Annotated in this window: 50 protein-coding genes and 2 pseudogenes (1 of these 52 cut by a window edge); 34 read left to right on the top strand and 18 right to left on the bottom strand. The window is 62.2% G+C overall.

Annotation, left to right across the window (positions count from 1 at the left end; translation table 11 throughout):
- Window positions 1–763, bottom strand: partial view of a tol-pal system protein YbgF gene (locus KLP40_RS12275; protein WP_215594078.1) — the 5' portion only. Its footprint begins 491 nt before the window's first position; only the first 763 of its 1,254 coding nucleotides appear in the window; its start codon is at window positions 761–763; the stop codon falls past the left edge of the window.
- Between the two features lie 112 nt (window positions 764–875).
- Between KLP40_RS12275 and KLP40_RS12270 the strand changes: the two genes are divergently transcribed.
- From KLP40_RS12270 to KLP40_RS12205, 14 genes are all read left to right on the top strand, one after another.
- Complete coding sequence (locus KLP40_RS12270; RefSeq protein ID WP_215594077.1) at window positions 876–1,790, top strand: M20/M25/M40 family metallo-hydrolase; 915 nt, start codon at window positions 876–878, stop codon at window positions 1,788–1,790.
- 187 nt (window positions 1,791–1,977) lie between these two features.
- The gene (locus KLP40_RS12265; RefSeq protein ID WP_215594076.1) at window positions 1,978–4,182 is read left to right on the top strand and encodes a sodium-translocating pyrophosphatase; all 2,205 of its coding nucleotides are present in this window, start codon (window positions 1,978–1,980) and stop codon (window positions 4,180–4,182) included.
- Window positions 4,183–4,433: 251 nt separating this feature from the next.
- On the top strand, window positions 4,434–4,973 hold the full coding sequence (gene hpt, locus KLP40_RS12260; RefSeq protein ID WP_215594075.1) for a hypoxanthine phosphoribosyltransferase: 540 nt from the start codon (window positions 4,434–4,436) through the stop codon (window positions 4,971–4,973).
- 121 nt (window positions 4,974–5,094) lie between these two features.
- Window positions 5,095–5,718 carry an adenylate kinase gene (locus KLP40_RS12255; protein ID WP_215594074.1) on the top strand — a complete coding sequence of 208 codons (624 nt, stop codon included), beginning with the start codon at window positions 5,095–5,097 and terminating at the stop codon, window positions 5,716–5,718.
- Between the two features lie 230 nt (window positions 5,719–5,948).
- Window positions 5,949–6,944: a GTPase ObgE gene (obgE, locus tag KLP40_RS12250; protein ID WP_215594073.1), complete on the top strand. Its 996-nt coding sequence runs from the start codon at window positions 5,949–5,951 to the stop codon at window positions 6,942–6,944.
- A gap of 253 nt (window positions 6,945–7,197) precedes the next feature.
- Window positions 7,198–7,767 carry a nucleotide exchange factor GrpE gene (locus KLP40_RS12245; RefSeq protein ID WP_215594072.1) on the top strand — a complete coding sequence of 190 codons (570 nt, stop codon included), beginning with the start codon at window positions 7,198–7,200 and terminating at the stop codon, window positions 7,765–7,767.
- Window positions 7,768–7,870: 103 nt separating this feature from the next.
- Window positions 7,871–9,019 (top strand): molecular chaperone DnaJ, encoded by a 1,149-nt coding sequence (gene dnaJ, locus KLP40_RS12240; protein ID WP_215594071.1) that lies wholly within the window; start codon window positions 7,871–7,873, stop codon window positions 9,017–9,019.
- 162 nt (window positions 9,020–9,181) lie between these two features.
- Entirely contained in the window at window positions 9,182–9,697 is a 516-nt protein-coding gene (locus tag KLP40_RS12235) for an RNA polymerase sigma factor (protein WP_215594070.1), read from the top strand.
- A complete protein-coding gene (locus KLP40_RS12230; protein ID WP_215594069.1) occupies window positions 9,697–10,335 on the top strand; it encodes a hypothetical protein in 639 nt (212 codons plus the stop codon). The genes KLP40_RS12235 and KLP40_RS12230 overlap by 1 nt, the downstream gene beginning before the upstream one ends.
- Before the next feature lie 80 nt (window positions 10,336–10,415).
- A complete protein-coding gene (locus tag KLP40_RS12225; RefSeq protein WP_215594068.1) occupies window positions 10,416–11,360 on the top strand; it encodes an ABC transporter ATP-binding protein in 945 nt (314 codons plus the stop codon).
- Between the two features lie 57 nt (window positions 11,361–11,417).
- Complete coding sequence (locus KLP40_RS12220; protein ID WP_215594067.1) at window positions 11,418–12,764, top strand: ABC transporter permease; 1,347 nt, start codon at window positions 11,418–11,420, stop codon at window positions 12,762–12,764.
- Window positions 12,765–12,876: 112 nt separating this feature from the next.
- A complete protein-coding gene (locus tag KLP40_RS12215; protein ID WP_215594066.1) occupies window positions 12,877–13,605 on the top strand; it encodes a hypothetical protein in 729 nt (242 codons plus the stop codon).
- 90 nt (window positions 13,606–13,695) lie between these two features.
- Complete coding sequence (locus KLP40_RS12210; protein ID WP_215594065.1) at window positions 13,696–14,193, top strand: hypothetical protein; 498 nt, start codon at window positions 13,696–13,698, stop codon at window positions 14,191–14,193.
- The gene (locus KLP40_RS12205; protein WP_215594064.1) at window positions 14,177–15,067 is read left to right on the top strand and encodes a ChaN family lipoprotein; all 891 of its coding nucleotides are present in this window, start codon (window positions 14,177–14,179) and stop codon (window positions 15,065–15,067) included. Before KLP40_RS12210 ends, KLP40_RS12205 begins: the two co-directional genes overlap by 17 nt.
- A 147-nt stretch (window positions 15,068–15,214) precedes the next feature.
- Here the strand turns inward: KLP40_RS12205 and KLP40_RS12200 are convergent, their stop codons facing one another.
- A complete protein-coding gene (locus KLP40_RS12200) occupies window positions 15,215–16,105 on the bottom strand; it encodes a hypothetical protein (RefSeq protein ID WP_215594063.1) in 891 nt (296 codons plus the stop codon).
- 98 nt (window positions 16,106–16,203) lie between these two features.
- Here KLP40_RS12200 and KLP40_RS12195 point away from each other — a divergent pair, with 98 nt between their 5' ends.
- Window positions 16,204–16,839, top strand: coding sequence for a hypothetical protein (locus tag KLP40_RS12195; RefSeq protein WP_215594062.1), 636 nt, complete (start codon window positions 16,204–16,206; stop codon window positions 16,837–16,839).
- A gap of 3 nt (window positions 16,840–16,842) precedes the next feature.
- Here the strand turns inward: KLP40_RS12195 and glpK are convergent, their stop codons facing one another.
- Together glpK and KLP40_RS12185 are read right to left on the bottom strand one after the other, a co-directional pair.
- Window positions 16,843–18,342 carry a glycerol kinase GlpK gene (gene glpK, locus KLP40_RS12190; RefSeq protein WP_215594061.1) on the bottom strand — a complete coding sequence of 500 codons (1,500 nt, stop codon included), beginning with the start codon at window positions 18,340–18,342 and terminating at the stop codon, window positions 16,843–16,845.
- A gap of 207 nt (window positions 18,343–18,549) precedes the next feature.
- On the bottom strand, window positions 18,550–20,163 hold the full coding sequence (locus KLP40_RS12185; RefSeq protein ID WP_215594060.1) for a glycerol-3-phosphate dehydrogenase/oxidase: 1,614 nt from the start codon (window positions 20,161–20,163) through the stop codon (window positions 18,550–18,552).
- A 242-nt stretch (window positions 20,164–20,405) separates the two neighbouring features.
- Here KLP40_RS12185 and KLP40_RS12180 point away from each other — a divergent pair, with 242 nt between their 5' ends.
- From KLP40_RS12180 to KLP40_RS12155, 6 genes are all read left to right on the top strand, one after another.
- Window positions 20,406–20,861 (top strand): GNAT family N-acetyltransferase, encoded by a 456-nt coding sequence (locus KLP40_RS12180; protein ID WP_246558800.1) that lies wholly within the window; start codon window positions 20,406–20,408, stop codon window positions 20,859–20,861.
- 13 nt (window positions 20,862–20,874) lie between these two features.
- Window positions 20,875–21,537: a hypothetical protein gene (locus tag KLP40_RS12175; protein WP_215594059.1), complete on the top strand. Its 663-nt coding sequence runs from the start codon at window positions 20,875–20,877 to the stop codon at window positions 21,535–21,537.
- Window positions 21,538–21,588: 51 nt separating this feature from the next.
- Window positions 21,589–22,221, top strand: coding sequence for a tetratricopeptide repeat protein (locus KLP40_RS12170; protein ID WP_215594058.1), 633 nt, complete (start codon window positions 21,589–21,591; stop codon window positions 22,219–22,221).
- Window positions 22,222–22,722: 501 nt separating this feature from the next.
- Window positions 22,723–23,664 (top strand): mechanosensitive ion channel family protein, encoded by a 942-nt coding sequence (locus KLP40_RS12165; RefSeq protein ID WP_215594057.1) that lies wholly within the window; start codon window positions 22,723–22,725, stop codon window positions 23,662–23,664.
- A 35-nt stretch (window positions 23,665–23,699) separates the two neighbouring features.
- Window positions 23,700–24,218 (top strand): DUF421 domain-containing protein, encoded by a 519-nt coding sequence (locus tag KLP40_RS12160; RefSeq protein ID WP_215594056.1) that lies wholly within the window; start codon window positions 23,700–23,702, stop codon window positions 24,216–24,218.
- A gap of 65 nt (window positions 24,219–24,283) precedes the next feature.
- On the top strand, window positions 24,284–25,660 hold the full coding sequence (locus tag KLP40_RS12155; RefSeq protein ID WP_215594055.1) for a DUF2254 domain-containing protein: 1,377 nt from the start codon (window positions 24,284–24,286) through the stop codon (window positions 25,658–25,660).
- A gap of 94 nt (window positions 25,661–25,754) precedes the next feature.
- Here KLP40_RS12155 and KLP40_RS12150 read toward each other — a convergent pair whose 3' ends face one another.
- A complete protein-coding gene (locus tag KLP40_RS12150; RefSeq protein ID WP_215594054.1) occupies window positions 25,755–26,108 on the bottom strand; it encodes a HesB/IscA family protein in 354 nt (117 codons plus the stop codon).
- Between the two features lie 195 nt (window positions 26,109–26,303).
- Here KLP40_RS12150 and KLP40_RS12145 point away from each other — a divergent pair, with 195 nt between their 5' ends.
- Window positions 26,304–26,843 carry a DUF7935 family protein gene (locus KLP40_RS12145; RefSeq protein WP_215594053.1) on the top strand — a complete coding sequence of 180 codons (540 nt, stop codon included), beginning with the start codon at window positions 26,304–26,306 and terminating at the stop codon, window positions 26,841–26,843.
- A 102-nt stretch (window positions 26,844–26,945) separates the two neighbouring features.
- Here the strand turns inward: KLP40_RS12145 and bshA are convergent, their stop codons facing one another.
- Window positions 26,946–28,082, bottom strand: a complete 1,137-nt coding sequence (bshA, locus tag KLP40_RS12140; RefSeq protein ID WP_215594052.1) for an N-acetyl-alpha-D-glucosaminyl L-malate synthase BshA — start codon at window positions 28,080–28,082, stop codon at window positions 26,946–26,948.
- A gap of 197 nt (window positions 28,083–28,279) precedes the next feature.
- Window positions 28,280–31,231, bottom strand: a complete 2,952-nt coding sequence (locus tag KLP40_RS12135; protein ID WP_215594051.1) for a glycoside hydrolase family 3 N-terminal domain-containing protein — start codon at window positions 31,229–31,231, stop codon at window positions 28,280–28,282.
- A 302-nt stretch (window positions 31,232–31,533) separates the two neighbouring features.
- Here KLP40_RS12135 and mutL point away from each other — a divergent pair, with 302 nt between their 5' ends.
- The 4 genes from mutL to KLP40_RS12115 all read left to right on the top strand — a co-directional run bounded on the left by mutL (window position 31,534) and on the right by KLP40_RS12115 (window position 36,237).
- Complete coding sequence (gene mutL, locus KLP40_RS12130; protein ID WP_215594050.1) at window positions 31,534–33,618, top strand: DNA mismatch repair endonuclease MutL; 2,085 nt, start codon at window positions 31,534–31,536, stop codon at window positions 33,616–33,618.
- A gap of 128 nt (window positions 33,619–33,746) precedes the next feature.
- On the top strand, window positions 33,747–34,532 hold the full coding sequence (locus tag KLP40_RS12125) for a rhomboid family intramembrane serine protease (RefSeq protein ID WP_215594049.1): 786 nt from the start codon (window positions 33,747–33,749) through the stop codon (window positions 34,530–34,532).
- 105 nt (window positions 34,533–34,637) lie between these two features.
- On the top strand, window positions 34,638–35,537 hold the full coding sequence (locus KLP40_RS12120) for a rhomboid family protein (protein WP_215594048.1): 900 nt from the start codon (window positions 34,638–34,640) through the stop codon (window positions 35,535–35,537).
- Between the two features lie 127 nt (window positions 35,538–35,664).
- Window positions 35,665–36,237 (top strand): hypothetical protein, encoded by a 573-nt coding sequence (locus KLP40_RS12115; protein WP_215594047.1) that lies wholly within the window; start codon window positions 35,665–35,667, stop codon window positions 36,235–36,237.
- A gap of 194 nt (window positions 36,238–36,431) precedes the next feature.
- On the opposite strand, the gene mdh is transcribed toward KLP40_RS12115, so the two are convergent.
- The 5 genes from mdh to tilS all read right to left on the bottom strand — a co-directional run bounded on the left by mdh (window position 36,432) and on the right by tilS (window position 43,023).
- Window positions 36,432–37,373 carry a malate dehydrogenase gene (gene mdh, locus KLP40_RS12110; RefSeq protein ID WP_215594046.1) on the bottom strand — a complete coding sequence of 314 codons (942 nt, stop codon included), beginning with the start codon at window positions 37,371–37,373 and terminating at the stop codon, window positions 36,432–36,434.
- Window positions 37,374–37,653: 280 nt separating this feature from the next.
- Entirely contained in the window at window positions 37,654–40,320 is a 2,667-nt protein-coding gene (locus KLP40_RS12105) for a TonB-dependent receptor (protein WP_215594045.1), read from the bottom strand.
- Window positions 40,321–40,386: 66 nt separating this feature from the next.
- Window positions 40,387–41,133 carry a GLPGLI family protein gene (locus KLP40_RS12100; protein WP_246558799.1) on the bottom strand — a complete coding sequence of 249 codons (747 nt, stop codon included), beginning with the start codon at window positions 41,131–41,133 and terminating at the stop codon, window positions 40,387–40,389.
- Window positions 41,134–41,285: 152 nt separating this feature from the next.
- Window positions 41,286–41,588 (bottom strand): hypothetical protein, encoded by a 303-nt coding sequence (locus KLP40_RS12095; RefSeq protein ID WP_215594043.1) that lies wholly within the window; start codon window positions 41,586–41,588, stop codon window positions 41,286–41,288.
- A gap of 106 nt (window positions 41,589–41,694) precedes the next feature.
- A complete protein-coding gene (gene tilS / locus KLP40_RS12090) occupies window positions 41,695–43,023 on the bottom strand; it encodes a tRNA lysidine(34) synthetase TilS (RefSeq protein WP_215594042.1) in 1,329 nt (442 codons plus the stop codon).
- A 163-nt stretch (window positions 43,024–43,186) separates the two neighbouring features.
- Here tilS and KLP40_RS12085 point away from each other — a divergent pair, with 163 nt between their 5' ends.
- The 8 genes and pseudogenes from KLP40_RS12085 to KLP40_RS12050 all read left to right on the top strand — a co-directional run bounded on the left by KLP40_RS12085 (window position 43,187) and on the right by KLP40_RS12050 (window position 51,693).
- Window positions 43,187–44,833 (top strand): OstA-like protein, encoded by a 1,647-nt coding sequence (locus KLP40_RS12085; RefSeq protein ID WP_215594041.1) that lies wholly within the window; start codon window positions 43,187–43,189, stop codon window positions 44,831–44,833.
- 130 nt (window positions 44,834–44,963) lie between these two features.
- Entirely contained in the window at window positions 44,964–45,791 is an 828-nt protein-coding gene (locus KLP40_RS12080) for an outer membrane protein assembly factor BamD (protein WP_215594040.1), read from the top strand.
- 124 nt (window positions 45,792–45,915) lie between these two features.
- Window positions 45,916–46,248 (top strand): DNA-directed RNA polymerase subunit omega, encoded by a 333-nt coding sequence (locus KLP40_RS12075; RefSeq protein ID WP_215594039.1) that lies wholly within the window; start codon window positions 45,916–45,918, stop codon window positions 46,246–46,248.
- Between the two features lie 142 nt (window positions 46,249–46,390).
- Window positions 46,391–46,933, top strand: a pseudogene (locus KLP40_RS12070) (flavoprotein); the annotation flags it as partial.
- A gap of 218 nt (window positions 46,934–47,151) precedes the next feature.
- Window positions 47,152–47,805, top strand: a complete 654-nt coding sequence (locus tag KLP40_RS12065) for a phosphopantothenoylcysteine decarboxylase (protein ID WP_215594037.1) — start codon at window positions 47,152–47,154, stop codon at window positions 47,803–47,805.
- Complete coding sequence (porD, locus tag KLP40_RS12060; RefSeq protein WP_215594036.1) at window positions 47,798–48,721, top strand: type IX secretion system protein PorD; 924 nt, start codon at window positions 47,798–47,800, stop codon at window positions 48,719–48,721. Before KLP40_RS12065 ends, porD begins: the two co-directional genes overlap by 8 nt.
- Before the next feature lie 217 nt (window positions 48,722–48,938).
- Window positions 48,939–50,612: a DNA repair protein RecN gene (gene recN / locus KLP40_RS12055; protein ID WP_215594163.1), complete on the top strand. Its 1,674-nt coding sequence runs from the start codon at window positions 48,939–48,941 to the stop codon at window positions 50,610–50,612.
- A gap of 262 nt (window positions 50,613–50,874) precedes the next feature.
- On the top strand, window positions 50,875–51,693 hold the full coding sequence (locus tag KLP40_RS12050; RefSeq protein WP_215594035.1) for an enoyl-ACP reductase FabI: 819 nt from the start codon (window positions 50,875–50,877) through the stop codon (window positions 51,691–51,693).
- Window positions 51,694–51,753: 60 nt separating this feature from the next.
- On the opposite strand, the gene KLP40_RS12045 is transcribed toward KLP40_RS12050, so the two are convergent.
- From KLP40_RS12045 to KLP40_RS21710, 6 genes and pseudogenes are all read right to left on the bottom strand, one after another.
- On the bottom strand, window positions 51,754–52,404 hold the full coding sequence (locus KLP40_RS12045) for a DUF3885 domain-containing protein (protein WP_215594034.1): 651 nt from the start codon (window positions 52,402–52,404) through the stop codon (window positions 51,754–51,756).
- Window positions 52,405–52,450: 46 nt separating this feature from the next.
- Complete coding sequence (locus KLP40_RS12040; RefSeq protein WP_215594033.1) at window positions 52,451–53,659, bottom strand: porin; 1,209 nt, start codon at window positions 53,657–53,659, stop codon at window positions 52,451–52,453.
- Window positions 53,660–53,879: 220 nt separating this feature from the next.
- The gene (locus tag KLP40_RS12035; RefSeq protein WP_215594032.1) at window positions 53,880–54,578 is read right to left on the bottom strand and encodes a hypothetical protein; all 699 of its coding nucleotides are present in this window, start codon (window positions 54,576–54,578) and stop codon (window positions 53,880–53,882) included.
- Window positions 54,579–54,806: 228 nt separating this feature from the next.
- Window positions 54,807–55,877 (bottom strand): SDR family oxidoreductase, encoded by a 1,071-nt coding sequence (locus tag KLP40_RS12030; RefSeq protein ID WP_215594031.1) that lies wholly within the window; start codon window positions 55,875–55,877, stop codon window positions 54,807–54,809.
- A gap of 148 nt (window positions 55,878–56,025) precedes the next feature.
- Window positions 56,026–56,289, bottom strand: a complete 264-nt coding sequence (locus tag KLP40_RS12025; RefSeq protein ID WP_215594030.1) for a barstar family protein — start codon at window positions 56,287–56,289, stop codon at window positions 56,026–56,028.
- A gap of 42 nt (window positions 56,290–56,331) precedes the next feature.
- Window positions 56,332–56,452: pseudogene (locus KLP40_RS21710) on the bottom strand (IS701 family transposase); the annotation flags it as partial.

Below are 56,452 nucleotides of genomic sequence, written 5' to 3'. Positions count from 1 at the left end.
GGAAGACCCGGGCTTCCGGTCCCACGTACACGCCGTTGTCGGCCACGTTGCGGAGTTGCTGCAGGCCCAGCTGCTTGTTGCCCTTGGGAAAGAACAGCAGCACGGGTTTAAGCAGCGGGTAATTTTCCGGAATCCAGACGGCGTAGTAATTAAACAAGGCCTGTCCGAAGAGAAACTCCGGACTCAGGCCGTTGGCTTCCTTGCTTTTATCGAGGTATTCGAGGGAGCGTTTGGCGCTGACGGTAGCTTTGCGCCAGTCGTGGCGCTCGGCGTGCAGGCGGGCATCGAATCCGTAGCCGGCCGCCAGAAAAAAGCAGGACTCGTAGTTCTTCTTATCGGCGCGGTACATGGCCTCGCCCTTGGCGATGGTAGTATCCATGTAGGCGAAAAACTGCTTGTCGTAGAGGGTCGTCTGAATACCCGGCGGGACAATTTTCCACCACGTGCTCAGCCCCAGCAGAAAGTAGGGCATGGGGTGGTTGGGGTAGCGGCGGCGCAGGCTGCGAAACTGGCGTTCGGCTTTGTCGTACTTAAAGTTGTAAAGGTTGTATACCGCCCCTTCCAGCTCGGTCTTGATGTCCTGGTCGAGCAGCAGCCACCCTTTGGTATCCACGGCAGCGGGGGCTACATCCACGTTTTCCAGCTGCACCTGACGAACTGTATCGGGCAGGGGCGCCGGCGCAAGGGTATCCGGTTGCTGGCCGCAGACAACCAGGGGCAGTAGTAGCAGAGTCAACAGGACAAATCGGAGGCGTTGGAGCATATCACTAATAAAGTTATGGCTTTAAACAGTAGCTGAACTATGCTCTAGCTCGCTCATCTGAAGGGCTAAAGTAGAACATTTGACGTAGTTTTGGACAAATAAAATACGGTCTATGTCCCTTCTACAAGCCCTTTGCCAGATTCCCGCGCCGTCTGGCCAGGAGGCGGCCCTGACAGAATTTCTGCTGCGCTACATTCAGGACCAGCGGACGACGTGGCACACCCAGCCAACCATCCTGGCCGGGGGAGAGTTCCAGGATTGCATTATTTTGATATTCGGGACGCCCCGCACGGCTGTTTTCGCCCATCTCGACAGCATAGGATTCACGGTGCGCTACGGTCGGCAACTGGTCAAAATCGGTGGTCCCGTGGTCGAAACCGGTTACCGGCTGGTAGGGCAGGATAGCCAAGGGCCTATCGACTGCACGCTGGCTGTTGACGATACCACCGGGGCCCTGAGCTACAAATTTCACCGCGACATTGACCGGGGTACAGCCCTGACGTTTTACTGCGACTTCCGGGAAACCGAGACCACCGTGCAAAGCTGCTACCTCGATAACCGTCTGGGTGTGTGGAACGCGCTGCGCCTGTGCGAAACGCTGACCGATGGCATTGTGGCCTTTTCGTGCTGGGAAGAGCACGGCGGCGGCTCGGTAGCCTACCTGGCCAAGCACATCTACGAAACCTACGGGGTACGCCAAGCCCTGATTTCCGACATCACCTGGGTGACGGAAGGCGTGCAGCCCGGACTGGGCGTGGCCATTTCCCTGCGCGACTCCCTGATTCCGCGCCGCAGCTACGTGGAGCGCATCCGGCGCATCGCCGAAGCCGCCGGCCTACCGCATCAGCTGGAAGTGGAAGGCAGCGGCGGCTCCGATGCCAAGGAGCTGCAGCACGGGGCCCAGCCCTGGGACTGGTGCTTTATCGGGGCGCCCGAAGACAATGTACACTCGCCCCACGAAATCGTGGATAAGCGGGACATCGAGAGCATGCTGGCCCTGTATCAGGTGCTGATGCGGGAGCTGTAGAAAGACAAGGGGAGAGCGTACAGGCGTCGGCCGGCTGGTAGAGGACCAGTCGGCCGACGCTTTTTTGCGGGCTTGCAGCAGCCGGGACGGGGAGCAGGGAAAGCTTGACTATCAGCTAATAAATTTTATTTTACCCGTCCGAAATGCGCTTGTATCTCTCCACCAACCTCACCAATTCCCACCGCTTATGATGTCTGTTCTTTACGCAGTACCGGTTTTGGGCGTTCTGGCCCTTTTGTATACCTGGATTCGTTCGGGCTGGGTGAGCCGCCAGGACGCCGGCGACGAGCGGATGCGCACCATTGCCGGCTACATTGCCGACGGGGCCATTGCCTTCCTCAAAGCCGAATACCGGGTTATGGTCATTTTCGGCCTGATTGCCTCGGCCTTCCTGTTTTACCTGGGCAGTACCGGCGAAAAGTCGAGCCCCGTGATTGTTATTGCCTTCCTGATCGGGGCCGTTTTCTCGGCGCTGGCCGGGTTTATCGGGATGAAGATTGCCACCAAGGCCAACGTGCGCACGGCCCAGGCGGCGCGCACCAGTCTGAGCCGGGCCCTGAGCGTGTCGTTTTCGGGGGGCTCGGTGATGGGCATGGGCGTGGCCGGCCTGGCGGTGTTGGGGCTGGGCTCGTTGTTTATCGTGTTCTACCAGCTGTTTGTGGTGAACCGGGGCGGCGGGGCCAACGGCGTTGAGATGGAAACGGCCCTGGAGGTGCTCACCGGCTTCTCGCTCGGGGCCGAAAGCATTGCCCTGTTTGCCCGGGTGGGTGGCGGTATCTATACCAAAGCCGCCGACGTGGGCGCCGACCTCGTGGGCAAGGTGGAAGCCGGCATTCCCGAGGACGACCCCCGCAACCCCGCCACCATCGCCGACAACGTGGGCGACAACGTGGGCGACGTGGCCGGCATGGGGGCCGACCTGTTCGGCTCCTACGTGGCTACTATTCTGGCTACCATGGTGCTGGGCCGGGAAGTAGTGGCCCGCGGCGACCAGTTTCAGGGCCTCTCGCCCATTCTGCTGCCAATGGTGATTGCGGGCATGGGTATCGTGGCCTCGCTGATTGGCATTCTGTGCGTGCGGGTGAAGGAGGGCGGCAACGTGCAGGCGGCCCTCAACCTGGGCAACTACGTGTCGGTGCTGGTATCGGGCGTGGCCTCGTTCTTTATCATCCGCTGGATGCTGCCCGCCGAGGACCTGCTGATCCGGGGCATCACCTTCAACGCCATGAACGTGTTCTACGCCGTGGTGGTGGGCCTGATTGTGGGCACGCTGATGAGCATTATCACGGAGTACTACACGGCTATGGGCAAGCGGCCGGTATTGAGCATCGTGCGCCAGAGCTCCACGGGCCACGCCACCACCGTTATCGGGGGACTGGCCGTGGGCATGGAAAGCACCGTGCTGCCCATTATCGTGCTGGCGGCCGGCATCATCCTGAGCTACGAGTGCGCCGGCCTCTACGGCGTAGCCATTGCCGCCGCCGGCATGATGGCCACCACCGCCATGCAGCTGGCCATTGACGCCTTCGGACCCATTGCCGACAACGCCGGCGGCATTGCCGAAATGAGCGAGCTGCCTAAGGAAGTGCGCGAGCGGACCGACATTCTGGACGCCGTGGGCAACACCACCGCCGCCACCGGCAAGGGCTTCGCCATTGCCTCGGCCGCCCTCACCTCCCTGGCTTTGTTTGCGGCCTTCATGGGCACGGCCAACATCACGAGCATCGACATCAGCAACGCCCGGGTGCTGGCCGGCCTGTTCGTGGGCGCCATGATTCCGTTCATCTTCTCGGCCCTGGCTATTTCGGCCGTGGGGCGGGCGGCCATGGCCATGGTGCAGGAAGTGCGCCGGCAGTTCCGCGAAATTCCGGGCATCATGGAAGGCACCGGCCGGCCCGAGTACGAGAAGTGCGTGGCCATTTCGACCCAGGCGGCCATCCGGGAAATGATGCTGCCCGGCGCCATCGCCCTGGTGGTGCCCGTGCTGGTGGGCTTCACCATGGGACCCGAAGTGCTGGGCGGCACCCTGGCCGGCGTGACGGTGAGCGGGGTGCTGATGGCCATGTTCCAGAGCAACGCCGGCGGGGCCTGGGACAACGCCAAGAAGAGCTTCGAGAAGGGCGTGATGATTGACGGCAAGATGGAGTACAAGGGCTCCGACGCCCACAAGGCCTCCGTTACGGGCGACACCGTGGGCGACCCGTTCAAGGATACCTCCGGCCCCAGCATGAACATCCTCATCAAGCTCATGAGCATCGTGTCGCTGGTGATTGCACCCCACATTGCGGCCCCCGAGCGCGGCGTGGCCCGGGAGCCGCAAGTCCCGGCTACTCACGTGCGTAACGTAACGGCCCCCGCTGTCAGCGTGCCCCTGATGACGGTGCGCCGGTAGGAGAGGGCCAACGGGCCGGTCATGCCGGGCCTGGCAGAACGCCATTCCGAGCGGAGCCGAGGAATCTCGCGCGCTGATGTTGTGCCAGTGACCTTAAGAGAGGATTACTACTACAACGTCAGCACGCGAGATTCCTCGGCTTCGCTCGGAATGACGTTCTTCCCTAATCCCTAATCCCTAATCCCTAACCCGAAAGCGGCTTTTCGACTACCTTTGTGGGGCCCGCTCGACCAGGGCCCAACCCCAAACGGATGAACCAGGACGTTATTTCCCTGCATAACAAGCAGTTCGCGCCTTACCTGTCGGCCCAGGACCTGACGACGGCCATCCGGGACGTCGCGGCCCGCCTCAACCAGGACTACGCCGGCCAGCAGCTGCTGTTCGTGGTGGTGCTCAACGGCTCATTCATGTTCGCCGCCGATTTGCTCAAGGAAATCAGCCTGCCCTGCGAGGTGTGCTTTATCCGGGTGGCCTCTTACCAGGGCACCAGCAGCACCGGCAAGGTGAAGGAGGTGCTGGGCCTGACCGAGGACCTGCGCGGCCGCCACGTGGTCATTCTGGAAGACATCGTGGACACCGGCCACACCATGCGCATGCTTCTCGACACGCTCGGGGCCCAGGCGCCGGCTTCGCTGGAAGTGGCCACGCTTTTTCTCAAGCCCGAATGCCTCCAGCACGAGCTGAGCCTGCGCTACGTGGGCCGGAGCATCCCCAACGACTTTATCGTGGGCTACGGCCTCGATTTCGACGGTCTGGGCCGCAACTACCCCGACGTTTATAAGGCCGTGTAACGCCGCCGGGCGGGCTCCGCTTCGGCCGTCGGCGGCCGATTGGCGTAGGGCCTTTGCCTTTCGTTGCTTATATTTCCAGAACCCACTCGTTTTCTACTCCCCGCGTAATACTTCGCTACTCATGCTGAATCTCGTGCTCTTCGGCCCGCCCGGTGCCGGTAAAGGAACGCAAAGCCAGAAGCTGATTGCCCGCTATAATCTGGTTCATCTTTCCACCGGCGACCTGCTGCGCGCCCAGATTACCCAGGGCACGGAACTCGGCCTGCGGGCTAAAAAACTCATGGACGAAGGTCTGCTGGTGCCCGATGAAGTGGTGATTGGCATGATCGGCTCCGCCCTGAAAGACAACCAGCAGGCTTCTGGCTTCATTTTCGACGGTTTCCCGCGCACGGTGCCCCAGGCCGAAAGCCTCGACCGGCTGCTGGCCGAGCACGGCACCCAGGTTTCGTGCATGGTGGCCCTGGAGGTAGACGAGCAGGAGCTGGTGACCCGCCTGCTGGAGCGGGGCAAAACCTCCGGCCGCCCCGACGACCAGAACGAGGAGAAAATCCGCAAGCGCGTAACGGTGTACAACACCGAGACGGCCCAGGTGGCCGGCTACTACGCCCAGCAGAACAAATTCCACGCCCTGAACGGCATTGGCGCCATCGACGACATCTTCGGCCAGATCTGCGGTATCCTCGACCAGCACCAGCCCGCCACCTCCCAAAGCAGCCAGCAGGCGACCAAGGAAGTAAAAGCGTAACTTTGCCGCTGCTACCCGCCTGGGTAGTGGCAGAACCATCTGTCATCCTGAGCGCAGCGAAGGACCTTAGCCCATCTGAGCGAGTCGTTACAACGATTATCGTTCAACGGGCATAAGGTCCTTCGCTTCGCTCAGGATGACAGCTGTTTTTCACACAACTCACTTTGCAGGCTGAACAATGGAGCACATCGGCTTCTGACTTCTAGCTTCTAAATTCTAACTTCTCAGAAGTGGCTTCCAATAACTTCATCGACTACGTCAAAATCAACTGCCGCTCGGGCAAGGGGGGCGCGGGCTCGCACCACTTCTTCCGGGCCAAGGGCCTGCCCAACGGCGGCCCCGACGGGGGCGATGGGGGCCGGGGCGGCCACATCATTCTTGAAGGCAGCTCCCAGCTCTGGACGCTGCTGCACCTGCAGTACCAGAAGCACCTGATTGCCCAGGCCGGCGAAGGCGGGGGCGAAAACCTGCGTTCCGGCAAGCAGGGCGAGGATATCATCATTCAGGTGCCCCTGGGTACGGTAGCCCGCGACGCCGAAACGGGCGAGAAGAAGCTCGAAATCACGGAGGACGGCCAGCGCCTCATCCTCACGCCCGGGGGCCGCGGCGGCCTGGGCAACGACCACTTCAAATCGGCCACCAACCAAGCCCCCCAGTACGCCCAGCCCGGCGAGCCCGGCATCGACGAGTGGGTGATTCTGGAGCTCAAGCTGCTGGCCGACGTGGGCCTGGTAGGCTTCCCGAACGCGGGCAAGAGCACGCTGCTGTCAGTGGTTTCGGCGGCCAAACCCAAGATTGCCGACTACGCCTTCACCACCCTCACGCCCAACCTGGGCGTGGTGGCCTACCGCGACTACAAGTCATTTGTGATGGCCGATATTCCGGGCATCATTGAGGGCGCGGCTGAGGGCAAGGGCCTGGGCCACCGCTTCCTGCGCCACGTGGAGCGCAACTCCATTCTGCTGTTCATGATCAGCTGCGACTCGCCCGACATCAACGCCGAGTACCAGGTGCTGCTCAGCGAGCTGGAGCAGTTCAACCCCGAGCTGCTGGACAAGAAGCGCCTGCTGGCCATCAGCAAGTCGGATATGCTGGATGAGGAGCTGGAGGCCGAAATCCGGGCCACGCTGCCCACGGAGCTGCCCACCATCTTCATCTCCAGCCTCACCAACAAGAACATTCAGCCGCTGAAGGATATGATCTGGACGGCGCTGCACGCGGAGTAGGGAGTTTAGAAGTTAATAAGTTGAGAAGGTAGAAAGTGACCGGTGCCGTAGTCACGCTCCTTACTGTGCAGTAAGCATTCAGACGCTCGAATCCAGGTTGCTGGCCAGCACATTCTGACTTCCCGCCTTACAAACTTTCGCACTTGGCCGTGCCAACCTGACAGCCATTTTGCCTTTGGCAAACTCCTTGCGCCCGCCTACTGGCCCAACGGCAAACCCTGTGAAAAACCCATTCCGACGAATATTCAATAAAATGGCTGACGATAACAACCTGCCCCAGGACGACAATCTGTCGGTAGACGCTGACCAGGTGGCTGGCGAAATGACCGCCGAAACTACTGATACTTCCGAAGCTGCCGAAGGCACGACGGAAGCCGCCGGTACCAAAACGGAAGCCGAGCTGGCTGACCTCAAGGACAAGTACCTACGCCTGGCCGCCGAGTTTGAGAACTACAAGCGCCGCACCTCCAAGGAGCGCTCCGATCTGTTCAAGACCGCCAACCAGGAGCTGATGGTGGCCCTGCTGCCCGTGCTCGACGACTTTGACCGGGCCCGCCACCACACCCAGGATACGGACGACGCCAACGCCGTGCGCGAAGCCGTGGACATCATCCAGAATAAGCTCCAGAAAACCCTCACGCAGAAGGGCCTGGCCCCGATGGAGGTGAAAGGTACTGCCTTCGACTCCGAGCTGCACGAGGCCATTACCCAGATTCCGGCCCCGTCGGAGGACCTCAAGGGTAAAATCGTGGATGAGGTGGAGAAAGGCTACTACCTCGGCGACAAAGTGATTCGCCACGCCAAGGTGGTGCTGGGCGCTTAGTCGAGTATTGAGTATGGCGTATTGAGTAGCTAGTGCCCGGCCTGGACCGCTACTGCTCAATTTTAGTCTCAGTACTCAATACCACCTACTCAATACTAAAAAGATGGCAACGAAGCGAGATTATTACGAGGTGCTGGGCGTAGCCAAAAACGCGGCGGGCGATGAAATCAAGAAGGCTTACCGCAAGGTGGCCATCAAGTATCACCCCGATAAAAACCCCGACGACCCCACCGCGGAGGACAAGTTCAAGGAGGCCGCTGAGGCCTACGAGGTGCTCAGCGACGAGCAGAAGCGCGCCCGCTACGACCGGTACGGCCACCAGGCCAGCGGCGGCGGGGGCGGCGCGGGTCCCAACATGGAGGACATCTTCAGCCAGTTCGGGGACATCTTCGGCGGCGGCGGGGGCGGCTTCGAGAGCTTCTTCGGGGGCGGCCGGGGCCAGCAGGGCGGGCGGCGCGTGCGCAAGGGCTCCAACCTGCGCATCAAGCTCAAGCTCGACCTGGAGGAAGTAGCCAACGGCGTCGAGAAAAAAATCAAGGTGAAGCGCTACGTGGCCTGCAACACCTGCTCGGGTACCGGCGCCAAGAACGGCACCGACCTCAAAACCTGCGGCACCTGCAACGGCCAGGGCCAGGTGAAGCGGGTGGTGAATACCATGCTCGGCCAGATGGTAAGCGCCTCCACCTGCCCCACCTGCGAGGGCGAGGGCCAGGTAGTAACCAGCAAGTGCGACGTCTGCCACGGCGAAGGCCGCCAGCTCCACGAGGAAGTCATTCCGATCAACATTCCGGCCGGCGTGGCCGAGGGCATGCAGCTGAGCATGAACGGCAAGGGCAACTACCCCGAGCGCGGCGGTGTGCCCGGCGACCTGCTCATCCAGATTGAGGAGGAGCCCCACGAGCTGCTGCGCCGCGACGGCAACAACATCATGTTCGAGCAGTACATCTCGTTCGTGGATGCCGCCCTGGGCTCCAACATTGAGGTGCCCACCATTGAGGGCAAGGTGAAAATCAAGGTGGAGCCGGGCACCCAGCCGGGTAAAATCCTGCGCCTGCGCGGCAAGGGCATCAAGGACATTAACGGCTACGGCCGCGGCGACCAGCTGATTCACCTCAGCGTCTGGACGCCCAAGAACGTGACCAACGAGGAGCGGGAGCTGCTCGAAAAGCTCCGCGACGCCCGCAACTTCACGCCCAATCCCGGCAAGAACGAGAAGGGCTTCTTCGAGAAAGTAAAGGAGTACTTCCAGTAGAAATCACGGATTTTGTGGACGGAAACGCCCGCTTCCCTTTGGGGGAGGCGGGCGTTTTTTTGTTTTTCCGCGACCGGTATTTGGGTCCAGAAAAATAAAATCCGCCCGATTCTGTAATGCGGATTTGGGTTGGCCGATATAGAGCGCAAACTTCCCCGCCTCATGTCCCTATCTGCCCCGCTCGCCCCGGATTTTGTGGAGGTGCTCCACGCGCACCAGTCCCGGCTGCGGCGGGTGGCCCGGACCTACTGCCCCGACGCCGACGACCGGCAGGACCTGTACCAGGAAATTGTGCTGCAGCTCTGGCGGGCGTGGCCGCGCTATGAGGCCCGGCCCGAGGTGCAGCTGGGCACCTGGCTCTACCGGGTGGCGCTGAACGTGGCCATTTCCGATTTGCGCCAGCGCACCCGCCGCCCGGCTTCCGCCAGCCTCAGCCGCCCCAATATCCCGGAGTTGCCCGCCCCGCCGCCCGAAGGCCCCGACCCCGACGACCTGGCCCAGCTCTACCGGGCCATTGCCCGTCTTTCCGACGTGGAAAAGGCTTTCGTGCTGCTCTATCTCGAAGAAAAAACCTACGCCGAAATGGCTGATATCCTCGGCATCACGCCCAACAACGTGCGCGTGAAAATGCACCGCGTCCAGGACAAGCTCCGCCAACTGCTAACCCAACCCGCCTGATGGAACTCGATGACTTTCGCCGCCAGTGGCAGCAGCAGCCCGTTGGTTCTTCCACCGATACCCTCACGTCCGAACAAACCCTGCGCGCCATGCTCACCGCCCACACCTCCGCCAACCCCCTGATCCGGCTGAAGAAAAATGCGGTCCGGGAGCTGCAATTTGTGCTGATGGGGCTGGTCCTGATTGTGTTCGACGCGCTGATATTCTTTCGTCACGTGGCGAAAATGCAGCTGTTTGCGGCCGGGATTTTTCTGGTTATTTGCCTGGTGGGGCTGATTGTGTACCGCCGCCTGCAGCTCATCCGCCAGATGGAGGGCCAGCAGGGCAACCTCTACCACTTACTCCAAACCCGCATTAGCCGGTTCCGGCAGCTCATGCGCCTGCACGATTGGGTGGGCGTCGGGGCCCTGTTTTGCCTGTACGTTTTCGTGGGCGTCGTGCGGTGGGAGTACGTGCGGGCTTACCTCGCGCCGGGCCAACCCGGCTGGGGCGGGCACCTGGCGGCGGCGGCCGGCGGCCTGCTGCTGCTACTGGCGTTGCTCTACGCCGCCTACCGGACAGGGCGCCGGGAGCACCAGCGCCGCTACGGCCGCTACCTTGACCAGCTGGAAGCGGCGCTGAGCGAGTTGCGGGCCTAAAGCGGCCGGTTCGTTGAAATCCATTCCTGGAGTATAGAGAAAAGCCTACATTCGAACTTCCAACCTTCCTATTCCGAACCGTGCAACCCATTCTCCAAGCCCTGAACGTGCGCAAGGCCTACGCCCAGCACGTTGCCCTCGATGGCGTGAGCCTCGACATTCCGGAGCGCAGCATCTTCGGCCTGCTCGGGCCCAACGGCGCCGGCAAAACGTCCCTGATCCGCATCATCACCCAGATTACCGGGGCCGATGCGGGCGAAATCCGCATCCGGGGCGAGAAGCTGGCTCCCCGCCACATTGCCGAAATCGGCTACCTGCCCGAGGAGCGGGGCCTGTATAAGAAAATGAAAGTGGGCGAGCAGCTGCTCTACCTGGCCCGTCTCAAAGGCCTCACCCGCACCGACGCCACCCAGCGCATCAAAACCTGGCTCCAGCGCCTCGACATTGCGGCCTGGGCCGAGAAGAACGTGGAGGACCTCAGCAAGGGCATGCAGCAGAAGGTGCAGTTCATTGCCACCGTGCTCCACGAGCCCGGTATCATCATCCTCGATGAGCCGTTTTCGGGCTTCGACCCCATCAACGCCAACCTGATCAAGGACGAGATTCTGGCCCTGCGCGAGAAGGGCGCCACCATCATTTTCTCCACCCACCGCATGGAGTCGGTGGAGGAAATGTGCGACAACATCGCCCTCATCAACCGCAGCCGCAAGGTGCTCGATGGCACCGTGGGCGACATCCGCAACACGTTCCGCACCCAGACCTACGCCGTGGAAGGCCGGGGCCGCCTGATGGTGGTGCACCCCGATTTCGAGGTAATCGAGCACCACGAGCGCGAAAACGGCCACTTCTACGACGTGATTCGTCTGCACGCCGGGGCCACGCCCAATGACTTGCTGCGCTACCTCATCGGCAACGTGGAAGTGCACGCCTTCCGGGAGCTGATTCCGAGTATCAACGACATCTTTATCCGGCGGGTGCGCGAAACCATGCCCGAAACGATTCTGGAAGGGGAGCCGGTGCACTAGCCCGGTTCGTCTAGTCCTTCTTTCCTTCCTTTCTCCACGCCAGAACTTTCCCGACTCATGGATAAAATGTTCCTCATTTTTCAGCGCGAATACCTGACCCGGGTTCGTAAGAAAAGCTTCCTGATTATGTCCCTGGTGGGGCCCCTGCTCACCGTGGCCCTGTTTGCCGTGCCCGTGCTCATCGCCAAAATGTCGGACAGCGGCAAGGTGGTAGCCATTTCCGACGCGGGCGGGCTGTTTCAGACCCTGCCCGAAAACAACGGCGACCTGCGCTTCACCCGGGTATCAGCCGACCTGCCCACGGCCAAAGCCGAATTCAAGAAAACCAAGTATGATGCCCTGCTGCACGTGCCGAAGCTGGATCTGACCAACCCCGGCGGGTTTCAGGTGTTTTCGCGCAAAGGCCTGGGCCTGTCGCTGGAAAACGATGTGCGCCGGGCCGTGGAAGGAGCGGTAGAAAATCAGCGCCTGAGCCAGGCCGGCATCGACCGGGCCACCCTGGATAAGATGAAGGTAAAAGTGGAGCTGCAGACCATCAGCCTCAGCGACGAGGGGGAGCGAAGCTCCAGCACCGGCGCCAGCACGGGCGTGGCCTACATCTGCGGGTTCCTGATTTACATGTTCATTTTCATTTATGGCATCCAGATTATGCGGGGCGTGATGGAGGAAAAAACCAACCGCATCGTGGAAGTGGTGATTTCCTCCGTGAAACCGTTTCAGCTCATGATGGGCAAGGTGCTGGGCATTGCCGCCGTGGGCTTTACCCAGCTGGCGTTGTGGGTGCTGCTGTCGGTTGGCATCAGCTCGGTTATGGCAGGCTCCGTGAGCCCCGATAAGATGGTGGAAGCGCGCGTGAACAGAACTGCCGCAACGACCACCGCCACGCTGAGCACCGATACGCCCCAGGAAAAAGCAGCTAAAAAGGACACCAACGTAGCCGCCAAAATGACGACCGCCCTGCGCGCGGCCAATCTCAACGTACCGCTGCTGGTAGGCTGCTTCCTGTTTTACTTCCTGGGCGGCTACCTGTTCTACGGAGCCCTGTTCGGGGCCATCGGCGCGGCCGTCGACAACGAAACCGATACCCAGCAGTTTATGCTGCCCGTCACGATGCCGCTGATCCTGACCATCATCGTGTCCCAGGCCGTGCTCACCACCAATCCCAACGGCACGGTGGCCTTCTGGATGTCGATGATTCCGCTCACTTCGCCCATTGCCATGATGATGCGCCTGCCCTTCGGCGGCGTGCCGCTGTGGCAGCTGGGTTTGTCGATGGTGCTGCTGATTGGTGGCTTTATGGCCGCTATCTGGGTCGCGGCCCGCATCTACCGGGTAGGCATCCTGATGTACGGCAAGAAAATCACCTACGGCGAGCTGTCGAAGTGGCTGTTCTATAAAGGCTAGATTTCCCCCTCCGAGTACGCCGCAGCTGCCCCGGTCCCGCAAGGTGCCGGGGCAGTTTGGTATCGGGGTATTGCTGTATTATTGGACCATTATCCACGCTATTCCTTCTGCCATGCTTACCGCCTGTATCCTCGGAGCACTTTCTACCTGCCTTCATCCTGCGACTGCGCCCGATAGTCTGGTGATATTCCGGGCGGGGCGCACGTATCAGTACGGGGCCGTTTTTATCAGTCCGGCCGGCGATACGCTTTCCCGGGGCGGCGTCACGCTGGAGGCGCTGGGAACTCCCTGGGTGGCACAGCGCAAAACCCAGACGGCCATCCGCAGGCGTTACCACTACACGGCGCAGGACTCCATCACCTTTCTGGCGTACCCAAATCCTAAAACCAAGCGCCCGGACAAGCCCGAGCGGTATAGTTGGGCGCGTACAGACGTTACCGGCGTCATCGAAAACAAGCAGAAAATCTGGATCCACCCATTCCGGGACAACCAGTACGTGCACACGGAAGTAGCGCCATTTCCCCAGGTATACCTTGATTCCTTGCAGCTAGGCGGACATTGGCGTAGTCGGTTGTTCATCATGATTGGATACGGCAAGTTCAAAGGCACCACAAACAGCACTTACCAGGTAGCGGGCCAGGAAACCCGACAGTACGGGGAGCTGACGCTGCCTGGCTGCTGGCTGGTTAAATCCGTTGCAGCTCACGACAATCTAGGTGACAGCTCCCTGGATTTCTACTTTCATCCTCAGTATGGATTCACTGAAATGCATTACCGCTTTTTCGATGGCACCCGCATTTCCTTCGTCCTGACGCAGGTATCCGGCAGTTCGGGGCAGTGACGTCGGGGCAGTTTGGTATCGGGGTATTGCTGTATCTTCGGCACCGCCGGTGGGCTGTATTTCGACCGGCCGCTTACTTTTATCCGCCCTATGATAGCCTACATGAAACAATGCGCCGCGTGGCTGGGAGCCGCCGGGCTGCTGCTGGCGGCCACCGGTTGCCAGGATGAAGTGGAAAAGCTCAACGATACCGTGCAGTTCAAGGTGGCGCTGCGCGTGAAGGGCGAAAAGCTGCCGGGCCTGGGCGCCGGCATGGAGTACACCACCACCCGCGACACCAACACGCCCAGCCCCCAAACCGAGCCCACCGTGCGCTACACTTACGCCGCGGCCGTGGACACCACCTACGAGCTCGGCGACTACAGCCTCTACGACAACCTGGCGGCCACCATCAGCATGAACAAGGTGGCGTGCGCCACCCTGCCCAAGCCCGGTTCCGGCAGCTACCTGCGCCTGGATATCCTGGTGAACGGCAAGGTGTACGAAACCAAAACCCTGGGAGGGGCGGCCCCGGCCCCCACGGTTTGTTCGCCCTTCTGGCTGATTCTGATGGGCCCCGCCGCCAGTGGGGATGACTGGGATGATTAGCCGCGTACTGCTGCTGGTGCTGGCCGCGCTGCTGCTGGCCACCGCCGCCCCGGCCCAGGACCGGCCGGCCTACCGCCTGTTCACGGCCGCCGGCAAACCCGCCGGCTACGACAAGATGCTCCGGGAGCTGGCCGCCGCCGACGTAGTATTCTTCGGCGAGCAGCACAACGACCCCATCGGGCACTGGCTGGAATTGCAGCTCACCAAAGACTTATTGCGTCTGAAACAGGGCCAGCTGGTGCTGGGCCTGGAAATGTTCGAGCGCGACGTGCAGCCCCTGCTGGACCAGTACACCACCGGCGAGCTGGACGACAAAGCTTTCGAAGTCGCCAGCCGCCCCTGGCCCAATTACGCCACCGACTACCGCCCGCTGCTGCAGCTGGCCCGCCAGCAGAAGTTCCGGGTGGTGGGCACCAACGTGCCCCGGCGCTATGCTTCCCTGGTGGCCCGCGGCGGCCTCCCGGCCCTCGACACGCTGAGCCCGGCCACCAAAGCCTGGCTGGCCCCGCTGCCCCTGCCGGTGGATTTCAGTTTGCCCGGCTACCAGAACATGGCCCAGCTGTTCGGGGCCGACGCGGCCCACGCGGCCGGCACCCAGAACATCATCCGGGCCCAGGCCCTCAAGGATGCCACCATGGCCTACTTCCTCCACCAGGCCCGCCCCGCAGGCCACCTGCTGCTCCACCTCAACGGCAGCTACCACTCCGACAACCACGACGGCATCCTGGCCTACCTGCGCCAGCAGAACCCGAAGCTGAAGGTGCTTACCATCAGCACTGTAACCCAGGAGCAGCTCGATAAACTCGACGAGGAAAATAAGCAGAAAGCCGATTTCGTGCTGGTAGTACCCGCCGACATGACCAAGACGTATTGAGGGGTTATGACGAAAGCAAGAACGTCATGCTGAGCTTGGCGAAGCATCCCGCGTGCTGACGTTGGATTACTATTGCAACCTCAGCACGCGAGATTCCTCGGCTGCGCTCGGAATGACGTTCTTGCTTTAACAGCCAACAGCCAACAGCTACGCCAGCTTGCGGCCGCCCAGGCAGGCGTCGTCGTGGAGCTGAATGAGCGGTTTCAACTCCGGGAGTACCGTGCCGCTGCCAAATTCGCCCAGCCATTCGCAGACCGAATACTGCTGGCTGCGGCGGGTGTATTCCTGTTGCCACGCCTGCTGCTGCTGTTCCTGTTCGGGCGTATCGAAGGGGAATTGATGGGGCGGACGGTGGTAGCCGATGCGCCAGGGCTTGGGGTTGAGCCGGGCGCGGTAGCAGTGCTGCTGCTGGCATAGGCGCACGAAGGTGGTATCGGTGCGCAGGGCCTTGAAAACCTCGGTGGCCGTGTCCGTATTGGGCTCCAGCAACTGGTGGGTCACGAGGAGCCGGAAGCCCAGCCGGGTGCGGTAGAGCCGGAAATTCCAGGTCGGATGCAGCTGCAGCCAGACCGCGAGGCGCAGCTGCAACTGTCCCCGCGGGGTGGGGTCAGGAGGCAGCAGGGGTGGGGGAGAGGGCTGGTTGAACAGGCGGCGAAAGAAGCGCCGCAGACCCTCAAACAGGATAATCGGGGGCGGAGGCGGCTGTAAATCCTGGTCGTCCACGTCGAGCATCATAAAGCCCGGAGTATTCAGGATGAGGCTGCCGTAGCGGTTGCGGGTGATGGCGGCCAGCGTACCGCCCCGGCCGTCGGGCAGGCGCCGGACTAGGTGCTCCCGCAGGGGCCGGGTGCCCGTGGGGTAGTTGCCCCACTCGTTGGCCAGAATCAGGGCGGCCCGCTCCCGGGCCAGGCCCTCGGCCCGGGTGCGGGCGGCGGCGGCACTTTCGTCGCTGCCGGCGTAGGCCGTGAACTGAACCGGATAGCCCGAAGGACTCCGGGTATGGAACGTAGCGCGCGACCAGTAGTTGTAGACCTGCATCAGCGAAGGGACGAAGCCGTCAATATATAAACCGTGGTTTTATCTTGGGGCGGCGGACGGCTTGTGGTCCCGCCCTTTCGTTCTCCGTTTCCCCGCCCATGCTTTCCTCCCTCGATTATACCAACCTGCCCGCCCCCGCCGACCTGCAGCGCCTCTGCCAGGCCCTGACCGCGCTGGACGCCATCAACTCCCCCGACCCGGAATTCCGCTACTACACCTACAACCCGGCCTGGGACGAAGGGGAGGCCCTGTTTGAGATGAGCGACGGGGAAGGCGACCAGATGCTGGTGCTGTTCCGGCCCGAGGGCTGCTGCATCAACGGCTTTCTGCACGAGTACGAGCAGCCGGACAAAAGCCAGGTCACGCGCGGCCTGCCCGCGGCCTTCGACGAGTTCATCTTCGGCGAGCCGGTCAGCTCCATCGGGACCACGTTCTGCCTCTGGTACACGCCCGCCCACGGCTGGCAGACCGGCGTGGTGGAGCTGGAGGACGACGGCTCCGAGGAGCTACTCTACATCTTCGACCAGAACCCCGACTCCTACGCCGACTGGGCCAACGAGTACTACCTCGATGAAACTGAGCGGGAGCCCCTGGAAGCCGCCGACGTAGCCCGCCTTTACCGCCACGAGCCCCTGACCCGCGCCACCGCCGAAACCCTGAACCCGGAGCTCACCGACTGGCCCCAGCTGGCCGCCGACCTCGACGCCATCGGCTACCCCCACGCGTTGCGCTAGCGCCTACCGGTCCGGCGCCGACCACGCGCGCAGGGCCCGCACGGCCCGGTGCCAGTCGGCAATGCCCTGGGCAAGGGCGGGCTGGTCGGGGGCGGGCTCGAAGGTGGTGTCGGTGCGGTCGAGGGCTTCGAGGGCGGCCAGGTCGGGCCAGTAGCCCACGGCCAGGCCCGCCAGGTAGGCCGCGCCCAGGGCCGTGGTTTCGGTGACGCGGGGGCGGATAACGCGGGCCGGCAGCACATCGGCCTGAAACTGCATGAGCAGGTCGTTGGCCGCCGCCCCGCCATCGACGCGCAGCTCGGCAAGGGGCAGGCCCGAATCGGCCTGCATGGCCCGGAGCACGTCCATGGTCTGGTAGGCAATGGCTTCCACGGCGGCGCGGGCAATGTGGGCGGCGGTAGTGGCCCGGCTCATTCCGAACAGGGTGCCGCGGGCGTAGGGGTCCCAGTGCGGAGCGCCCAGGCCGGCAAAGGCCGGCACGAAGCACACGCCTTCGGTACTGCTCACCTGCCGGGCCAGCGGCTCCACCTCGGCCGCGGTTTTGATGATGCCCAGGTTGTCGCGCATCCACTGCACCACGGCCCCGGCCATAAAAATGCTGCCTTCCAGGGCGTAGGTTACCTGCCCGTTGAGCTGCCAGGCCACGGTAGTGAGCAGGTTATTATGGGAGGTTTTGGCCTCGGAACCGGTATTCATCAGCATGAAGCAGCCCGTGCCGTAGGTGTTCTTAACCAGGCCCGGCCGGGTGCAGAGCTGCCCGAACAGGGCCGCCTGCTGGTCGCCGGCAATGCCCGCTAATGGTATTTTGGAGGCGAAAACGGTGGTTTTGGTGTGCCCGTACACCTCGCTCGACGGCCGGACCCGGGGCAGCATGCTCGCCGGAATCCCGAACAGGGCCAGCAGCTCCTCGTCCCAGCGCAGGGTGTGGATGTTGAAGAGCAGGGTGCGGGAGGCGTTGGATACGTCGGTCAGGTGCAGCTCGCCCTGGGTGAAGTTCCAGATCAGCCAGCTGTCGATGGTGCCCAGGGCCAGCTCGCCGGCCTCGGCCAGGGTGCGGGCGCCGGGCACGTTATCCAGTATCCAACGGACCTTGCTGGCGGAGAAGTAGGCGTCGAGGAGCAGGCCGGTTCTGGCCCGGATGAGGTCTTCGTGGCCCGCGGCGCGCAGCTGGTCGCAGTAGTCGGCCGTGCGCCGGTCCTGCCACACGATGGCGTTGTACACCGGCCGGCCGGTGCCCCGGTGCCAGACCACCACCGTTTCGCGCTGGTTGGTGATGCCGATGGCGGCAATGCCCCGCCCATTCTGGCCCGCTTTCACCGTGGCCTCGGCCGCCACGCCCGCCTGGGTACTCCAGATTTCGAGCGGGTCGTGCTCCACCCACCCCGGCCGGGGAAAAATCTGGGTGAATTCCTTCTGGGCCTGGGCCGCAATCCGGCCCTGCTGGTCGAACAGAATGGCCCGGGAGCTGGTGGTGCCCTGGTCGAGGGCGAGAATGTACTGCGACATGGCGGGTGGGTGGTAGAGACACAATATTTTGTGTCTCGTCGTTGAACGGCTGCGGTAGTTCCAGCGGGCCGGCGGGTTGAATGATACGCTATTTTAGAGCTCTGTATCCTCAAGAAATACCGCGTGAGGATTTACCTGCTGTTGTCGTTGAACGGCATCATTGGGTTGCCCGTGCCGTTCAACGACGAGACACAAAATGTTGTGTCTCTACCCACGTTCTGCGGCCACTGGTTCAGGCGCCAGCACGTACTGCTGGGCCAGGGCGTTGAATTCGGCCACTTGCTGCTGCTGCCAGGCCTCGTCGAAGCCCAGTTCCTGGGCCAGCAGGGCGGCTACCTGCGGAGCCACGCGCCGGGCGGCGCGGGCATCCAGGAACAGCACCCGTACGCGGCGGGCCAGCACGTCTTCCACGGTACGGGCCAGCTCGTAGCGGGCAGCCCATACTACTTCGGCCCGGTAGAATTCCAGGGTTTCGTCCAGCTTTTTGGCCAGGTCGGGCTGCCCGGCCATGAGCTGGCGCAGGGCGGGCAAATCGGTGCCGTAATGGGCCAGGTGGTCGGCGAAATCGGTGGTGGGGGCGGCCCCGTGGATGGGCTGGTGGGCGGTGCGGCTGGGGGCGGCGGGCAGCTGGCCCAGGGCCACGGCCCGGTCCAGGGTATCCTGACCCATGCGGCGGTAGGTGGTCCATTTGCCGCCCGTGATGGTGAGCAGGCCGGCCCTGGAAACCAGGATTTTGTGGCTGCGCGAAATTTCCTTGGTGGCCGTGGAGTTGCCCTGCGGGGCCGCCAGGGGGCGCAGGCCCGCGAATACGCTGAGCACATCGGCCCGTTGGGGGGCGCGGGCGAGGTAACGGCCGGCGGTGCGCAGAATGAAGTCGATTTCTGCTTCCAGGGCCCGGGGCTCGGGGCTGTGCTGGTCGAGGGGCGTATCGGTGGTGCCCAGCAGCACGCGCCCGTGCCAGGGCACGGCGAACAGCACCCGGCCGTCGTCGGTCTTGGGAATCATGAGGGCATCGCCGCCGGGTAGGAACGACTTCTCCACCACCAGGTGTACGCCCTGGCTGGGGCGCACCAGCGGGCGGGCCGCGGGCTCTTCGAGGCGCAGAATCTCATCCACGAACACCCCGGTGGCATTGACCACGCACCGGGCCCGCACCTCGTAGGGCTGGCCGGTTTCGTGGTCGAGGGCCCGCACGCCGGCCAGGCGGCCGTCGGGGTGGCGGAGCAGGCCCGTGACGCCGCAGTGGTTGAGCAGGGTGCCGCCGGCCTCAATGGCAGTTTGGGCCAGGCTCACGGCCAGGCGGGCATCGTCGAACTGGCCGTCGTGGTAGAGTACGCCCCCGCGCAGACCGGCGGGGCGCAGGTTGTCCAGGCGGCGCAGGGTTTCGGCCCGGCCCAGGTGCCGCGAGGTGCCCAGGCTGAGCCGGCCGGCCAGCAGATCGTAGAGCTTGAGCCCGATGGTGTAGAAGGGCCCACCCCACCAGCTGTAGCTGGGAATGATAAAATCCTGGTTCTTGACGAGGTGGGGCGCATTCTGGAGCAGCAGGCCCCGCTCGTGCAGGGCCTCGCGCACCAGGGCCACGTCGCCCTGGGCCAGGTAGCGCACGCCCCCGTGCACCAGTTTGGTGCTGCGGCTGCTGGTGCCCTTGGCAAAGTCGTCGCGCTCCAGCAGCAGGGTCCGGTAGCCCCGGCTGAGGCCGTCGAGGGCCACGCCCAGGCCGGTGGCCCCGCCCCCAATCACCACCAAATCCCAGTCGGGCGTGCTGGTGAGCTGGTGGAGCAGGGTTTCGCGGCGGAACGGGTTGGGGGCGGAAGCAGGCATGGGCGGGGGAATATCGGATATTACGCAGTGCGTGCGTAGGGTTAGGGATGTAGCGCGAACTTGGTGGTTCGCGTCCCCGCGCCGTTAAAGCCAGTTGAACGGCGCGGGGACGCGAACTACCAAGTTCGCGCTACTGGTAGCTCTGCCCTTCAACGGATTCGCGCCGGTTGCGGCCGGTCTCGGCAGAAGGTGGGCCCGGCAGGCCGTCTTCCTTCTGCCGGAAAACCGATACCTTTTGGCCCATGAATCCGGCTCCCGTTTCCGTGCAGTACCGCGTTGCTGTGGTCACCGATATCCCCTACCTCATGGCGGTGCGCCTGGCCGTGCGCGAAAACGTGCTGCGCAACTCCGCGCTGGTGACCGGGGAAATGTGCGTCGACTACCTGACGCGCCGGGGCTGGGTGGCCGAAGTGGGCGGCCGCGTCGTCGGCTTCGCCATGGCCGACTTGCAGGAGTACAGCGTCTGGGCCCTGTTCGTGCATCCCGACTTCGACCGGCGCGGCATCGGCAAGGCCCTGCACGACCAGCTCCTGGATTGGTATTTCGCCCAGACCGACCACCCCATCTGGCTCAGCACCGTCCCCGGTACCCGCGCCGAGGCATTTTACCGCCGCCAGGGCTGGCAGGAAACGGGCCGAACCAGCAGCGGAGAGGTGCGGTTTGAAAGGGGAAACGGGGTTTCTGACGCCACAGCTTAACTCACTCCTGATTATGCCGACAGTATCATTCCCAGTCTATAGTGAAACCTATTTTTCACCGTTAGGGCCTTTTGAACTGCTGATCAGGTCAACGAATCAGCAGTTCGACATTGCTGCAAGTGCCGCCGGCTGGCAAAGCGTCGGGCATGACGTTGTGCTGCAGAAAATAAAGCCTACTTCAGATTGGCTAGCTGTGCATATGTCCGTCGAAACGATGACCGCCTGGCAGTTCTACATTACCAAGCGAAAGTCCAGTCAGGAGCAATTAACCATCAGCCTGCAGTTGCGGTCTGGAACCAACGTAGATGGACACGTTACGACGGGACAAAACCTGATAGCGGTGGAATTCGAAAACGGTAGCCGACAGATTCATTTGGGTACCGAAGACGAGGATGCCATGGCGGAAAGGGCCCGCGAAAATGACTGGCTGCCGCGCCGATTGGCGTCAGTCCTTGGGAGCTACAGCCTGGAAGTAACGTCTGCTACTGCCACTGGCCTGGAAACTACAATCCCGCAACTAGAGGTCGGAGAGCAGTTTTATTTCCACTACATCCTGGCGGAGAACCCGTTTCGTGAATCGGCTGACTATCCAGGGGAATCGGATATCTCGACCTGGGTTGCCGTGACGCAGTCGAAAAACCGGTTGGAACGCGCCTGGCAGCAGCAGCTACAATAGTCCCAATCATGAGTTCGGTGGTCTTACTATCATGAACCAACTCTTCTCCCGATGGAAACTACTGCCTACCTACTGAGCCAGGCGGCAGCCGGCGACGCCGATGCCCAGTTTCGGGTGGGCTACCGGCTGGCGTTTGGTCGCCGCCGGCCCCGCCCGACGGACTGGGCGGCCGTGCTGCGCTACTGGGAGCAGGCGGCGGTGCAGCAGCACCGGCGGGCGTTGTTTTACCTGGGCACCTGCTACGACCACGGCCGGGGTGTAGCGGCGGATGTAAAGCGGGCCTACGATTACTTCCGGCAGGCCGCGGCGGCAGGCTCAGTGGAGGCGGCCTATAACGTGGGCTTCTGCTACAGCCGCGGCCAGGGCGTGGGGCCGGATGCGGAGGAAGCCGTAGCGTGGTTCCGGTACGCCGCCGAATGCGGCGACGCCGAAGCGCAGCGCGAACTGGGCTACTGCTACATGCTGGGTAAGGGAGTAGAGCCGGACTATGCCCGGGCCGTGCATTGGTACCGCAAAGCTGCCCGCCAGCACGACCGCAAAGCCCAGTACAACCTGGGCCTGTGCTACTACTCGGGGGAGGGGGTGGGCTATTCCAGGCAGTGGGCGGCGTACTGGTGGCGGCGGGCGGCGGCCAGCGGGCACCGGCGGGCGAAAAAGGAACTGCGAAATCTGATGAATCAATGAGCATCCGCCGACTTCTTCGGTACTTTCTCCCGCGTTCCAAATCAAGCCCGGGGGACGCCTTCTTAGGGAGTTGCCGGGACCTGTACCGGGCCGGATTTCGCCCGTTCAGCCTGGACCCGCATACCGACGCCTACCGGAACCACGCCGCCCTCGCGCAAAAACTGATAGCGCGGGCCGGGCTGCAAAGATTCCTAAACTATCTGCAGGAAGGCGTCTATGACGTCAGCATCTGGACGGCTCTGTTTGCGTTGGAAGCGGGAAGTTCCGACGTTAGAAACCAGCTGGAAACAACCGTGCCGCCGCACATTACCGCGGCGTGCCTGGAGATGGTGGCTCGTCATATTGACCAAATACCCACCCATGACCCCGCGCGGGCGGCGGCTCGGTGGCTGTCCTCCATGCGAGGCCGCTAACCGTCAGCGGAGGCTGGGCGGGAACGAACCATGCCCCAACCGGGGCCGTAAGGCCGGAGGTACCGCTTCCTCACCCGAACCCCGCCGCATGCTACAAGAAATTACGGACGTTTTACGCACCTACTGGGAACAGTTTCTGTATCTGCTGCCGCGCCTGCTCATGGCGGCCGTGCTCATGGCCGTCGTCTGGATTGGCTCCCGGCGGTTGCGGAGCTGGCTCTCCACCAAGCTCAACGCCCACTCCGACGACCCGCTGCTCACTGACTTCCTCACCCAGGTCGGCCGCTGGCTGCTCGTGATTCTGGGGCTGGCGCTGGCCCTCAACATCATGGGCTTCTCGGGCGTGGTGGGCGGCATTCTGGGGGCGGCCGGCGTGTCGGCCTTCGTGGTGGGCTTCGCCTTCAAGGACATTGCCGAGAACTTCCTGGCCGGCATCCTGCTGGCGTTCAACCGTCCGTTCAGCATTCATGATACCGTGCAGGTCAAGGACATGTTCGGGCGCGTGACCAAGCTCAACCTGCGCTCCACCGAAATGACCACCTTCGACGGGCGCGACATTTCCATTCCCAACGCCATTGTGCTCAAGGAGCCGCTCATGAATTTCACCCGCAACGGCTACGTGCGCCAGGATTTCGTGGTGGGCGTGGATTACGACGATGACGTGTCGGCCGCCATTGAGCTGCTGCTGACGCAGGTGCGGCTGGAATCCGAAGTGCTCAGCGAGCCGGGGCGGGAGCCTTTCGCCGTGGTGGAGGAGCTGGCCGCCAGCACCGTGAACATCAAAGTGTTTTTCTGGGCCAATACCGAAGACTACCGCCGGGGCGTGCTGGAGCTGCGCAGCCGCGTGATGACCCGCGTTAAAATCGCCCTCATGGCCAACGGCTACGCCCTGCCGCCCGATATTCTGGAGCTGCGCCTGCCCGCCAAGATGCCGGCCGTGCCCGTGCAGGTGGGCATGGCCGCCCCCGGTACCCTCGCCGACCCGCCCGAAGACCCCAAAAAGCCCCCTGCGGGCCGGAACCAGAGCTAACGCCGGCCGCGGTTTCGCCGTAACGGATAGCTGCTATGGAACAAATCTTCTTTACCAGCTGGACCAGTCTGCTGCGCACCCTCATGATTGGCGTGCTGGCTTATGCGGGCCTGATTGTGATGCTGCGCGTATCGGGCAAGCGCACCCTCTCCAAAATGAATGCCTTCGACCTGATTGTGACCGTGGCCCTGGGCTCGACCCTGGCCACGGTGCTGCTGAGCAAAAGCGTGGCGCTGGCCGACGGGCTGCTGGCCTTCGGCCTGCTCATTGGCCTGCAGTTCGGTATCACCTGGCTGTCGGTACGCTTTAAAACCGTAAGCCGCCTGGTAAAGGCCGAGCCCACCTTGCTCGTGTACCAGGGCCGGTTTCTGCACGAGGTCATGCGCCAAGAGCGCATTACGGAGGGCGAAATCCTGACCAGTCTGCGCGAGCGGGGCATTGCCTCCCTGGCCGAAGCCGCCGCCGTGGTGCTCGAAAACGACGGTACCCTGAATGCCCTCCAGAACACGTCGGAGGCGGAGCACGCGGCCCTGAGCAACGTGCCCCGGGGGTAAGGCCCTCCGGGTTTTTCTTTTTTTCTTCCGTCTCAGGGCTCCGGCCCGGCGGCATTTAGTACGCTATGAACCGACTTCGCCAACTCTGGTCCAACGTTAACTCCAGCCTCTGGTTTGTGCCCTCCCTGATGGTGCTGGCCGCCATGGCCGCAGCGTATTGCCTGGTGCTGCTGGACGTGCGCGTGGGCCACAAGTGGACCCAGGACTATTCCCTGCTTTTCGGGGCGGGGGCCGACGGGGCCCGGGGCATGCTCACGGCCATTGCCAGCTCCATGATTACGGTGGCCGGTCTGATTTTCTCCCTGACCCTGGCCACCCTGGCCACGGTCTCGAGCCAGTACACCTCGCGGCTGCTGCGCAACTTTATGCGCGACCGGGCCAACCAGGTGGTGATGGGCTTTTTCGTGAGCATTTTCGTGTACTGCCTCATCATTCTGCGCACCATCCGGGGCGGGGATGAGGGGCGGTTTATTCCGTCCCTGGCCGTGGCCTTCGGGCTGCTGCTGGCGCTGGTCAGCATCGGGGTCCTGATTTTCTTTATCCACCACATTGCTACCTCCATTCAGGCCGCCAACATTATCGCCCGCATCGCCGAAGAAACGTTCCGCTCAATGGAAAAGCTGTTTCCCGAGCGGCTGGGCGAAGAGGCTGATGCGGCCGCTGCTGCGCATTGGGAAGAAACCCAGTACGCCTGGACCCCGATTATGGCCCGGCGCAGCGGCTACGTGCAGGCCATCAACAACGACGCCCTGCTCGATTTTGCCCGCGAAACCAACAGCATGGTGCGCATGGAGCGCGGCATTGGCAGCTTCGTGGCCCGCGGGGCGCCCCTGGTGTCGGTGGCCCGCTCCAACGGGGAGCCTCTGACCGGCAACGCCGAGGACATCCGCGACCGGCTGACCGCTACCTACACCCTCGGGGACCAGCGCACCCTCGACCAGGACCTGGGCTTTGGCTTCCGCCAGCTCGTGGATATTGCCCTCAAGGCCCTCTCGCCCGGCATCAACGACACCACCACGGCCGTTATGTGCGTGGATCAGCTGGGCGCCCTGCTCAGCCAGCTGGTGGGCCGGGATTTTGGCCTGCGCCTGCGCATGGAGGAAGGCCGGGTGCGGGTAGCCGCCGTCAGCCCCGCATTCGGGGCCTACCTCACCCTGGCCTTCGACCAGATCCGGGTGAGCGGGACGGGCAACGTGGCCATTATGCTGCGCCTGCTCACGGCCCTGGAAACCACCGCCCTGCGCCGGCCCGCAGTCGCGGACCGCGCTTTGCTGCACCAGCAGGTAGAGCTGGTGCGGGCCGAGGCCAACCGCAGCCTCGAAACCGACTACGAAAAGCAGCAGGTGCTGCAGCGCGTCCTGCTGGTGCGCGAAGTCATCGACCAGGCCGCGCCGCCTGCCCCACTGGCGCAGCTGACGGCGGCGCTGCGGACGACCAACTAAATTCTCCGGGAGTCCTGAACGTGCAACTCCCCGCCGGGCCGGCCCGACGGGGAGTTGCATGGCGCCGGCAAAACCGGCGGGCAGCCGCAAGGGCTTAGGAGGAGAACGAGGAGCCGCAGCCGCAGGTGCTCTTGGCCTGGGGGTTGTTGAAGACGAAGCCGCGGGCGTTAAGGCCATCCTGGAAATCGACTTCCATGCCCAGCACGTACATGGCGTGTTTTTTATCCATGATGAGCAGCACGCCGTCGAGGTCGAATACCTCATCCTGGTCCTTGGGTTTGTCGAAGCCCAGCAGGTAGCTCATACCGGAGCAGCCGCCCCCCTGGACACCCACGCGCAGGCCGTATTCGCCGGGCACGTTTTTCTCAATGAGAATATTGCGGACCTCCTCCAGGGCGCGGGAAGTGAGGCTGATAGGAGCAAGCTTCGTGGAAACGGCCGTTGCCATAGTGCGTTCGGTTTTAGGAAAGTAAGGCGACAAAGATACGAAGCAGGCCGGAGTCGGCGCCAATCGTTGAGAAAGACCCCGGGATACTACACCGGGCGGAAGCTGCGTTTGGCCGTATAACACCGGCTTGGGCCCCGCGGTTCACCGCTTATCTTTGCCCGCCCGCCATCTTTTCCCTCGTCCCTTTTCCTGCGCATGGATTCTACCGCCTATATCTTTGATCTGCTCAAAATCATTCTGCCCGCCCTCATCGTGGCCGGAGCTATTTACTTCCTGTTCCAGCAGTTTCTGGAGCGGGAGCAGCAGCGCCGCCTGATTGAAATGCGCCTGGAAGCCAGCAAAACCACCCTGCCCCTGCGCCTGCAGGCCCTGGAGCGCGTCACGCTGCTGCTGGAGCGCATTGCGCCTAACAACCTGCTGGTGCGCATAAGCAGTGCGGGCCTCTCGGCCGCCGACTACCACCGAATGCTGCTGCAGGAAATCCGGGCCGAGGTAGAGCACAACCTGAGCCAGCAGCTCTACATGCAGCCCGACACCTGGGCGGCCGTGAAGCAGGCCCAGGAAACGGTAGTCAACCTCATCAGCACCCAGTTTCGCAGCCTGCCCAACCCCCAGGAAGCCCGCGGCCCCGAGCTGGCCCGCCGCATCCTCGAAACCCTGATGACCGACGAGCTGCCCGACCCCACGGCCGGGGCCCTGCTGGCCGTGAAGCGCGAGGCGGTGGCCATGTTTTAGATTGGGGTCTTGGGGTCTTGGGGTCTTGGGGGCTGAGAGTCCTGGATTGGCTGGGGCGGCGAAAGTAGGCTATCCAAGACCCCAAGACCCTCAGAGCCCACGCTATACGCTCACCGCCACCGCGTCAATAGCGCGCTGGTAGCAGGCTTCGTACAGCGGGACGATGTGCTCGAGGGCGAAGGTTTCGGCGTGGGCGCGGGCGGCGGCTTTGAAGCGGGGGAGGTTCTCGTCCTGGAGGACGTAGAGGGCGTTTTTGACCATGTCGGCCACGGCCCCGACCTCGCTCACCATGCCGGTAATGCCGTGCTCGTTGAGCTCGGGAATGCCGCCGGCGTTGGTGCTCACCACCGGCACCTCGCAGGCCATGGCTTCCAGGGCCGCCAGGCCGAAGCTCTCCTTCTCGGAGGGCATCAGGAACAGGTCGGCAATGCTGAGCACTTCCTCCACGGCTTCGAGCTTGCCCAGGAAGCGGATGTCGTTGCAGAGGCCGATGTCGCGGCAGAGCTTCTCGATGCGGGGCCGGTCGGGGCCGTCGCCGACCAGCAGCAGCTTGGCCGGAATCTGCTGCCGGACCCCGGCAAAGATGTTGACCACGTCGTCGACGCGCTTGACGGAGCGGAAGTTACTGGTGTGCACCAGCAGCTTTTCGCCTTCGGGGGCAATGGCGGACTTGAAGTGGCCTTTTTCCTGCTTCTGAAAGCGGGCCAGGTTGATGAAGTTCGGAATCACTTCGATGTCTTTCTCGATGGCGAAGTACTCGTAGGTTTCCTTGCGCAAATCAGCGGAAACGGCCGTTACCCCGTCGCTCTGGTTGATGCTGAACGTCACTACCGGCTCGTAGCTGGCATCCTTGCCCACCAGGGTAATATCGGTGCCATGCAGGGTAGTGACCACCGGAATCCGGATGCCGCGGGTGAGCAGAATCTGCTTGGCCATGAAGGCGGCCGAGGCGTGCGGAATGGCGTAGTGCACGTGCAGCACGTCGAGCTTTTCGTTCTGGGCAATGTCTACCATCTTACTGGCCAGGGCCAGCTCGTAGGGCGGAAACTGGAACAGCGGGTAGGGCGGAATGTAGACCTCGTGGTAGAACAGGTTTTCGTTGAAGAAATCCAGGCGCACCGGCTGACTATAGGTAATGAAGTGCACGCGGTGGCCGCGCTGGGCCAGGGCCTTACCAAGCTCGGTGGCGACTACGCCGGAGCCGCCAAAAGTGGGATAACAGACGATGCCGATGTTCATGGGAGCGGGGGAGTAGTAAGAGCCGACCCGGGCCGGACTCTTATGGAATGGCCCGGGCCGAGCCGGGGAGCAGAAAAGAACGGCCTGCCAGCGGGCGGTTGGGCCGAAGGACAAAAAAACCGGCGGCGAGCTGCTCCGTGGAGGAACGTCTCACCGCCGGTTGCGGAATCAAAGAAACGGAAAAGCCGGGCAACAGGTCATGATTTCTGCAGGGCCTTGTAAATCACGTCGTGGATGCGGGTGCGGATGTTGTACTGCACCAGCTTCTTGTTGCCGGCGTCGGGGTACACGCGGTTAGAAAGAAAGATGTAGAGGATTTTGTTTTCCGGGTCCATCCAGACGCAGGTGCCCGTGAAGCCGGTGTGGCCGAAGGTGGTGGCCGGCGAAAGGTTGCTGGTCGGGCCTTCGGGCTTGCTCGGGTCGCCCCGGTCCCAGCCCAGGCCGCGGCGGCTGCCGGGGCCCGTACTGCGGGCAAACTCCGTAACGACGGGCGTCTGGAAGAAGCGCTGGCCCCCGTAGCGGCCGTTCTGCAGGTTCATCTGCATGAGCACGGCCAGGTCGTTGGCGTTGGAGAACAGGCCGGCGTGCCCGCCCACGCCGCCCACCAGGGCGGCGGTCTGGTCGTGCACGTTGCCCCGCAGCAGGGTGCGGCGGTAGTAGGTATCGTTTTCGGTGGGCGCGATGCACGACTCCGGGAACCTGGCGAGCGGGTTGTAGGTCATCGAGCCCAGGCCCAGGGGCCGGTAGAACTTTTGCTCCAAAAACTGCTGTAGGGGCTGTTGCAGCAGCTTTTCGGCCAGGCGCTTCATCACGATAAAGCTCAGGTCGGAGTATTCCACCGGGTACTTGCCCTTGTACTTGGGCAGCAGGCCCGACTGCTGCACCCAGGTCCAGACGGAGTCGTCAGCGGTGCGCAGGCTGTAGAGGTCGGGGGTGACTTCGCGGGAGAACTGCGGCGACTCGGTGCTGGCGTAGAACGTGGGCTTGGGTCCGGTTTTGGTAATGGTGCGCTCCCAGGTCGGGATGCCCGCTTTCAGGCCCGCCTGGTGCATGAGCACCTCCCGCACCGTCATGTCGCGCTTGTTGGTCGATTTGAGCTCCGGCAGGTAAGCCGATACCTTGTCGTCGAGGTTGAGCTTGCCCTCGTCCTTGAGGTACATGATGGCCTGGAGCGTGCCGGCCACCTTGGTCACCGAGGCCAGATCGTAGAGGGTGCTGTTGTTGACGGGCTGGGCCTTGTCGTAGGTGCAGTAGCCGTAGCTCTTATCGAACACCACCATGCCGTCCTTGGCCACCAGCACCTGGCAGCCGGGGGCGGCGGCGTAGGCCACGGCTTCCAGGGCCACGTTGTCGATCTGGGTGAGAATGCGCGAATCCAGGCCCACTTCCTCGGGCGTGCCGTAGCGGAGGCGGCGGAAGTCGGGGGTGGGCAGGCCGAGGCCGGCTTTCAGGTTTTCCGACACCGTCACGGGCAGGCGCCCCACGGCCGGCAGGGCCCCGAACAGCACCTGGGGCACCACCAGCTGGGCCGCGTAGTTGTCCTCGTAGCCACACACCAGGTTGCGGTTCTCCTCCAGGTATTTCAGGGCGTAGGCGTTGCCGAAGGCCACCACCACCGTTTTCAGGCGCGGGTTGGCCCGCAGCTCCTTCAGGAACTTGAGCGCGCCGTCGCCGATGCCGTAGTTGTGCACCGGCGTGTTGTTCATGTTGTGCAGGCTCACCACCACCACGTTGTAGGGCGTCAGGCGGCTGCTGATGCGGGCAAAAGTGGAATCGGGGGCATAGCGGTTGGGCACCGCGTACACCGGCCCGCTCTGGTACTTGCCCATGATTTCCTCGTAGGTATCGGCCTTGGAGCCGATGGTCACGGCGGCAATGCGCAGCGTATCCAGGTGCTGGAAGGGGAGCAGGTCGTCCTCGTTCTTGACCACCGTCACGGCGTGCTCGTAAATCTGCTGCTGCACCAGGCGGCTCAGGGGCCGGTTCAGGTTCTGCATCAGGCGGGGCACGTCTACGGGGCGGTACTTGTTGAGGCCGGCCCAGAACTTGGCCCGCAGCATCTTGCGCACCCGCTGGTCCACGTCGTTCTGGTCGATTTTACCGCCCGCAATGGCCTCCTTGATTTTCTGCACCGCCATGGGCACGTCTTCCGAAAACAGCAGCACATCGTTGCCGGCGGCCAGGGCCAGGGCGTCGAGCTCCCCGGCCCGGTAGAGGTTGGACACGCTCTTCATGTTGAGCGCGTCGGTAAACACGAGGCCCCGGTAGCCCATTTTCTCCTTGAGCAGGCCCGTGACGAGGTTGTGGGAAATGGTGGCCGACAGGGTCCGGACGGTATCGAGCAGGGGCATGTAGAGGTGGCCCACCATCACGCCCATCACGCCCTGGTCGAAGGCTTTCTGGAAGGGGTAGAGGTCCACGTTGGTGAGCCGGGCCATGTCGGAGTTGATGACCGGCAGGGCCACGTGCGAGTCCACGTCGGTGTCGCCGTGGCCGGGGAAGTGCTTCACCACGGCCATTACGCCGTGGTCCTGGAGGCCGCGGATGTAGCTGATGCCGCGGGTAGCCACCTGGTTTTTATCCTCGCCGAAAGAGCGGTTGCCGATAACCGGGTTGCTGGGGTTGGAGTTGACGTCGATAACGGGCGAGAAGCTCACGTGCACGCCCAGCGTTTTGAGGTTGAGGGCAATTTCGCGGCCCATCTGGTACACGTACTCCGGGTCGTCCATGGCGCCCAGGGTCATGCCCTTGGCAAAGTGCATGCTCGAATCGAGGCGCATATCCAGGCCCCACTCGGCGTCCATGGCAATGAGCAGGGGCACCTTGGAGGCGGCCTGGTAGCGGTTGGTGAGGGTCGCCTGCCGGCGCGGGCCGCCCTGCAGGAACATCAGCCCGCCGATGCCATAATTCTTGATCAGGAACTCCGTGTACTGAACGTGCTTGCGGTCCTTGTTGGAGTAGGCGGCCACCATGAACAGCTGGCCCAGGCGCTGCTCCGGGGTGAGGGACGTGAAGACGCTGTCGACCCAGTTCTGCTCGGCCACCGACATGGGCCGGCCGGCATCTTCGCGGGGCGCCGACGAAGAAACGAGCAGGCCGCCGAGGGCTACAACCAGCAGAAAAAGCCCAATTCGAAATTCTTTGAGCATCGGCTCCGGTGGTTCTGGCTAAAAACGTAGTAAGAATGGCGAGCCGAAAAACTCTACTTTTGCCCTTCCAAAAAAGGTGCCGGGCAAGGTTTCGGAGCGGGACCGGCCGCTGTTACTGGCCTGCGAATCCCTGCTTTCTACCTCACCCAACGCAGGAGCCGACGGAATGGTCTCCGGCGGCGCACCCAAAAGTTGGCCGCAAACTTACGCAGAAATTCCCGACGCTGGTTGTTATCAGGCGGATAGGGGTGGAAATTGCTGCCGCGGCGGGCTCCGTTTTTTCTCTCGATTTTCGCTTTCCGATGGCCGATATCATTCAGTTACTGCCCGAATATTTAGCCAACCAGATTGCCGCCGGCGAGGTGGTGCAGCGCCCGGCCTCGGCCGTGAAGGAGCTGCTCGAAAACGCCGTGGACGCCGGCGCCACCCAGGTCCAGCTCATTGTGAAGGAGGCCGGCAAGCAGCTGGTGCAGGTAGTGGATAACGGGGCCGGCATGAGCCCGACCGACGCGCGCATGAGCCTGGAGCGCCACGCCACCAGTAAAATCCGCACCACCGACGACCTGTTCCGCATCCGCACCCTGGGCTTCCGGGGCGAGGCCCTGGCTTCCATTGCGGCCGTGGCTCAGGTGGAGTTGCGCACCAAGCCCCGCGACCAGGATACGGGCACGCTGCTGCTGGTGGAGGGCTCGCGCATCACGAGCCAGGAGCCGGTGGCCAGCGCCGACGGCACGAGCATCAGCGTGAAGAACCTGTTTTTCAACGTGCCCGCCCGCCGCAACTTCCTCAAGAGCAACGCGGTGGAAATGCGCCACATCCTCGACGAGTTTCAGCACGTGGCCCTGGCCAACCCCCAGATTGGCTTCTCGCTGTTCCAGAATGATTTGGAGGTGTTCAACCTGCCGGCCGGCAAGCTCAGCCAGCGCATCGTGTCCCTGCTGGGCAACGGCTACAAGGAGCAGCTGGCCCAGGTGGAGGAGGAAACGCCCTTCCTGACGGTGCGCGGCTACATCGGCAAGCCCGAATCGGCCAAGAAAAGCCGGGGCGACCAGTTCTTCTTCGTCAACAACCGCTTCATCCGCTCGGCCTACCTCAACCACGCCGTGCTCACGGCCTACGAGGGCCTGCTGCCCAAGGACACCCACCCGTTCTACGTGCTGTTCCTGGAGCTCGACCCCAAGAGCATCGACATCAACGTGCACCCCACCAAAACCGAAATCAAGTTCGAGGACGAGAAGACGGTGTACGCCATTGTGCGCTCGGCCGTGAAGCAGAGCTTGGGTTTGCACAACATGGCGCCCTCCCTGGATTTTGCGGGCGACGTGAACTTCGGCGCCATTCAGCCCCTGCGCCTGTCGGGCAACGAGAAGAACCCCTTCGACGACACCCACCGTCCCGACGCGCTGGCCGCCGCCGCCCGGGCCGCCAACAATATTGTAAACCCGCGCCCGGTCCGCACCGGCAGCGCCGATTTTGAGCGGCCCCTCACGCCCCGGCCCACCGAGCAGGCCAAGCGGGAGCTGGAGGATTTCTACAAGAGCCTGAGCCGCGTGAACCTGCCCGACGTGGAGCACGAGGCCACCGCCGCCGGCGTTGCGGTGCCCAAAGTGCCCCTGCCGGAAACCCTGCCCGCCCACGTAGACCCCGAAACCGGGGAGGTGCTGGCCGCCCCGGCCCCGGCGCTGCCCCTCGGCCAGTTGCCCGCTGAGCAACCGGCCGCCGCCCCGGAACCGGCGCCGGAGGCCGCGCCACTGGTGCTGCCCGGCACGGCGGCCACGGCCTCGCCCGAGCTGCCCCTGCGCGAGTCGAGCACGGGGCCGGGCAATAAGGTGCTGCAGCTGCACCAGCAGTTTCTGCTGGTGCCCGTCAAGTCGGGCATGATGCTCATTGATCAGGTGGCGGCCCGGGAGCGGATTTTGTTCGAGCAGTACGCCCAGGCCCTGGAGCGCGACGTGAGTGCCTCCCAGACCCTGCTCTTCCCGCGCACCATCACCTTCACGCCCCAGGATTTTGCCATTCTGCGGGAGGTGGAGGACGCGCTGCGGGCCCTGGGTTTCCGGTTCACCGATTTCGGCAAGCACACCATTGCCGTGGAAGGCATTCCGGCCGACGTGCCGGCCCGCGACGAAAAGGAGCTGCTGGAGGGCCTCATTGAGCAGTTCCGGACCGGGGGCGGCCCCGTGAAGCTGGACCGCCGGGAGCGGATGGCCCGGGCCCTGGCCCGCCGGGTGGCCACCAGCGCCGCCGGGGCCCGCCTCTCGGAGCGCGAAATGACCACCATCGTGGACAAGCTCTTCGCCTGCGCCGTGCCCAACTACACCCCCGACGGCCGCCGCACCATCGTGATGCTGGAGCTCAGCCAGCTCCAGGAACTATTCGGGCGGTAGGGCCAGGAGGGAAGGCGGGCTGCCTTTTCTTCCCTCTTCCCCGCATCTTCCCCGGGCGGTTGTACGTTTGGGAACCGGTACTTTCGGGGGCGCGGCCGTGCTGCGCCCCTTCTTCTGCTCTTCGCTCCATGTTCCAGCTCACGCCTACCGTTCGCAACCTGCTCATTGCCAATGTGGTGGTTTTTCTCATCGCCCAGCAAGTGTCCGGCAACCTGGGCTTTCTGGCGCTGTATTCCATTGGCTCGCCCTATTTTCAGCCCTGGCAGTACCTGACGTACATGTTCATGCACGCCGGCATCGGGCACATCTTTTCCAATATGTTTGGTTTGATGGTGTTCGGGCCGCTGCTGGAGCAGCGCTGGGGCGGGCAGCGGTTTCTCACCTTCTGGCTGATCTGCGGCATTGGGGCGGGCGTGCTTTACTCGGGCATCCGCTACTACGAGCTCAACCGGATGCGCCACGACATTGAGGTGTTCCGGACCGAGCCCACCGACGTGCATTTGCAGGACGTAGTGGAAAACAACCTGAAGGAGTACGGGCCGAGCTTTGCCCCCGTTATCCGCCAGCTGCACGCTACGCCCGATAACGGGCAGATTATTCAGGGCGCGCTGACTTCCCTCGAGGCCTTGTACCAGCGCAGCCTCAACGGGCCGATGGTGGGCGCCTCCGGGGCCCTGTTCGGGTTGCTGTTCGCCTTCGCCTACCTGTTTCCGAACACCACGCTCATCGTGTTTCCGCTGCCCGTGCCCGTGAAGGCCAAGTACCTGGTGCCGGCTTATGGCCTCTACGAACTCTACGGCGGCATTCACCAGGCCCCCGGCGACAACGTGGCCCACTTCGCCCATTTGGCGGGGCTGCTGGTAGGCTTCGTGCTGGTGATGCTCTGGGAACGGAACCGCACCCGATTCTATTAGATTTTCGTTGGCCGTTATTCCTTTTTGGCGGTTACTTGCTGAACGAAACCGGTCGGGGCCACCCTGCAACACCAGCCCCAGCCCCGAACCACGCATCCCCCACCCATGAGTGTTTTCAACGATATCCGGACGGCCTTCAGTCGCCGCGACAATGCCCTCAACCAGCTGCTGCTGCTCAACGTGCTGGTGTTCGTGTTTCTGGTGCTCACCGAGGCCCTGATGAAGCTCACGGGCACCTACGGGCAGTATTACCCCAACGTCATCCGCCAGTTCCAGCTGCCCTCCGACCTGCCCTCCCTGCTGCGCCATCCCTGGACCATTATCACCTACGCCTTTACCCACGAAGGCTTCCTGCACATCCTCTTCAACCTGCTGAACCTGTACTGGTTCGGGGCCCTGATTCGGGAATACCTCGGCGACCGGCGCCTGGTGAGCGTGTACGTGCTGGGCGCGCTGGTGGGGGCGGTGTTCTTCCTGCTGGCCTTCAACCTGATTCCGGCTCTGCGGCCCGGCCTGGGCGTGCCCCTGATCGGGGCGTCGGCGGGCGTGACGGCCGTGATTATGGCCGCCGCCACGCTCATGCCCGACTACCAGTTCAGCCTGATTCTGATCGGGCCGGTGCGCATCAAGTACATTGCCGCCGTGGTCATTCTGCTCTCCATCCTGGCCATCAACCAGGGCAATCCGGGCGGCGGGCTGGCCCACATTGGCGGGGCGGTGCTGGGCTTCGTGTTCATCCGCCAGCTCCAGGCCGGCCGCGACCTGGGCCGCCCCGTGCAGGCCATCGGCGACTGGGCGGGCCGGGTGTTCTCGCGCCGGCCCAACCTGCGCGCCACCCGGGGCGGGGCCACCGCCGCGGCAGCTCCCGCCCCGACCCGCAAAAGCACCCCTTCCCAGCCCGCCGAAGACGAAATCGACCAGATTCTGGACAAGATTTCCCACTCCGGCTACGAGAGCCTCTCCAAGGAAGAAAAGCAGAAGCTTTTCCGCGCCAGCCAGAAATAAATCACTGATTTCCGCTGATTAATCGTGATTTCGCTGATTTGGTAGCCGGCGCAGAAAACCTAGGTTAGTCAGGAAATTGCGGACGCCAGGCTGTAATGGCGGCAAATCGGATACTTTCGGGCCCGATATGAAAAAACTACTATTCCTGCTGGCGCTGTCTGCGCTGAGCGGCCGCTGTGCGGCGCAAAGCCCCGTTCCGGCCGCCAGATTATTCCGGGAGCTGCCCCTGGTGAACGGCAAAGTGAGCTACGAAGCCCTGCGGCCCGTCTGCAATACCGCGCGCGGCGAGCTGGCCAGCCGGGCCGCCCAATGGGCCCGCGACAACCAGGCCCTGCTGACGCCGGATACCGCCCAAACCACCCAGACGCCGGACGTGACCACGCTGGTGCTGCGGGGCCAACTGGAGCAACCGCCCCGGGGCGCTTTCAAGGACCGCAACTCCTACACGTTTATCTGCACGGTGCAGGCGAAGGATGGCAAGTACCGGTACGCGTTCAACCAGTTCCAGTGGACGTACAGCCTGATGAACATTGCCGGCGAGGCAGTGCGTGGTCCGCTTACCTACTCGCTCGAAAACATGTCGGCGGCGGACCAGCAGCGCTATACCGCCAGTCGGGCCGAGTATCTGAACGGGCAGATTGAGCAGCTCATCAAAACGCTGAACACGGCCATGACCCACGACGAGCAGCTCACCTGGTAGCCGCCGCTGCGTGATAAAACTTCCCACGGGGCCCGCTATTTTCGGATGGCGGGCCCTTTCACTCCTGCCGGATAAAGCCAGAATCGAGCACCTACCGCACCAACGCAAACGGCCGCCCCGCAGAAGCGGGGCGGCCGGGAAATGCAACCGGGAATCAGCCATCCGGTATCCTTCTAAGCTCTAAGCTCTAAGCTCTAAGCGTTAGCCTGGTTCATTTTGTCGAGGGCGTCCATTACTTCCTGCACGTGGCCGCGGGAGGTTTCGAGCAGGGCTTTTTCCTCGTCGTTGAGCTGGAGCTCAATGACTTTCTCGATGCCGTTCTTGCCCAGGATAACGGGGGCGCCGAGGTAGACGCCGTCCATGCCGTACTCGCCTTCCAGCTTCACGCACACGGGGAACACGCGGCGCTGGTCGCGCACGATGGCCTCCACCATTTGCGCGGCCGCGGCACCCGGCGCGTACCAGGCCGAAGTGCCCATGAGTTTCACCAGCTCACCGCCGCCCACGGCCGTGCGCTGCACAATGGCGTCGAGCTCCTCCTTGCCAATGAGCTCGGTTACGGGAATGCCGCCCACGGTGGTGTAGCGGGGCAGGGGCACCATGGTGTCGCCGTGGCCGCCCATGAGCACGGCCTGGATGTCTTTGGGGCTCACGTTCAGGGCTTCGGCCAGGAAGGCGCGGTAGCGGGCCGTATCGAGGATGCCGGCCATGCCGAACACCTTGGTGCGGGAGAGGCCGGAAGTGAGGTGGGCCTGGTAGGTCATCACGTCGAGCGGGTTGCTGACGATGATGATGATGGCGTTGGGGGAATATTTTACTACCTGCTCGGTCACCGATTTCACGATGCCGGCGTTGGTCGAAATCAGGTCGTCGCGGCTCATGCCGGGCTTGCGGGGCAGGCCCGAGGTAATGACCACCACGTCCGAGTCGGCGGTGCGGCTGTAGTCGCCGGTCACGCCAACGGTGCGGGAATCGTAGCCAATAACGGGGGCTTTCTGCCAGATATCGAGGGCCTTGCCTTCGGCGAAACCTTCCTTGATGTCAACCAGAACAATCTCGTTGGCAATTTCGCGGGTGGCCAGTACATCGGCGCAGGTCGCGCCTACATTGCCGGCTCCAACTACGGTAACTTTCATTGAGTGGTGGAATTGGGTGTGAATTATTGGGTCGGGCGTAAAGCTACGGCATAGAGTTCAGAAGTGGGACAGGAGCGGGCAGAAGTTAGCGGAACCTCATTCTGAGCGCAGCAGTGTCTACAGAGCAACGTCATTCTGAGCGAAGGCGCAGCCGCAGTCGAAGAATCTCGCGTGCTGATGGTGCAATGGTAATCCAACGAAGCGGTAGAGATTCTTCGACTGCGGCTGCGCCTTCGCTCAGCATGACGTTCCGCTAACTTCTCCCCGCTCCCTTCTTCCTTCAAAACGAAACCCGCACCGCTACCAGGGCCTGGCGGGGGCGTAGCTGGTAGTTGTTCTGGACCAGGATGAACCCGCTGGTGTAGGTGGTCTGGTAGCGGCGGGTGTCGAGCAGGTTGGTGGCTTTGAGCTCCACGTCCACCTTGCGGGCAGTGGGCAGGGTGTAGCGGTAGGTGGCATCCACGAACGTGCTGCGTACCGGCTGGTCCAGGCCGTTGCTCTGGTAATACTCCGCGGCGGCCTGCACTGTGTGCTGCTCGGCCGGGTACCACGAAAGCGCCAGCCGCTGCTCCTGAAAGGCGGTGGTCGCGCCAAAATCAGCGGTGCCCAGGCGGTTGCGCAACGTGGTCAGGGCAGCCGAATACTCCAGGCCGCCCCAGTCGAAGGTGTTCAGGCTGGCCCGGAAGCGGGCGGTACCGCTCTGGTTGCGGGTCGTGACGAGCTGGTCGTTGAGCAGTAAAGGCTGGCGGCTGAAGCTGCCGCTGAGTTGCAGGCCCAGCGTCATTTTCCAGTCGCTCACAAACTTGCTCACGCTGCCCGCCACCGTCTGGTTCCGGCTCTGGTTGAGCTGGGCCAGGGCCACGGTGGTCAGGGTGCCATCGGGCCGCACCAGGGTCCGGGCCAGCTGGTTGCGGGTGGCGACGCTGAAGCTGTACGTGGCCCGGTAGAACCAGGAGGTGAGCGGGTTCTCGTAGAACAGGCCGCCGTTGAAATTCCAGCTGCGGGTTTGGGTGAGCGGGGCGGCGTTGCGCTGCAGGGTGCGGTAGTCGCGCAGCAGGTAGCCGTAGTAGAGCTGCTGCACGCTGCCGAACTGGTTGCTGAATCCGGCCCCGCCCGAGGCGTGCCAGAGGCCGCTCAGCTCGTAGCGGCCCGAAAGCCGGGGCTCGGCCGCCAGGTAGCGCCGCTGCTGGTACCCATTCAGCCCGGCGTCGGTGGCCCGGAAGGTGCGGTAGTTGAGCGGGGCCTCCAGCTCCAGGTGCCAACGGGCGGTTTTGTAGTCAATGCCCGCCTGGGCGTAGTAGCGGCCCTGGGAAGCGCGCAGGCCGTTGCGCAACGAGTCGGGCACCGCAGCCGGGGCCGGCAGGCGGGTCAGGGTGGAAGTGAGGCGCTCAATTTCCTGGGTGAACCCCGCCGTGTACGTGTAGTGCCAGTGCCGGCGGCCGGTGATAAAGGCCACCGAGTTGGCCGTGTAAAACGTTTCGGCCCGGGCCTGCTGCCGGGCCCCGGCGTAGGCCCGGCCGTCCGCCAGCACCGCCGGCAGCGGCCCCGGACTGACGGTCAGCTGCTGGGGCGAGGCGGCCAGCGTAACCACCGAATTCACCTGCACCACCCGCTGCCCGCCCGCCGGCCGCACCAGCCCCAGCCGGTTGCTGAGTGAGTAGGCCGGGTTGGTGGCCCGCTGCGCTACCGGCTGCTCCTGCCCGGTGAGTTGCACCAGCCCGTCCTGGGCCTCCCAGCTGCCGGCCACGCTGAGCGTGTTCTTCAGGTAGTAGTGCTGCACGTTGCGCACGTAGGCCAGGTCGGTGGTAAACTGATTGATGTACAGCCGGTTTTGCTTCTCTTCCCGCAGCGTAACGTTCCGGCCATCGGGGAGGGTGAAGCGGGTGCGGGTGCTGCCGGTCTGGTTTTGCCGGTCGTGCAGGTAGGAGGCGTTGATGCGCAGCTGGGCTTCCTTGCTGAAGGGCAGCAGGTGGTTGGCGCTCAGCAGGTGGGCCCGGTTGAACAGGTAACGCCCGGTAGCCAGCGGCGGCGCGCTCAGGCCCTGAATACCGGTCAGGTCGGGCTTCTGGTTGCCGGGCTCCAGGAGTTGCTGGAAGTCGCCGAGGCCCAGGGGTTTCAGGTCGGCGGCCACATCCTGGCCGGTGTTGTTGGCCTGGTAGGTGTCGAGGAGCTGCTGGCGGGGCGTGAAGAGCATGGGCGAGAGGTTGGCGTTCCACAGCGCCGGGGTGGCGCCCACGCCCAGCCGGGCCTGCCCGGTGGCCGTGACCTTCTTCTTGAGCTCCAGGTTGAGGGAAGCCTGCTCGGTGGCCTGCACGCCCCGCAGGGCCTTTACGGGCTGGTGGCGCTTGAGCACCTGCACGTCCTGCACGGCCTCGGCGGGCAGGTTGCTGCTGGCCAGGTTGTAGCGGTTTTCCAGCAGGTCGGCCCCGTTGATGTAGAACTTCTGGATGGGCCGGCCCTCGTAGAGAATGCGCCCGTCGGCCTCCACTTCCACGCCGGGCAGCTTACGCAGCACGTCGGCAATCACGCGGTCCTTTTTGTCGGTAAAGGCTGAGACGCGGTAGCTGAGCGTGTCGCCCTCGCGGCGGATGGGCGGGGCCTTGATGGTAACTTCCTTGAGGGGTGTCAGACTCACGGCCAGCGTCATGCTGACGCGCTGGCTGCGGTTAGCCAGGCGCAGCACCTGCTCGGTGAAGCCTAAGGCGCGGGCACTGAGCACCAGCGAATCGCCGGGCCAGCTGACCTGCAGCGAGAAACGGCCGGCCCTATCGGTGGTGGTTACGGCCGTGGCTTCAGGCCGGGCCGGACTTTGCAGCTCGACCAGCGCCCCGGGCAATGGCTCCTGCTGCTCCGTGAGAAGCTGGCCGGTGAGCGCAGTTTGGGCGGCAGCGGAGTAGCTGGATAAGAAAAGCCAACTTAAGAATAGTGTGTAAGCAATAGCATTCAAAATCAATAAGCCATTTGTTGTTAAATATGTCTGAATTAGCTAAGAAAAATAAGTTAGAGGATATATCTACTTCAATTCGATTGGGTTATTGCGTTTGTTGTAATTATCACTGACTATTTTTCGCATGGTTTTTTCATCTCCATATATAGCGCCTCCTTGAGCTATTCTGATTGATACATAATTTTTTTCATAATTATCTTTATTCTTTCTGAAATCATTTCTTGTTGTGTATGATATACCGGCATTAGAAAAATTTATTAAACTATTTTGTTTGAAAGTAATATCAGACATTTTAAATTCATAGTATCCTTTGACATCTTTTATTTCTAAAATAAGTCCTGGTAATCCACTGAACTTATGAGGGCCTTCGCTGAAGGGTATTTCGGTGGTATACCAAGCTTCCCAGACTCGGCCGGCATAGCTGGTTGTAGCTCTTCTACAGTTGTATCCGTTTATATTTTTACTCTCAGAAGAGATATTCCAAACAAAAAGAGGCATGGTCTCAGTATATGCGTACTCCTTCGTTCCAATGTAGTCAATCGTTGTTACTTGATTCTCAGATGATTTTTTATATATTCGATACCAAAAATTAGCTTTAGGATAATTTGAAATTTTAGTTTCTTGTATATTGTTTCTAATATTATTATCTATTGCAGAATCTAATTTTATTTTGTTCTCGTACTGATAAAGAGAAAGTGTTTTGCCAATCAAAAGAAAAGCAGACTCTGTATTTTTGCTGCCAATATTGGTAGAGTCAGGTTGGTAAGTTATCTTATAAGTGCATTTAACACTAGCTGAGTCGCTTTCTGCCATCTTTTTGTTTTGAGAATACGAGACAGTTGTGTTAAAAGCCAGAATTGTACTTATGAGTAACCTGTTCATATTTAAATTTGAAAATAGGCCGACTGAATGTAGCTGCATTCAGTCGGCCCAGTAAATTGATTCATTGATTTCAACTTGATCTGTTAACCACAGCCACAACCGCAGATGAGAATGTCATCTAACGCTTTCTGTAGCTCAATCTCTCTTCCGGTTTCCCCGCAGACATATCCTGAACGACCACAAGAAAGAGTAACCAATTTGCAGTCATACTCAAACGGTAGGAAATATGAATTTGACTCGCTTTCTTCTGGTATGTTAACACCTGAAAAGTTAGTAGACACTGCGAAGAGGGGTGCCTGAACACCCCTATTCTTCTCGTAATCAGCAGCCATGCTGCTGAACGACGCGCCGCACACCAGTGCGGCCAACAATATAAGCTTTTTCATAATAAATGGGGTTTGGTGGATGAATGAGCCAAATGTCCGTCCTGGGAACACGCACGTCCAGGACAGAAATGCTTAATTTGCGACATCCACCAAATCACTTCTCCCCCTACATTCGACGCACCACCAGCACCCGCTCGGTTTCCTCGGTTACCTTGAACCGGTCGTCGGGGCGCAGGCCGATAACCCAGACGATTTTGCCGTCGGCCGATACCAGCACCGGCACGTGGTCTTTGAGGTTGAGGGGCACTTTCTGGTCGATGAGAAAGTCGCTGAGCTTCTTCTTGCCCTTCATGCCGATGGGCATGAACCAGTCGCCTTCCTGCCAGGGGCGCACGGTGAGCGGGAACTTGAGCGCGTCGGCATCCAGGGCGGCCACGGCTTTGCCCTTCGGCACCTCGTAGCCTTCGGGGATTTCCAGCAGCTCGGTGCGCAGGTGCAGGCCGTCGATTTTGAGGGCTTCCTGGCCGGCCTGCAGCTGGTGGGTACCGAACTGGGTGAGCCGGCGCGGGGTGATGACGAGCTGCTCCCGGTCTTTGACCAGCCGGTGGGTCGGCGACTCGAAGCGGCGGCCCGGCTCGGCCCCGAAGCTCTGCACAATATCCTTAGTGACCACGTAGCTGAAGCCGAAGGGGCGCAGCAGCTCGTGCAGCACCAGGGTGGTGGCGGCCGTTTTCTGGAGCAGGCGGATGTCGAGGTAGGTGGCTTCGGGCTCCTGGCGCTGGGCCTGGGCGGCGGTATCGGCCACGTAGCGGCGCACGATTTCCTCGGCCCCGCCCACCCGCTCGGCCGTGATGCTCATCGTGTGGTCGAGGGAGGGGTTGATGTCGCGCAGCACCGGCAGCACCTCCAGGCGCAGGCGGTTGCGCTGGTATACGGGCGAGTCGTTGCTGGCATCCTCGCGCCAGATAAGGCGGTTTTCCACCACGTAATCAAACAAATCGGGCTTGCTCACGGCCAGCAGGGGGCGCACGAGGTGGCCGGTTTTAGGCCGGATGCCGTGCAGCCCGGCCAGGCCGGTGCCGTGGGTGAGGTTGAGCAGCATGGTTTCGGTGGTGTCGCGCTGGTGGTGGGCCGTGGCGATGTAGGCGTAGCCCTGCTGGGCCCGGGTGCGCTCAAACCACTCGTAGCGCAAAGCCCGGGCCGCCATCTGGGTGGAAATGCCTTCCTGCTCGGCAAACTTTTTGGTCTGGAAGAACTCCGCGAAGTAGGGCGCCTTGTACTGCTGGGCCAGCTTGCGCACGAATTCCTCGTCGGCGTCGGCCTCCTCGGCCCGCAGCCCGAAGTGGCAGTGGGCCACGGCAAACGGCTGCCCGAGCCGGTGCAGCACATCGGCCAGCACCACCGAGTCGAGGCCCCCGCTGACGGCCACCAGCAGGGTATCGGTGGGGGAGAAGAGGGCGTGCTGCTGAATGAACTGTTGAATCTGGTCGAGCATGAAATGGTGCTTAGTTGGTAGTGCTTAGTGCCTAGTGCTTGGTGCGCAGGGTGAAGTGGGTAGCTTAGAACAGCCTAAGCACTACGCACCAAGCACTAGGCACTACAATACTATTGTACAAAGAAACGCGTTAGCAGCGCCCCTTCCGTACCTTTGCGCCGAAATGTCGTTCTCCCGGTCTCTTTTTCTGCTGTGCTTGCTGCTGCTGCCCCTGCGGGGGTGGGCCCAGCAGCGTCCGGCCGCCACGCCGCCCAAGGGCCAGCCGATTGAGCTGCTGCCCGGTACCCGCGAGCTGGTGGGCGGCACCTTTAACGGAGTGGAAATCCGCAAGCTGCTCGGCAACGTGAGCATGCGCCAGGGCACCACCCTGCTCTACGCCGACTCCATGTACCAGTACATCGGGCGCAACGCCGTGGAGGCGTTCAGCAACGTGCGCATCATCCAGAACGACACCATCACGATTACCGGCGACCGGGGCACCTACGACGGCGACACCCGCAAAGCCCGCATGACGGGCAACGTGACCCTGCGCGACCCGCGCATGACGCTCACCACCCAGCTGCTCGACTACGACCTGACCAACAGCCTGGCCTACTACAGCACCGGCGGCCACCTCCAGGACCCCGAAAATACCCTCGACAGCCAGTTTGGCTACTACAACACCCAAAGCAAGGTGTTCAGCTTCAAGCGCAACGTGAAGCTCATCACGCCCGAAAACACCATCGACACCGATACGCTCCAGTACAACACCATCAGCAAGATTGCCTACTTCTTCGGGCCGACCCGCATCAGGGGCAAGCAGGGCAACCTCTACGCCGAAAACGGCAACTACAACACGGCCACCAAAATTTCCAACTTCGCCCGCAACGCCAAAATCGAGACGCCCAACTACCTGCTCGGCGGCGACAAGCTCTACTACGACGAGGCCCGGCAGTACGGCCTGGCCACCGGCCACGTCTCGATGACTTCCAAGAAGGACAATATCGAAATCCGGGGTGATGTGGGGCGCTACTGGCGGGGGCAGGGCCGGGCCAAGGTGTACGGCAGCCGGGCCGTGATGCGCAACATCTCCGACCAGGACACGCTCTACCTGGCTGCCGATACGCTGGTCAGCCTCGAAGGGCGCCCGCCCCAGAACAAGGCCGGCGTGATTTACGCCTACCGCAAGGTTCAGATTTTCCGCTCCGATCTGCAGGGCCGGGCCGACTCGCTGACCTACGACCGGCAGGATTCCATCATCTACCTCAGCCACGACCCGGTGCTGTGGAACCTCAGCAACCAGCTCACCGCCGACTCAATGGAAATACGGCAGCGGCGCGGCAAAATCGACCAGATGCGCCTGTACGGGCACGCCTTCAGCATCGGGGAGGATACGCTCAGGAATTATAACCAGGTGAAGGGCCGCAGCATGGTGGCCTACTTCGGGGAGAAGGCGATAAAAAAAATTGACGTGCTTGGCAACGCCGAGAGCCTCTACTATGCTCTGGAGGGTGATACGGTTGTGTCGGGCATCAACAAGTCGTTGTCGGCCACCATGGCCCTGCGCTTTGCCGACAGCAAGCTCCAGACCATCAGTTTTCTCACCAATCCCGAAGCCCAGTTTATTCCGCCCAACGAGCTGAAGCCCGAGGATGCCCGCCTCAAGGACTTCCGCTGGCGGCCCGCCGACCGCCCCACCCGCCGCCAGACCCTGGGCAAGCACTTCGCTCCGCCCGCCAAAGCCAAAATGAAAGCGGCGCCCCGAAAAAAGGCCGTTCCCGCCCGGAAAACGACCACCAAAAAGCCCGCGGCCAAACCAGCCCGGAAGTAGCAACCGGATTGCCGACAAGAGAGCCGCAGCCTTCGCTCTGCCCGGCATGAGGCTCTCCGTCCTTCGCCCGAATGGTTGTCGACCGACAATTACTCACTGCCAACTGATTATTCGTACCTTTGCGCCCCTTATGCTGTCTTTCCGTCCTGCCTTCTTTCTTCTGCTGTTGAGCACCTTGCTGCTCGGGTCCTGCTCTGGCTACCAGAAGCTGCTCAAGAGCACCGACGTGAACAAGAAGTACGAAGCCGCCATCCAGTACTACGACAAGGGCGACTTTTTCAAGGCCGGCACCCTGCTCGAGGAGCTGATTCCGCTGCTCAAGGGGCGTCCCGAGTCGGAAAAGGCCCAGTTCTACTTCGCCAACACCAACTACCGCCAGCGCAACTATACGCTGAGCGCCTACTACTTCAAGAACTTCCACGACACCTATCCGAACTCGGAGTACGCCGAGGAGGCCTACTTTATGCAGGCCAAGTCGCTGTTTAAGGATTCACCGAATTATCAGCTCGACCAGACCAATACGTACACGGCGCTGGAGGTAATTCAGGAATTTCTGAACCGCTACCCCGAAAGCCGCTTCCGGGCCGAAACCGAGGGCATGTCGCAGGAGTTGCAGAAGAAGCTGGAGCGCAAGGCCTTCGAGGGCGCCAGCCTCTACTACGCGCTGCGCTACTACCAGTCGGCCGTCACGGCGTTTACGGGCTTCCAGCAGGGGTATCCGGCCTCGCCCTACGGCGAGCAGGCGGCCTTCCTCAAGCTCAGCGCCCAGTACGACTTGGCCCGGGAAAGCGTGGAGAACAAGCAGCAGGAGCGTTACCTGGAGGCCATTGCCTTCTACCAGGCCTTTATCGATGCCTTTCCTCAAAGCAAGAGCCTCAAGGAAGCGGAACGCATGTACGACGGCGCCCGCGCCGAGGTCGATAAAATGAAAACGGCCGGCACCGCCGCCGCCAAGTGAATGTGGAAATGGGGGACAATGTGGGGTAATGTGAAAATGAATGTTCACGCCCCTGCAACTCCTCGTTTATAGAAGCCCACCATTCACCTTCTCACATTAATAACACCTTTTGCACACTAAGAAAATGAAGACTCCGAATAGCGTCCCCGCCTCCATTGTTACCCGCAACATGTCGGATTTCACCCACGAGACCGGCAACGTGTACGAGAGCCTGGCCATCATCTCGAAGCGCGCCAACCAGATTTCCATCAAGCTCAAGGAAGAGCTCAACGGCAAGCTGTCGGAGTTCGCTACCACGGTGGATAACCTGGAGGAGGTGTTCGAAAACCGCGAGCAAATCGAGATTTCGAAGCACTACGAGCGGCTGCCCAAGCCCACCAACCTGGCCGTGGAAGAGTTCCTGGAAGGCAAAGTGTACTTCCGGACCCCCGCTGAGGAGGAAGTAAAAGGCGCCTAAGCACCTCGGGCCGGCTGGTTCCGGCCGCTGGATTGCCCCGAAGCCTCCCCGCCGCGTGCCCCGCCCTTGGCGGCCGGCTGCGGCGGGGAGGCTTTGCCGGTTACCGGCCGCCCGACTCCGTAAAAACGCGCATCTTTGCCCCATGCTGGAAACTCTTTCGGGCCGAAAAATTCTGTTGGGTGTCTGCGGCAGCATTGCCGCCTATAAGTCGGCGCTGCTGGTGCGCCTGCTGGTGAAGGCCGGGGCCGAGGTGCAGGTGATCCTGACGCCGGCCGCCGCCGCCTTCGTCACGCCCCTCACCCTGGCCACGCTCTCCAAAAAACCGGTGCTGCAGGGTTTCCTGCGGGATGAGCACTCGGGCGAGTGGCACAACCACGTGCACCTGGGCCTCTGGGCCGATGCCCTGGTAATAGCCCCGGCCTCGGCCAACACCCTGGCCCACCTGGCGGGCGGCCTCTGCGACACCCTGCTCGACGCCGTGTATCTTTCGGCCCGCTGCCCCGTGTTCGTGGCCCCGGCCATGGACCTGGACATGTACCAGCACCCGGCTACCCAGGCCAACCTGCGCCGCCTGCGCGCGTACGGCAACACCGTCTGGGATTCCCCGGCCGGGGAGCTGGCCAGCGGCCTGAGCGGCCCCGGCCGGATGCTCGAACCCGAGGACATGGTGCAGGAACTGAGTAAAGAATTAAGAATTAAGAATTAAGAATTAAGAATTAAGAATTAAGAATTAAGAATTAAGAATTAAGAATTAAGAATTAAGAATTAAGAATTAAGAATTAAGAATTAAGAATTAAGAATTAAGAATTATTTTCCTGACTGCATTGAATTGATAATTAAGAACAGATGAGCCGCATGAACGGAATTCTCAATTCTTAATTCTTAATTCTTAATTCCCAAACCATGCACGTTCTTCTCACGGCCGGGCCGACGTACGAGCCCCTGGACCCGGTGCGGTTTATTGGCAACCACAGCACCGGCAAAATGGGGTACGCGCTGGCCGAAACCTTCGCCGCGGCCGGGGCCACCGTCAGCCTCATCAGCGGCCCCACCCACCTGCCCGACCCGACCCACCCGGCCATCCGGACCACGCGGGTGCAGACGGCCGCCGAGATGTATCAGGCCGCCCGGGCCGAGGCCGCTACCGCCGACGTGTGGGTGTTTGCCGCCGCCGTGGCCGACTACCGGCCGGCGGAAGTAGCCGGGCATAAAATCAAGAAAAGCGGCGATACGCTCACGCTGGAGCTGGTCAAGAACGTGGACATTGCCTTCGAGCTGGGGAAAACCAAGCGGCCCGAACAATTTTCGGTAGGTTTTGCGTTGGAAACCGAGAACGAGCAGGTCCACGCCCTGGGCAAGCTGCAGCGTAAGAACTTCGATCTGGTGGTGCTCAACTCCCTGCGCGACGCCGGGGCCGGCTTCCGCCACGATACCAACCAGATTACCCTGCTGGCCGCCGATGGCAGCGTGACCCGCTTCGAGCTCAAACCCAAAACCGCGGTAGCCCACGATATTGTGGCCGCCGTGCTGGCCCGTTTGCCCCATTCCCATGCGTAAGCTTTTTGCCGCCCTGCTGCTGTTGCCCCTGGCTTTGCTCACCCGTCCCGCCGGGGCCCAGGAGTTGCTGGCCGAGGTAAACGTGACGACCCAGAACGTGACCATTTCGGACCAGCAGCTGGTCAAGCAGATGCAGAACGACATGCAGACCTTTCTCAACAGCCGGCCGTTCACGAGCCGCACGTTCCGGCCGGAGGAGAGAATCCGCTGCAAGGTGTTTGTGGGCATCACCGGGGTTCCTCAGAACGGCACCTACGAGGCCACCGTGCGCCTGCTCAGCACCCGCCCGGTGTACGGCACCGGCTACGAAACCAACGTGCTCAACTTCGCCGACAAGGGCTGGGTGTTCAATTATTCGCCCCAGAACCCGATTGATTACTCCGAAAACACGTTCGTGGGTAACCTTTCCTCGCTGCTGACCTTCTACGCCTACCTCATTATCGGCATGGATCAGGACAGCTTCGCGCCTCTGAGCGGCGGCCCGTACTACGACCGGGCCCGTATCGTGCTCACCAACGCGGCTTCCCAGAACGTGACCAACGAAGCCGACGCGGGCTGGAAGGACACCCAGAACGCCAACCGCTACTGGCTGCTCAACAACCTCCAGGACCCCCAGCTGGAGGCCTTCCGCAGCGGCATCTACGCCTACTACCGCCAGGGCCTGGACATCTTCATCACCCAGCCCGACGAGGCCCGCACCAACATGTACACGGCCCTGCAGGGCGTGCAGAAGGCCGTGCAGCGCCGCCCCGGCACTTTGCTGGCCCGGGCTTTTTTCACCACCAAGGCCGACGAAATTGCCAACGTCTTCCGCACCAGCCCCAATCAGCAGCTCAAAACCGACCTCGTGACCCTGCTCACCGAGGCCGACCCCACCAACACGGCCAAGTACCAGGCCATTATGAAGCAGCCGTAAGGCTGTTGGCCGTTAGCCGAGGGCTGTTAGCCGTTAGCTAATATCCCTCGGCTAACGGCCAACAGCCTCTTTTTGCTTTCCTGCGAAAATAACTAGCATCTGACTAACCGAACTAGTAGCTTTGCTAAAGCTACTAGGCCTGACTTTGCGAAACGGGTCCGTAGCGCCGCTTTCTTTGGTAGCCACGGCCGGCGCTCCGGCCTTCACGTTTTCGGTTATGCTGGTTGACTTACGAATTCAGAATTACGCCCTGATTGAGAAGCTGGAGCTGAAGCCCTCCGCCTTGCTCAACATCATCACCGGCGAAACCGGGGCCGGCAAATCCATCATGCTGGGCGCCATCGGCCTGCTGCTGGGCAACCGCGCCGACTCGCGCATGCTCTTCGACACGAACAAGAAGTGCGTGATTGAGGGCCACTTCGACATCCGCAGCTACCAGCTCCAGGATATTTTCGAGTCCGAAGACCTCGACTACGACCAGCAGTGCATTCTGCGCCGGGAGCTGAGTCCGGCCGGCAAGAGCCGGGCCTTCGTGAACGATACGCCCGTGACGCTGGAAACCCTGCGCCACATCGGGGCCAACCTCATGGACATCCACTCCCAGCACGATACGCTGCTGCTCGGGGATGCCGTGTTTCAGCTCAACCTGCTGGATTTGTACGCCAACCTGGTGCCCACCCGCGCCCAGTACAGCGGGGCCTATCGCCAGTACCGCAAGCTCGAAACCGACCTCAAGGCCCTGGAAAGCCAGGTAGCCCAGGCTAACAAGGAGCTCGACTACCACAGCTTTCTGCTCAATGAACTGGAGGAAGCCAGCCTCGACAATGAGCGCCAGGACGAGCTGGAGCAGGAAGTGAAGGAGCTGGAGCACGCCGAGGAAATCAAGTACAAGCTCACCCACGCCCTGCAAAGCCTGAGCGAGGGCGAGTACTGCGCCACCGGCGCCCTCAAGGACGCGGCCGTGCTGCTGGGCCAGATTGCGCCCTACTCCGAGCCCGTCAAGGAGCTGCGCCACCGCCTCGACAGCTGCCTGATTGAGCTGCGCGACATCACCGACGAAATTGAGCAGGTGGAGCGCCGCACCGAGGGCGACCCGGCCCGCATCGACGAGCTGCAGAGTCGCCTCAACGTGCTTTACAGCCTCCAGCGCAAGCACCAGGTCCGCGACGTGGTGGATTTGCTGGCCGTGCGCGCCGACCTGCGCGACAAAGTGGGCTCCGTCCTCAACCTCGACAAGCAGATCAGCCGCCTGCGCCGCGACGCCGAGGCCACCCTGGCCACAGTGCAGAAGCAGGCTTTGCGCCTCTCGGAAGCCCGCCGCAAGGTGTTCCCCAAGTTTGAGAAGGAGCTGGCCGCCCTGCTCATGGACTTGGGCATGCCGCACTCGCGCATTGTGGTGCAGCACCAGGAAGGCGCCCCCGCCGCCAGCGGCATCGATGAAATCAGCATCCTGTTCACGGCCAACAAGGGCGCCCAGCCCCAGACGCTGAGCAAGGCCGCCTCGGGCGGGGAATTCTCCCGCCTCATGCTCTGCATCAAGTACATGCTGGCCGACAAAACCGCTCTGCCGACGATAGTATTCGATGAGATTGACACCGGCATCAGCGGGGAAATTGCCCTGAAAGTGGGCCGCATGATGCAGCAGATGGCCAAAAAGCACCAGCTCATCGCCATCAGCCACCTGCCCCAGATGGCCGCCGCCGGCGACGCCCACTACTTCGTGTACAAGGAAGACCGCGCCGACCGCACCGTCAGCCGTATCCGGGAGCTGAGCCAGGAGGAGCGCATCCACGAAATTGCCCAGATGATTTCCGGGGCCAAGCCCAGTCTGCACGCCACCCAGAGCGCCCGTGAGCTGCTGGCCCTGCGCGGGGTGGAAATGGCGGGGTAGGAGGTGAGATGGTGAGGTGGTGAAATGGTGAGTTTGACGTTCGTTGGCCCTAATTGCCTGAGAAGCGCGAGTTGGGTGGCGAAGGGGGAGAAGCGGTAAAATTCGGTTCTCGATAGACGCATATGGCGCGGATTGCGCAAATTGCGTCATCGTAGTTCTGGAACTTTACGATGATCGGTCCGCCCGCTTTCATAACGCTTTACGCGCCGGCAGGCCCCCAAAACGTCAAACTCACTATCTCACCACCTCACCATCTCACCTCATGCCTAACCTACTCGCGGGCAAAGTCGGTATCATTTCCGGCGCGCTGAACGAAGAATCCATTGCCTGGAAAGTGGCCCTGAAAGCCCACGCCGAAGGTGCCCGCTTTGTGCTCACCAACGCCCCGCTGGCCATGCGCATGGGCGAAATCAACAAGCTCGCCGAGCAGTGCGACGCCCTGATTATCCCGGCCGATGCTACCTCCATGGAGGACCTGGAGAAGCTGTTTTCGGGCGCCCAGGAGCACCTCGGCGGCAAGCTCGACTTCGTGCTGCACAGCATTGGCATGAGCGCCAACATCCGCAAAGGCAAGCACTACGGTGAGCTGAACTACGAGTGGTACCAGAAAACCCTCGACGTGTCGGCCCTGTCGTTCCATAAGATGCTGGCCGTAGCGGAGAAGCAGGACGCCTTCAACGAGTGGGGCTCGGCCGTGGCTCTGAGCTACATTGCCGCCCAGCGCGCCTTCCTCGACTACACCGACATGTCGCAGGCCAAGGCCGTACTCGAAAGCATTGCCCGCAGCTACGGCCAGCGCCTGGGCAAGCTCAAGAAAGTGCGCGTGAACACCATCTCGCAGTCGCCCACCAAAACCACGGCCGGCACCGGCATCAGCGGCTTCGATGCGTTCTACGAGTACGCCGACCGTCTCTCGCCCCTGGGCAACGCCCCGGCCGAAGCCTGCGCCGACTACTGCATTTCGCTGTTCTCTGACCTGACCCGCTACGTGACCATGCAGAACCTCATGCACGACGGCGGCTTCAGCACCACCGGCATCTCGGAGGAAATCGTGGAGCTGATGTCGAAGGCCAACTCGTAGGCTTTTCTGCCTTCTCAATAAACGACAACGCCCGGCCGGTTTGGCTGGGCGTTGTGGCGTTCAGGGTTTGGCAGACGTGGTCAATGCAAACGTAGCCGTCATTTGCTCCCGGTCATAGTCTAGTAACAAATGGTTGAGGTCTGCGTGAAATGGGCGCAGCGTTTCCACGTCGGGACTAATCAGGTCAAGCCCCCGGTCGTCGTACATGTGCAGGATCAGCTTGGATCGTAGGTTGAGGAAGAACACATCATCGTGTAACTGCGGGGTTCGGGAAGGGAAATCCTGATGACTTATAGCTTGTAGAATCTGCCGGTGGGGAATGGTCGTAATCCTCCTTGGCACTGTAAACCGGATAAGTTGGCGAGTATCGGCGAATCGGGTGCGGTTAGCAAGTCGCTGGAAAGCGGCTTCCTGCTTGGACGATTTCAGGAGGCGGAGCACCAAGTGGTTTGCCCGAAACCGCCAACGTCTGAACCACCGCTCATGGCGCGGCCGCTGCACGACAACCAGCACTTCATCGGTAGGCGCAAACACGGCCTCAAACACGACAGCGGCGCGGCGCAGGACCTCCGCAAAATAAGCGTCGTCGGAAGTTGAGGATTCGCTTTGCAGATCAAATCGTAGCGCAATTGGCCAGGAATGGAATAATCCCGGTCCCAGGACCAAGCCAGGGTAATGCTGACGAAGAAATTCGGTGCTTGCGGTTGCCATATTGCACTAAAGCCGAAGTTCCATAAAAGCAGCGGGCCTGACCGCCTCAGAAATTCAGCTGGGCCTGCAGGCGCAGCAGGCCGCCGCGCTGGCGGTTGTTCTGCTTCTGGAAATCCTCGAAGCGGCGGTTGGAGAGGGTGTACATCGTCACCAGCTCGAAGCTTGGGAAGGGCTGCCACTCCACGCCCAGCTCGGCCTCGCGCACGGTGTAGCTGCGGGCGTCCCGCTCGTGCTTCTTGCCGCCATCGTAGTACTGGGCGCGCAGGAAGGGGTAGAACTGGTGCTGTTTGAGCTGCAGGCGGTAGTTGAGCAGCACGTAGCCGCCGTGCAGGCGCTGGGTTTCGATGCTGTCGGTGCTGGGGTTGAACTCGGGGCCGCGGCCCACGTTGAACTCGGCCTGGAGGCCGAAGGGCTGCGGATACACCACGAACGTGGCCGCCACGCGCTGGTCGGGGTAGCGCAGGTCGGGGCGGGTTTTCACGCCGCTCGACAGTTGGTCGCGGCTGACCACGTACTCACCGGAGTAGGCCTGCAGGGCCGGCTCGATGAGTTGGCCCCCGATTTCGAGCGGATACGTGACGCGGGCCACCACGTGGCGCTGGTTGTTGAGCTCGGGGCGGTTGGCGGTCTGGCCGTTGAAGACGCCCAGGCCCACCACACCGTAGTCGCCGGAGCCTTTCAGGCCGTCTTTCACGAGGCGGCTGAAGCGCTGGCGCACGGCCGTCGGGGCCCAGTACAGGAAGGCGCCCATATCCCGCTCATTGGAAAAGGAGCTGTTGATGCCGTCGCTGCGGTCCAGAGGCAGGCGGTTCTGGCTGGATTGCATGTTCTCGAACCCAAACGGAATCTTGCTCTGCCCCAGGCGCACCCGAAACTGGCTGGCTTTGTCGAGGCCCACATCGAAGTAGGCGTCGCGCAGGAGCGTGGCATTCAGCGAGGAGCTGCCGCTGAGCGTGCTGGCGAAATCGGGCTGAATGTAGAAATACATCCGCTCGTGGAGCTGCCCGAAGAAGATGATGCGAATCCGGCGCAGCGAGATGCCCCCGTTGCGGCCCCACGACCGGTCGCACTGCTCGCAGGTGAGGTCGGGGTTGGTCTCCAGCAGCCGGTTGTAACGGGCCTGCACGTAGCCCCGGACCGATACCGTCTGGTACCATTTTTTACCCGGGGCCGGCTCCGAGGAAACCGAGTCGGCGGCCTGGCCGTGGACCCGGCCGGCAGTCAGGAGCAGCAGGATGAATAACAGTTTCTTCATGAAATGATAATGCTGGCGCAAAGTGCGGCATTATCTGTTACTTCAAGATGTCCGGTGTATTACGGCAGTGTTACCAATGCCTCTTCAGCAGGTCGGCCCCCGCCAAGCTGAGCTGGCGGGGGCCGGTTAATATGGGGGCTGCAGTAGCGCGAACTTTGCAGTTCGCGCCCGCGCGCCGCTTGAGTGATTTCGTTCTGGGGCGCGAATTACAGAGTTCGCGCTACTCTGCTTCTTCGGCTTCGGCGTCGGCCTGGGTGGTGGCTTCGTAGGTGTCGGCGTACTTGAAATCGTCGAGCCAGTAGGCGGAGCTGACCACGTCGAAGACCACGGATTTCTCGGTCTTCTGCGAGGGCGTGAGCTGCCAGATGATGTGGGGCGCTTCGGGGAAGCTGGTGCCGTCGAGCTGCTCGTGGAAAAGGCGCTTGAGCAGGGTATTGTCGGGCATGCCCTGGGAGAGCAGGCGCAGGAGCGGGGCTTCGGGCTGCTGGTCGAATACGCTTAGGGCTGCGGCGTCCTCGGCCGTAAGCTGCACCTGGAACTGCACGGCCTCGGCCCGCGGGAACTTGCCGTTGTAGGCGGTGTAGAGCAGCTGGGTGGCCTTGAAGAAGCCTTCGTGCTGGCTTAGTTCGGGGTTTTCTTCCCAGAGCTTTTCGGTGAGCATCTGGTGAGCCAGGTTTTCGATCTGGCCGGAGGTGAGCTGGCCTTCGAACAGATGCTCCAGCACCAGCTGAGCCGCCTCGGTGGGCTCCAGATCAGTGAGGGCCATGTGGGCCATGTCGGTCAGCTCGTTGGCGGCTATGTCGTTGGGGTTGTCGTAGCCGGTTTTGGTGAGCAGGGCCTTGTAATCAGTGGGCTGCCAGGAGTTGGGCAATTGGGCGAGGGTATCGAAAGTGAGGCGTTCTACGGTGAACTGCTGCATACAAGAAGGCTGAATAGACTACGTGGCCGCACATGCGGCCCGGTGCTGCGGGTATACGTCGGCGCGGGATAATGGCCCGGATAAAAAACCAAAACCGGCCCCCACGGCGCTTAGTAGCGTAGTTGAGGCCGGTTTGGGTGGCTGTAGCGCGAACTTTGTAGTTCGCGCTACAGCCGTGGCAACGTCAGCAACGACGAGACGCGAATACGCGTCTCTACGGTATTCTGTCTACGGAATCAGCCGGTCAGTGCGGAGCTGCTCGAACAGGTCGAAGAAGGAATCTTCGGTGGACTGGTAGGCCAGGAAGCCGCGCTTGCGGCTGTTGGTCATGTCGGTCATGACTTCGATGGGGCGGCCCAGATCCAGGTCGGTGTGCCAGGGCGAGGCGAGGCGGTCGAGGTTGGGCTCGGTGAGGTTGTGGCGCTCGGCAATGTCGCGCCACACGGGGGCGTCCTGGCTGAGCTCGGCTTCCAGCGGGTGCATGGTGCCGTCGAAGCCCACGGCTTCCACCCCGAACCACGCGGCCAGGCGGGGCCAGAGCCAGCTCCAGCGGAAAACGTCGCCGTTTACGATGTTGAAGGCCTGGTTTTGGGCAGCTTCGGTGGTGGCGGCCCAGCGCAGCTGCCGGGCGATGATGCGGGCGTCGGTTACGTCGGAAAGGCCGTTCCACTGGGCTTCGGAGCCGGGCCAGCGGAAAGGGCGGCCGGTTTCCCGGCAAATGCTGGCGTACACGGCCAGGGTGGTGCCCAGGTTCATGAGGTTGCCCACGGCCTTCCCGATGATGGTGTGGGGGCGGTGGATGCTCCAGGTGAACCCGTCGCGGGCGGCGGCGGCGTACACCTCGTCTTCCTGGGCGTAGTAGAAGTTGTCGAGCGGGAGGCGGGGCTGCTCCTCGCGCAGGGGCGTGGGGGGCGGCGTGCCCCCGCTCACGTAGGCCTCGAACGGCCCCAGGTAGTGCTTGAGGCCCGTTACCAGCGCCACGTGCCGCACCGATTTCCTGGGAGCCAGGGCATCGAGCAGGTTGCGCACCAGCAGGCTATTGACGCGGATGTTCTCGGCCTCGGTGTCCTGGCGCATCCAGGTGGTGATGAATACGTGGGTGGGCGCAATATTGGTCAGGGCGGTTTGCAGACTGGCGGGGTCGAGCAGGTTGGCGGCTACGGGGTGCAGGCCGGGCACGTCGTCGGGGCGGGGCGAGCGGGAGAGGCCGTAAGTGGGCCAGTCGTGGGCCAGCAACTCGCGGGCCAGATTGCTGCCGATGATGCCGCTGGCACCTACTACAAGGGCTATGTGCTTCATGAGGGTTGAAATTCGGGAAGGGTGTATGCCGGGGGATGTCCGGCACAAGGTGCTATAACCGCTCAAACCCGAAAGTGGCTGGCCGGACCCGCCGTTTCATTGGCTTCCCGCCGCGTAATCGTCGCGCTACTCCAACTATGCCAGGCGTTTATCCCAGCACAATCTGCTTCGGGTACATTTCCACGGCGTAGTCCTGCATCACCTGCCGCAGTAGCTGCATGTCGCGGGGGCAGTGCTCGGCAAATTCCTGCCAGTTTGTGAGCGTCAGCACGGGTGGCATCTCCACAAGGGCCACCACCGAATCCCAGAAGGCGTCCCAGCTGGGGCCGTACCACTCTTCAAAGCCCAGCTGCTCCTTGAACAGCTGGTGCAGCGCCGCTTTGCTGGTAATGCCGGTCAGGTCGAGGGTCATGGGCGTTGCGATTAAGTAATCAAAGACTTACATTATTAGGACTTACGCACTTACGGGTAGCAGTGCGGGAATGAGGGGCTGCGCCAGTAGCTGGCGCAAGTAGGGCGCCCACTGCTGCTGGTGAGCCTGATAGATGGTTTGTGCCGTTTGGCGGGCAAATTGG

This window comes from Hymenobacter piscis (genome assembly GCF_018760735.1).
In the GTDB taxonomy this organism is placed as follows: domain Bacteria; phylum Bacteroidota; class Bacteroidia; order Cytophagales; family Hymenobacteraceae; genus Hymenobacter; species Hymenobacter piscis.
Note: the sequence above shows the minus strand (reverse complement) of the source record. Positions and strands in the feature narration are given on the sequence as shown.

Excerpts from the sequence above, each read along its gene's own strand:
- KLP40_RS12270 (WP_215594077.1), top strand. The coding sequence starts at position 876 with ATGTCCCTTCTACAAGCCCTTTGCCAGATTCCCGCGCCGTCTGGCCAG.
- KLP40_RS12265 (WP_215594076.1), top strand. The coding sequence starts at position 1,978 with ATGATGTCTGTTCTTTACGCAGTACCGGTTTTGGGCGTTCTGGCCCTT.
- hpt (WP_215594075.1), top strand. The coding sequence starts at position 4,434 with ATGAACCAGGACGTTATTTCCCTGCATAACAAGCAGTTCGCGCCTTAC.
- KLP40_RS12255 (WP_215594074.1), top strand. The coding sequence starts at position 5,095 with ATGCTGAATCTCGTGCTCTTCGGCCCGCCCGGTGCCGGTAAAGGAACG.
- KLP40_RS12245 (WP_215594072.1), top strand. The coding sequence starts at position 7,198 with ATGGCTGACGATAACAACCTGCCCCAGGACGACAATCTGTCGGTAGAC.
- dnaJ (WP_215594071.1), top strand. The coding sequence starts at position 7,871 with ATGGCAACGAAGCGAGATTATTACGAGGTGCTGGGCGTAGCCAAAAAC.
- KLP40_RS12235 (WP_215594070.1), top strand. The coding sequence starts at position 9,182 with ATGTCCCTATCTGCCCCGCTCGCCCCGGATTTTGTGGAGGTGCTCCAC.
- KLP40_RS12230 (WP_215594069.1), top strand. The coding sequence starts at position 9,697 with ATGGAACTCGATGACTTTCGCCGCCAGTGGCAGCAGCAGCCCGTTGGT.
- KLP40_RS12220 (WP_215594067.1), top strand. The coding sequence starts at position 11,418 with ATGGATAAAATGTTCCTCATTTTTCAGCGCGAATACCTGACCCGGGTT.
- KLP40_RS12215 (WP_215594066.1), top strand. The coding sequence starts at position 12,877 with ATGCTTACCGCCTGTATCCTCGGAGCACTTTCTACCTGCCTTCATCCT.
- KLP40_RS12210 (WP_215594065.1), top strand. The coding sequence starts at position 13,696 with ATGATAGCCTACATGAAACAATGCGCCGCGTGGCTGGGAGCCGCCGGG.
- KLP40_RS12205 (WP_215594064.1), top strand. The coding sequence starts at position 14,177 with ATGACTGGGATGATTAGCCGCGTACTGCTGCTGGTGCTGGCCGCGCTG.
- KLP40_RS12200 (WP_215594063.1), bottom strand. The coding sequence starts at position 16,105 with ATGCAGGTCTACAACTACTGGTCGCGCGCTACGTTCCATACCCGGAGT.
- KLP40_RS12195 (WP_215594062.1), top strand. The coding sequence starts at position 16,204 with ATGCTTTCCTCCCTCGATTATACCAACCTGCCCGCCCCCGCCGACCTG.
- glpK (WP_215594061.1), bottom strand. The coding sequence starts at position 18,342 with ATGTCGCAGTACATTCTCGCCCTCGACCAGGGCACCACCAGCTCCCGG.
- KLP40_RS12185 (WP_215594060.1), bottom strand. The coding sequence starts at position 20,163 with ATGCCTGCTTCCGCCCCCAACCCGTTCCGCCGCGAAACCCTGCTCCAC.
- KLP40_RS12180 (WP_246558800.1), top strand. The coding sequence starts at position 20,406 with ATGAATCCGGCTCCCGTTTCCGTGCAGTACCGCGTTGCTGTGGTCACC.
- KLP40_RS12175 (WP_215594059.1), top strand. The coding sequence starts at position 20,875 with ATGCCGACAGTATCATTCCCAGTCTATAGTGAAACCTATTTTTCACCG.
- KLP40_RS12170 (WP_215594058.1), top strand. The coding sequence starts at position 21,589 with ATGGAAACTACTGCCTACCTACTGAGCCAGGCGGCAGCCGGCGACGCC.
- KLP40_RS12165 (WP_215594057.1), top strand. The coding sequence starts at position 22,723 with ATGCTACAAGAAATTACGGACGTTTTACGCACCTACTGGGAACAGTTT.
- KLP40_RS12160 (WP_215594056.1), top strand. The coding sequence starts at position 23,700 with ATGGAACAAATCTTCTTTACCAGCTGGACCAGTCTGCTGCGCACCCTC.
- KLP40_RS12155 (WP_215594055.1), top strand. The coding sequence starts at position 24,284 with ATGAACCGACTTCGCCAACTCTGGTCCAACGTTAACTCCAGCCTCTGG.
- KLP40_RS12150 (WP_215594054.1), bottom strand. The coding sequence starts at position 26,108 with ATGGCAACGGCCGTTTCCACGAAGCTTGCTCCTATCAGCCTCACTTCC.
- KLP40_RS12145 (WP_215594053.1), top strand. The coding sequence starts at position 26,304 with ATGGATTCTACCGCCTATATCTTTGATCTGCTCAAAATCATTCTGCCC.
- bshA (WP_215594052.1), bottom strand. The coding sequence starts at position 28,082 with ATGAACATCGGCATCGTCTGTTATCCCACTTTTGGCGGCTCCGGCGTA.
- KLP40_RS12135 (WP_215594051.1), bottom strand. The coding sequence starts at position 31,231 with ATGCTCAAAGAATTTCGAATTGGGCTTTTTCTGCTGGTTGTAGCCCTC.
- mutL (WP_215594050.1), top strand. The coding sequence starts at position 31,534 with ATGGCCGATATCATTCAGTTACTGCCCGAATATTTAGCCAACCAGATT.
- KLP40_RS12125 (WP_215594049.1), top strand. The coding sequence starts at position 33,747 with ATGTTCCAGCTCACGCCTACCGTTCGCAACCTGCTCATTGCCAATGTG.
- KLP40_RS12120 (WP_215594048.1), top strand. The coding sequence starts at position 34,638 with ATGAGTGTTTTCAACGATATCCGGACGGCCTTCAGTCGCCGCGACAAT.
- KLP40_RS12115 (WP_215594047.1), top strand. The coding sequence starts at position 35,665 with ATGAAAAAACTACTATTCCTGCTGGCGCTGTCTGCGCTGAGCGGCCGC.
- mdh (WP_215594046.1), bottom strand. The coding sequence starts at position 37,373 with ATGAAAGTTACCGTAGTTGGAGCCGGCAATGTAGGCGCGACCTGCGCC.
- KLP40_RS12100 (WP_246558799.1), bottom strand. The coding sequence starts at position 41,133 with ATGGCAGAAAGCGACTCAGCTAGTGTTAAATGCACTTATAAGATAACT.
- KLP40_RS12095 (WP_215594043.1), bottom strand. The coding sequence starts at position 41,588 with ATGAAAAAGCTTATATTGTTGGCCGCACTGGTGTGCGGCGCGTCGTTC.
- tilS (WP_215594042.1), bottom strand. The coding sequence starts at position 43,023 with ATGCTCGACCAGATTCAACAGTTCATTCAGCAGCACGCCCTCTTCTCC.
- KLP40_RS12085 (WP_215594041.1), top strand. The coding sequence starts at position 43,187 with ATGTCGTTCTCCCGGTCTCTTTTTCTGCTGTGCTTGCTGCTGCTGCCC.
- KLP40_RS12080 (WP_215594040.1), top strand. The coding sequence starts at position 44,964 with ATGCTGTCTTTCCGTCCTGCCTTCTTTCTTCTGCTGTTGAGCACCTTG.
- KLP40_RS12075 (WP_215594039.1), top strand. The coding sequence starts at position 45,916 with ATGAAGACTCCGAATAGCGTCCCCGCCTCCATTGTTACCCGCAACATG.
- KLP40_RS12065 (WP_215594037.1), top strand. The coding sequence starts at position 47,152 with ATGCACGTTCTTCTCACGGCCGGGCCGACGTACGAGCCCCTGGACCCG.
- porD (WP_215594036.1), top strand. The coding sequence starts at position 47,798 with ATGCGTAAGCTTTTTGCCGCCCTGCTGCTGTTGCCCCTGGCTTTGCTC.
- recN (WP_215594163.1), top strand. The coding sequence starts at position 48,939 with ATGCTGGTTGACTTACGAATTCAGAATTACGCCCTGATTGAGAAGCTG.
- KLP40_RS12050 (WP_215594035.1), top strand. The coding sequence starts at position 50,875 with ATGCCTAACCTACTCGCGGGCAAAGTCGGTATCATTTCCGGCGCGCTG.
- KLP40_RS12045 (WP_215594034.1), bottom strand. The coding sequence starts at position 52,404 with ATGGCAACCGCAAGCACCGAATTTCTTCGTCAGCATTACCCTGGCTTG.
- KLP40_RS12040 (WP_215594033.1), bottom strand. The coding sequence starts at position 53,659 with ATGAAGAAACTGTTATTCATCCTGCTGCTCCTGACTGCCGGCCGGGTC.
- KLP40_RS12035 (WP_215594032.1), bottom strand. The coding sequence starts at position 54,578 with ATGCAGCAGTTCACCGTAGAACGCCTCACTTTCGATACCCTCGCCCAA.
- KLP40_RS12030 (WP_215594031.1), bottom strand. The coding sequence starts at position 55,877 with ATGAAGCACATAGCCCTTGTAGTAGGTGCCAGCGGCATCATCGGCAGC.
- KLP40_RS12025 (WP_215594030.1), bottom strand. The coding sequence starts at position 56,289 with ATGACCCTCGACCTGACCGGCATTACCAGCAAAGCGGCGCTGCACCAG.